The organism is Rhizobium sp. Root1334 (assembly GCF_001426665.1).
In the GTDB taxonomy this organism is placed as follows: domain Bacteria; phylum Pseudomonadota; class Alphaproteobacteria; order Rhizobiales; family Rhizobiaceae; genus Pararhizobium.
In genome coordinates this window covers 1-57,671 of the sequence record NZ_LMEY01000008.1, presented here as the reverse complement: position 1 = coordinate 57,671, position 57,671 = coordinate 1, and the positions used below count along the sequence as shown (strand labels likewise).

Sequence of the window (57,671 nt, the reverse complement as noted above, 5' to 3'; positions counted from 1 at the left end):
CTTCGCGAGAAGCGCAAACGGGGTTATCGGCCCAAACCACCTGTGGACATCAAGCGGATCTGACCCTCATCCCCATCGTCGCCGATGACAATCCGCTCATAAGCTGACACGGATTTATCTTTGTTAGAAGAAGCGAGGAATCCCATGACCACAACCAATGAAATCGCCGACAAGATTGCAGCCGATAGCGGCCTGACAAAGGTTCAGGCCAAGGGCATTGTCGAGGCCGTCTTCCAGGCAATCGCCGATGCCGCAGGCTCCGACGCTGAAACCTCGATTCCCGGCTTCGGCAAATTTAAGGTGAAAGCTTCGCCTGAGCGCGAGGGTCGCAATCCCGCGACCGGAGAGAAGATGACGGTTGCGGCTTCGAAGAAGCTGACCTTTGCGCCGGCGAAGGCGCTCAAGGATGCACTGAACAAGTGATCCCTGACGTGGAGAGCCCCGCCTTGTCGGGCGGGGCGTCCGGTATCAGTCCCGGGTCGACCGGGACCAGATGAGGGAAAGACCTTCTTCGCCTTCGACCTCGATCAGCGTTGCGTAGATCGGGGCTGGGAAGCTCGGGTCGTCGAGCTTGACCGAGAGGTAGTCGCGGCCTTCGTTCGAGGTCTTCTTCCAGGCTGCGCCGAATTCGACCGTAGCCCCGGCGAGGATGCGGTAGTCCGGGCCCTTTTCGGATGTGCGCTCGACGGCGCGGATGGTTGCCTTGACGTTGAGGTTGAGGGTCTTGATGGTCCCGGAGAAGCCGTTGCCGGAAGCGGTGAAAGAGCCGATGGTTGCCATTGTCGTAATCCTTTTCGGTTGTTCGGGCCGCGTCCATCGTGGCCTCGATGGCAGTCGATAGGACCAGAGACGATCGGCCCGCACCTGAAAGGCCGAAACGGAGTGGAGGACGGCCAAAGGAGAGGCTTTCTTGGTCAGCGCGAGGAATGGGCGCTTCAGCGCACAGGGGAAGAAAACGAGCCGGCCGTTGCGGATGCCGAGCGAGCCGAGCACCGCGAGGCGGTCTTTGGTCAGACATGCCCCATCGAGACCGCAGTGGACGTGCCGGCTGACAGATCAAGTGGTACGACTATGGCATTATCGAGAGGTGCCGAATGGGAACGGGTTGCATAGTGGCCACAACTCCCAATCGAATGGTCGTAGCGAACGCCCACATGTGACAAATTGCCGGAACGGGCACTATGCCTCCTCGCTTAGGCTCAGACCATTTCGCCAAGGTGGTGTCTGACCCATTTGGCCTCCTCCGACGCTGTGCGACCGAAATGTCGCTTAAAGTCTCGGCTGAACTGGGCCGGGCTTGCATAACCGACTGACGTCGCGACCACCGCAATCGTCTTTTCCTGGCGGGCGATGATCAATCTTGCTTCTTGCAGCCGCATGGCCTTCACGTATTGCATCGGACTGGTGCCAGTCAGGTCCTTGAAATGCACATGGTAGGACGGCGCGCTCATGCCCACCCTGCCGGCCAAGTCGGCGATGGAGATTTCAGTGCCATAGTGCTCCCGCAGCCAGGCCAGGCTCCGGAAGATTTTCCCGTATGGTCCACTGTGCTGAAGCGCGGCAATCATTGCGCCGCCTTGCGGACCGACCAGCACTCGATAGTGCAGTTCGCGCAGAATGCCAGCACCCAGAACAGCACTTTCGACCGGACTGCGAAGCGCCCTCAACAGGCGTAACAGGACGTCCTCGATGTCAGCATCCATCTTGTTCGACATCAGACCGCGTGGCGGATGACCCGCAAGCTCGCTGCGCTTTTCGACCTGCAGGGCGATCTCTGCCGCCAACTGCATATCGAATTCGAGATAGACCGCAAGCAATGGCCTCTCCGGACTGGCGGTCGATTCCATCCTGAAAGGCACGGGAACAGAAACAGCCAGATAGTGGTCTTCATCGTAGCGGAAGATTTCTCCGTCCAGCATGCCCTGCTTGCTGCCCTGCAGGACGAACACCGCGCCTGGGTTATAGAGGACCGGGACATCGTGGAGCACGGCCTCGGTGCGGAGAATACGAACGCGATCGAGTCCGGTCGGATTGTATCCGTGACGCGGAGCTAGACCGCCGGCCAACTCGACCAGCTGGCCTCGCATCGATTGGCGATGTCCGTCAATCATAGGATTTGGCAACAACTTCATCGGATCTGCAATCGTTCAACCGGACGATTAATACTATCTGTCAAACGTCTCCTCAATCAAGGAAGTTCGTACATCATGTCGAGAAAGACCTTTTTCATCACCGGCGCAAATTCCGGCTTCGGCTTGGCCATCGCTACGGCTGCTGCCCAGATGGGCCATCAGGTGATCGGCACCGTCCGCTCCGAGACGGCACGCTCGGCGCTTGCCGCAGCCGTGCCCGCCATTCACCCCGTCCTTTGCGACGTCACCGCGTTCGACCAGATTCCGGATGTCGTCCGTGATACGGAAGACAAGTACGGGCCGGTCGATGTGCTCATCAACAATGCCGGTTACGGCCACGAGGGCGTCATCGAAGAATCGCCTCTCGAAGAGATGCGAAGACAGTTCGACGTGAACGTCTTTGGCGCTGTAGCTGTCGCCAAAGCGTTTATTCCCAGGCTCCGCGAACGGCGCCAGGGTTTCATCGTCAATGTCACGTCGATGGGCGGCATGATCACCATGCCCGGTATTGGGTATTACTGTGGCAGCAAGTTTGCGCTGCAAGGCATATCGGAAGTGATGCGTTCAGAAATGGCGCCGTTCGGCGTGCATGTGACGACGTTATGCCCCGGCTCTTTCCGCACAGACTGGGCCGGACGTTCGATGATCCGCACGGAAAGGTCGATCGCGGATTACGATTCCCTTTTTGATCCGATACGCGAGGCCCGGCAGTCAGTCAGTGGCAAGCAGCTTGGTGATCCAGAGAAACTCGCTGCAGCCGTCTTGATCCTAGTCGAGACCGATAACCCGCCACCGCAGCTTCTCCTTGGCAGCGACGCTCTCAAGCATGTATCGGCGAGAATCAAGCGTCTTCAAGAAGAAATCGATGCGTGGACGTCCGTGACGGTATCGACGGACGGCTGACCGGAGAAAGAGGACGCTCGGACCCTACGGCGCAATTACCCATTTATGATTTTCCTAAATGAGGTCTTAGGCGGGGCCGAAGCCCCGCGATCGTCCTATTCGAATGCTGCCATCTGGGCCGTTGCGGCCTTTTGATCGATGGAGTTGGCGGGCTGTTCGACCGCGCGCTCGTAAGGCTTCCAGGTTTCGCCTGTGATATTTTCGTAGGCGGAGACGGCGCCTTCGGCTGCCATGCGAAGCACGTGGGCCTGCAGGCCCATGTCGGCTGCGAACTCGCGCTTGCGCTGGGCGCGGCTGTCGAAGCCAACCGGGCCGTCGAGGTCCTCATCCCTGATGTCGTTGGAAAGCTTCGTGGTGAGGTCGCGAGCCTCCGTGACCGCGCGGCTGTAGAATTGCCCGGCGCCGTAGGCGGAGCCGACGAAGGATCCGACGATGCGCTGCATGTGGATCTGCATGGCCTTTTCGGCAAGGCCGTCTTTCAGCGCATCGGCGCTTTCGATCAACTGGCCGCGATGGAGATCGCGGATCCCATCACTGTCGATGAGGGCAAGGCCGAAGCTTTCGGAGATGCGCAGTGCCTGGGTTGTATCGGGGCAGGCGTGCCTGACCATTTCGAGTGTGGTGGCGCGCTGGGATTTTGCCGGACGGTTTTTCTGGGTGGAGCGGTTGAGCGGTGTCATGATCGGATCCTTTATGAGCGATGTTTCAGCGAAGCCCGGGGTGCCGGTTGTCGTCCGGCTCAGCCCCTCGGGTGCGGGCAAAAGGACATGGGCACCAGCGGCCCGGCCCAAGGTCAGGGCATTGCCAGAGGAGCGGAGAAGGTTTGCGGATGGTGCTGCCCGCATCAAGCGGGCTGCGACAGACGCGGGCCTGCCTTGCGACGCGGCGATGAACCTGCCGCAACGCGGCGCGAAAGCGGCCTTTGACCGGGACGCGCCCATGTCAGACCGCAGCAAAACCGAGGTGCTGTGCCGGCCGACGATCTGGTCCACGACAGCATGATGCAATCGCCAGCCGGATCCGACCATGGGAACGCCGCGTCACCCATTGGGGCACTGACAATTCTCGGGGCCAAGCACACGCCAGTGCAAGCCGGTTGCCCCGTGCCATGTCATCCGCGCTTCGATCAACGCTTTATCGCAGCCTCGACTTGGACGGGCTTTCGGCTCTCACCCGGCTCGGTTGATATGCGTGCCATGATCGGTGAATGGCCCGTGCCGTGTTTTGCATCTCCACCGCGCCTTCGTTTGTCGTGTCCGCTTCTCCCGCCGGGAGCGACAATCCTGCTGCCGTGCCCAGATCCTGCGATAGAGCTCGGTGAAATCGATCACCTGATTTCTGGGAGCGCTGCTGTCTGGAAATGCGACAGTCATTGCCTTGCCGCCCAGGTCACGAAGCTGGACGGACCGTCATATGGCTGGTGCTTCAGTGGATCGATGACGAAGCCATGTCGGCCGATCACGTAGTCGGAGCGTGGAACAAGAAACCGTCGTTCATCGTTCCCCCCACGGATCCCGCCCAGCGTCGCGATGCACTCGACGAGACCCGGTTGGTAATCGGAATTGAGGGCCGCGATGACGACCCAGTCATTGCGATGGCGACTCTCGAATTCCTGCCGGTCCCGCATGTGAGACTGACTGCCGTTCAGTATTGCGCCCGTTACGCGCTCGTAGGCATCGGGGAAATAGTCGCGAAGCGTCCGATCGGCCAACCGACGTTCATAGGTCGTGAATAGATGCGGGAAAGCATGGGCAACCTTCGCCCATTCACAATCCTCTTCGTAAAATTCGGTGTCATTACGATAGAGGGCATGGACGGTGGCATTGGCTTGCTCGGCGAGATGGAAACCGCCGTGACTGGCGGTAGAATGCAGAATGATCCCGTCGGCGAATTGCCGCGAGACCTGCGCCATGCCCCAAGGCGTCGACGCTCCTGCTTGTATCGTCGGCCGGTCCAATGTCCGTAGCTCGGCCTCATGCACTGCTTGTTCTGTGGCCATGTCATCATGGATCTCTGCCATGACAAACTCCTTCTGATTGCTCGAAACAGAAACGCCGCCAGCCTGAGCCAGCGGCGTTGGTTCAGATCCTGATGCCTGGTGCTATTCGGCGGCCTCGCGGAAACCCTCGCCGGCCTCTTCCTCGATGGCGGAATGGTCCACGAGGTCACCATCGGGAAGCTGATCTTCGAGCGTATCGGGATCGTCGCGGACATCCTCCGATCCGCTGTCGACGTCGATGTAGCGTCCAACCCACGACCGCGCGTCATCAGTGGATGGGGCCAGCAGCGCTGCCGGATGCACAAGCTTGCCCTCGGCAAAATGCTCAACCAGAGCCGCACGGGTATCCTTCACCTTGATCCGGCCGGGGACGCCTGCGATCTCCGCGGTCGCCTCCAGCGCAGTGCGTGAGAGGCATGAGAGGAAGTCTTCCGTCGCCATATTGGGCAAGAACTGATCAGCGCCGACGGCGTCGCCGGCAATACGGGCGATCAGGCCGCTATCGGAGCGATTGCGCCGAAGCGAAAGGACTTCGATCAGGACCGAGCGCGCAGCCTGCACCAGTGTCTCGCGATCGAAGGACAACTTGCCGTCCTCACCAATCAGCCTAGCAGCATGCGGGCCGCATTTTGCATGACCATACGGATTGTTCGATGAGCCGCTGGCAATGCTGACATTTGTGCCGGTGAAGGCCAGAATGAGCAGAGCCATCAGCGTGTCGTCTTCGATCGGCGCACGGGCGAGCGCCTCGTGGAGAGCATCGGTTCGCAAATCGCCGATCATGTCGAAACCCTTCTGGGTTACATCGGGACGCGATTTCGGCGCCTCGGCCTCCTCGACGACGGTTTCGACACCATCGGCATCCTTGACCAGTTTGGGTTTCTTCACCTCGGGCATGCGATAGGCGACAGCTTGAACCGAGCCGTCGCGCGCATTGATGTACCAGCCGGTCAGGTCGCCCTTGCCGGGCTTGCCGTAGACCTGTTGCGCCTTTGCCGGCAGCTTGGCCTGGCCGTATTCGTTTGCCTCTATCACTGAACCACGCTTGGGCAGGTTGTTGGCAAGCCATTCCTGCTGCGCCCCGAGAAACGCCTCGACATCAGTGGTGTAGCGGCTGTCCTCGTCAGCGGGTGCAAACAGGTCCTCGACCCAGGTGATGCCATAAGCCAAAGCCAGATCGTCGCCGAAACTTGCATGTTTGGCCAGCATCCGGGTCGTGGTCAGTGCGCGAGCCACCTCCCACCACGAGACCTGCGGGTCCTGCTTCTTCGGCTTGTACTTCTTCCACACCTCGGCCTGCTCGTCCTGGCCGGCGGCGGCGATCGTGCGCAGCTGTTGCTCGTTCGGCATATCACCACGCGCCATCTGGTCGAGCATCGCGGGCAGGATGTTGGCCAGAAGCCGCAGCTTTCTGATCTGTCGGCTGGGGAGTGCCAGCGCCATGGCGATTGACTCTTCGGTCCATCCAAGAGCCACCAGCCGTTCGATGGCGCGCCACTGGTCGACAGGGTTCAACGGTTCGCGGGCGATATTCTCCGCAAATGACTGCATGGCACCGAGATCGTCGGAGGGATCCGCCAGCAGAAGCGGGATTTCCACGAGATCCGCGGCAATCGCCTGGGCGGCGCGGCGGTGACCGAAGACGATGATGTAGCTGTTGCCGCCTTCCGGATCGAGTTTGACGATAGGTGGCTGAACGACGCCGATGGCCCGGATCGATGCGCACAATAGCGCGTCAGACTGTGGTGAGGATTTCGACTGGCGGGACCGGTCGGGATTGTCCTTCAGGCTGCGCGGGTCGGCTGTAATCAACTGCATGGGAATAACCTCTTGAGCTTCGGGCGGACGGACTGTCCTTGCCTCCTCATCTTCTTTTCGAAGACATCTCCCGAGCCGCAGGACGGGCCGGCGGCTGCAATTGCGCCGGAGCAGACCTGGCTTGCGGAGGAGCGAGGCACACCTGCCTTGCGAGGCAAGCTGGCCCGGTCTCGGCGACCGGCGCGATTGAGGGAACCTTCAGCCGTTGGACCGTCCTTGCGAACCGGTTTCCGTCTCCTTTTCCTCCCTCATCTTTTCCTCCCCTCCTCCATCCCTGGTGATGTCACACGATTTTAAGCAATTGCTGCTGAACTCTGGCGATGACAAAGCCGCCGCGCCAAAAATCCCAGCCGCTTTTGCGGGAGACGGACGCTCCGATCCGCTCGCGGCCGCGCAAACCCCGCGATCCGGCGCAGCCGCAGCTCCCTTTCGACCCGATGCCTGATCGCATCGAACCGTGCCTGGCGCTGCTGAAAGCAAAGCCGCCGTCCGGACCGGACTGGATCTACGAGATCAAATGGGACGGCTATCGTGTGGCCGTTCACATCGAGCCGAATTCGGTGCGGATCATCACCCGTGGCGGTCATGACTGGACCCACAGGTTTCCGGCAATTGCCGCCGCTGCGCGCAAGCTCGGCGTCGGGACCGCTATTCTCGATGGAGAGGCAGTCGTGCTCGATGCAGCGGGACGTTCGGATTTTGGGGCGCTGCAGCGGTCACTCGGTGGGCGCGGGGGCAGACAAGCGTCAGACGATGCCATCCTCTACGCATTCGACCTGTTGTATTTCGATGGCCATGACCTGACGAAGATGGAATTGTCCGGACGCCGTCACCTGCTGGAAGACCTGATCGGCGAAAGCCAGGGCGTAATCCGCGTCTCGCAGGAGGTAAAGGCGGATGGCGCGACACTTCTGGCGGCCGCGCGCGAACACGGTCTGGAAGGCATCATCGCCAAGAACCGCGACAGCACCTACCGCTCGGGCCGGATCGGCGACTGGCTGAAGATCAAATGCATCCAAAGCGAAAGCTTTGTGATTGTCGGATACGAGCCGTCCACTGCGGCGCGCGGTGGGATCGGCAGCCTTCTGCTGGCGGCCTACCAGGGTGCCGCGTTCGTCTATGTCGGTTCGGTCGGAACTGGCTTCAAAGAGAAAGAGGCTGTCGAACTCCGCCGGATGCTGGACACGCTGAAGACCAAGCGCGCTGCGGTGGCCGTCGACAAGAAGGGGGCCGTCTTCGTTCAACCGACTTTGATTGCCGAGATCGAATATCGCGCCTGGACCGACGACGGCAAGCTGCGGCATGCCTCGTACAAGGGCCTGCGGGAACAGCAGGACAATGCCGCGATCTACAAGCTCGGCGGATAGCGCGGGGGGATCCAAAAACGAAAGGGCGCTCGACCCTTTCGGGGAGCGCCCTTCCAACCCGGACAGCTTCAAACGCGCGGCAATCGCACTGTGAGGCAAACTATCGAAACGGGTGATGACGGATAGATGTGTATGGACCACGCCCGTTTCAAGTAATCGCAGTATGTCGCCGATCACGCGGCCTGCTGGCGATCCTCCTCTGGTTCATCGGCGGTTGCTGCAAGATCCCTTTCGATCTCGTCCAGTTGGCTCAGCTTGAGTTCGAGCTCGGCTTCGAACGAGAAGCGTTCTCCAAGACGCGGTGTGTAGGAGGCAAGCCGACGTTCGGCGTCAACCAGACGAATGCGATGGTTCTCGCGCTCATGTTCAAACCCACCAAGCGCATGTTCGAGCCGGGAGATGGCACCGATCGGCGTGGTGGTGACGGCCAAATCGATCTCGTAGTCTCCACCTGTGCGTTGGAGCAGGGTGTCATAGCGATAACCGTCCTTGCCGAACCGCTCGCCATGATAGGCGAGATCGAAGCCGCCGATTGTGGCAATGATGACCTCTTTTTCCTCCTGAAGCTGAACCAGCGTCAGAATCTCCTTCATCAGCGCGCGGCCAGCGAGCTTGCGCTCATCGAATGTGTCTTTACCAACTTGCATGACAAAGGCGTCGCCAGAAGTCGGGACCAGCCGGTCGATGTCTTTGCCCACATCCTCGATCCGGCGGCTGGAAAATTCGATATCCCGTTCGGCGTCACGGATCTGCCGCCGGATCGCATGCTGGTCATCGATATGCGCGGCCCGTAGCCGGTCGAGACGGGCGATCTCGGCCTCGAGCCCCGCCTTCTGCATGAGGCGTTCGTCGCCAGACGCAATCGCCTTGGCCATAGCGAACTGGTTTGCCTGCCCCTCGCCCATGTCCTCAAGTCGTCGAACGCTGGTATCGCCGGATAGGGCCGCCGCGATGAAGCGGGCCTTGCGCTCGTTGTTCTGCCACATGGTGGCATCGAGACTGCCTGTTGTCGCGTAGGCGAAGACATCGACCTCGTCATGCTGGTTGCCCTGGCGGATGATCCGGCCCTCGCGCTGCTCGATCTGCGATGGCAGCCAGGGAACATCAAGGTGATGGAGCGCCCTCAGCCGCGCCTGGACGTTGACGCCGGTGCCCATGGTTTCCGACGAGCCGATCAGCACGCGGACCTTGCCGGCATTGAAGTCGTTGAACAACCGCTGCTTGGCGTCCGACTTCTTGTAATCCTGCATGAAGGCGATTTCGGATGCCGGCACACCCAATCGGACCAGTTCATCGCGGATCCAGCGATAGGCCGAAAAGCCACGGGTCGCCTCCACATTGATCGTGCCGAGATCGGAGAAGATCAGCTGACCGGCGCCCGGCCGGTCGAACGGCTTGCCGTCCTTGCGACTATACTCCGCCTCTCCCGTTTCCTGCCAGATCCGGTGGGTGTTAGTGACAAGAGCGTTCAGCTTGTTGGCCGCCTCGTTGCCCATGGCCTGATCAACCAGGCGCAGATCGATCGCGGCGTGACGTCCGTCGGTGATGACCGAGAGCAGGATGTCATCGCCGGGCTTGGCCGGGCCATCGCGCATCTCGATCGCCTTGATCCGCGCGTCCAGCTGTTTCTGGTAGGACTTGAAAGCGGCCGTCGGCTCCGCGGTGACGATCTGGCGCTTGCCGCCGGAGACCTCCGGCACTTTCACATAGGTTTTCAGATCGACCGGCAGCACCACGTCGGCGAAAGATCGGAACATGGCAATGAGTTCCGGCACGTTGACGAACTGGCTGAAGCGCGTAACCGGCTTGTATTTGCCGGATGGCTGCAGTTCGAGTTCCGTCGAAGTGTCGCCGAAGGTCGATGCCCAGGCATCGAACTCGTGCAGACCGCGCTCGGAAAGCGCTTGGCTGTCCATCATCCGCTGCACGGAGAACATCTCGCCGAGCGTGTTGGTGATCGGGGTGCCCGAGGCCAGCACCAGCGCCCTGCCGGGGTTCTTCGTCTCGATGAAGCGGGATTTAACGAACAGATCCCAGGCCCGCTGCGAACCATTGGGATCGACACCGCGCAGCGTCGACATGTTGGTGGCGAACGATAGCTTGCGGAATTCCTGCGCCTCGTCGACGATGATCTGGTCGATCCCAAGCTCGGAGATTGTCAGCAGATCGTCCTTGCGGGTGGCCAGCGCTTCCAGCCGTTCCTTATGACCTTCCTTCATGCGTTCGATGCGCTTGCGAGAAAGCCGGTCGTCACGCTCAACCTTGGTGAGCAGCTCCTCGTAGAGCTCCAGTTCATCCTGGATCATCTGGGCCTCGAAGGCCGATGGCACCGCGATGAATCGAAACGCCGAATGGGTGATGATGATGGCATCCCAGTTGGCGGTCGCTGCCCGTGACAGGAAGCGATGGCGCTTTTCACTGACGAAGTTCGTTTCGTCGGCGACCAGGATCCGGGCATTGGGATAGAGCGCCAGAAACTCGCGGGCCGCTTGCGCCAGGCAATGGCCGGGCACGACCAGCATCGCCTTGTTGATCAGGCCAAGCCGGCGCTGTTCCATGATAGCGGCCGCCATGGTCAGCGTCTTTCCAGCACCGACGGCATGAGCGAGATAGGTGCTACCTGCCGAAGTAACCCGCCAGATCCCGCGTTTCTGATGCCCATAAAGAGAAAAGGCGCCTGAGGCGCCCGGTAGTTGGAGATGATCGCCGTTGAAGGCTCGCGGCGCGATGTTATTGAACGTGTCGTTATAGACACCTGCCAGCCGGTCCGTGCGATCTGGATCCGACCAGATCCAGGATTGGAAGGCCGTCTTGATTTTGGCAAGCTTTTCCTTGGCGGCTTCCGTCTCCACCGTGTTCAGCACACGGCGCTCGGTCTCGCCGTCGCGGACCGTGTCGAAGATCTGCGGCACGGAGGAGTTGAGAGCGTCGGACAGCAGCTGGCCGGCATGGCGGCGATGCGTGCCCCATTCCGTGGTGCCAGAGGCCGACCATTCCAGCTGCCGCGCATTGACCGTCCAGGTCGCCAGTTCCGGCAGATGATGAATGGAGATGTCAGCCTCCATAGTCTCTCTGACGAAGGCGACGACATCGTCGGCGGGAATCCACGGGGCGCCAAGGCGTGCAGTGATATCCGAGGGCCTGAGATCGGCCGGCTGGACGCGCTCAAGCGCCGTCACGTTCCGCGCGAAGACTGGATCGAGCTCAGCCGCAGCGCGGGCGACTGTGAGCTTCGACCGGACTGCGCCGGACAGATAGGCATCAGCCATCTGCCAGGAGCCATTGGACGGATCGCGGAAGATTGCCTCCCCCAGTTCGCCGATAACATCCTCAACGTCGCAATGCAGCAGCTCGGCGATGTGATCGAGATCGACATGGCCGCGTTCGTTCAAAACCACGGCGAGCGCATCAAGAGCCGATGTGATCACTGGTGCCGGGGGCGGGGCGATCACCTGTTCAGTAAAGATCGGCCCGGGTTTGGCGGTGTTTGTCTCCAGATCGTAGTCCTCGATCGAGGCGACCAGCCAGCAATCGGGATCGTCGAGGAACGGCACGAGATTCGGCCGGCGATGGACCTCCCTGACCTCACCGGTTTCCGGATCCTCCGATGTCGAGACGGAGGTGAAGTTGATCGGGCCGAATTCTCGCACGAAACTCGACCAGGCGATGCGCAATGAGACCTGCGCCTTTTGCCAGGGCTGGTCGCGTTCCTGAAGCTTGAGAATGAGCCGGACCGCGTCGCGGATCGGGATCAGCTTTCGGATGATCAGGGCGTGCTTGGCGAAGATGCCGTCGGTGCTGCGGCCCTTCCTGACTTCAACCGGGACAGCAACCCCGTCGACCACCTGCATCAGTGCCGTAGCCTTGCCGATGAAATAGCTGCCCTCGCGAACTTTTGGGTCGTCCGGGCGCTCTGCCATGGCGTCGGCGACCTCGTCCCCGATCGCAAAATCGATCGTGCTGGCCTCGCCGTCGTAGATGTCGGCTGGTAGGTGACTGATCGCGGCGTTAAGGCTCGTCTCGAGATCATCACCGATCGGGAGGCAGGTATAGGCCTCGCCGAATGGACCTGAGGTGAGAGCATGGCGGCCCAACACCATGTCGGGATGATCGACGAACCACCTGTTGATACGGACGCTCCCGCCCTCGCCTTCGGCCTGAACATCCGCAAGATCAAGCCATCTATCGTCTCCAGCCTGCTCTTCGACGCGGCGTTTCCGGAAGAAGAGGATATCGACGATGACATCCGTGCCAGCATCTGCGCGAAAGCTGCCTTCGGGAAGGCGGATCGCGCCAATCAGATCGGCCATGCCGGCGATGTGTTCGCGGGCGCGGGCGTTGGCCTTGTCCATCGTGCCGGACGAGGTGACGAAAGCCGCGAGCCCGCCGGGCTTCAGCCGGTGGATGGACTTGGCGATGAAATAGTCATGCAGCCGCAAGCCGAGAGACCGGAAGGCCGGATCACTCTTCACCGTCCTGTCAGAAAACGGCGGGTTGCCGATCGCCAGATCGAAATGGTCGGGCAGGTCTTTGCGGGCAAAATCGCCGCAGACGATTCTGGCCCGTGGCTGCAGCAGTCGGATGATACGGGCGGTGACGGGATCAAGCTCGATACCGGTGACATGGCTCACCGTCGAGAGAGCATCCGGCATCAGTGCCGGAAACATCCCCGTGCCGATCCCCGGCTCCAAGATCCGTCCACCATCGAACCCCATGCGGATCAAGCCTGACCAGATGGCGCGAACGATTAACTCCGGCGTGAAGTGGGCATATTGGGTGCAGCGCGCCAGAGACGTGTAATCACCTGGTGCTACGGCACTTTCGAGATTGCCGCCGAGCTCCTCCCAGCCTTTTCGAAACGCCTCGTCGCCCGGACGCCGGAATATACAGTTGGCCAGATCCGATGCGCCGAAGCCGGTGAACTTGATCAACTTGGCCTGCTGGTCGGGTCGGGCCGGTAATCCCTGACGTTCGATCTCGTTGGCCAGCATGATGGCGGCAATATTGTCCCGCGCACGGTCGCGCCAGGATTTGGCAAGGCCACGAGAACCCTGCAGCTGGAAATTGACCTCCGTCCGCATCTGCGGTGTGGGCTTCGATTCTTTGCGGACCGGAGCAGCTGGCGCCGGTGTCGAGGGCCGGGGGTCGATATCGATATCGGCCCCGAAATCCGCTGCGAAACCCGACACGCCGAGATCGAAACCGGATGCGAGAGCTGTATTGCCGAACAGGTCGATGGTGAAAGGATCATCATGCGCCATTAGAAAATTCCTTTGAGTGGGCGCGCCGAGGCACACTCGCCGTCAGGTGCGAGTGTTGCCAGGATGCGGATGGTGGAGGTTTGGACGTGAAGACTGCCGTCAGGCAGCGATGGTTTCTGGTAGGAGGCGGAATTGCACCGGCAGCTTGGCGGCAATCTCCTCGACGGTCAGATCGTCGAGTAGCTTCCAGATCTTGCCTTGCGCAGAAGGGTAAACGAGAACGATCTGGCGATTGCGGAGATCGGATGGAAAGCGTTCGTCGGCATAGCCGCGGAAATCCGGACCGGTCGCGCTCCAAATATGATCGAGTTTTTCCTGTCGGTTCATGGCGCGGACCGGACGGGATTCGCGGGTAATGATTTCGGCACGCATCCGGTCAGGTGACTGACGATCGCCCAGGTCGCAATATCCGTGAAACCATCGGGACCGATCATCGATCGGCAGGGCGAAGAAAACGCTGGTGACGCTGGCGGCCAGGAACTCGCGCATGGCGAACATGTCGCCACGGTAAAACAGCGGAGGGAGGATCTCGAACATGTGGTCGTGATCGGCTTCGGATATCTCAAACCACTCGCCGACATATCGCTTGCCGTTCATCCTGTCATCGTCGAACGGCGACTGGTTATGGCGATTGAACAGGGCGTACATTTCGTGGCGGCTGGCGACGCCTTCGAACACTTTACGGATGGTAGGAGGATTGAACATCTGCGGCTCCTTTTGAGGGTTGCGGCTGAAGCGAAGCCTGTTCGACCTCTCCTTCAGTCCTTTGATCACCCCTCCTCAGCCGGCGCCTCGCGGGCAGCGGGTCAAGGGCCGCCGTCAGGCGGGCGACAGCTTCACCCTTGATGCGCTGTCCGCGTATGCGGCAGCTCTCCTTTCTCTCTCCTCTCCTTCAATTCCTCATTCCAGTCTTCACATCGCGGCCTCAGCCGCGAGAAATCGCAGCCGGCCCGATCTGCCATCTGGCGCAGACGATCGGAAAAAACCTCACCCTGAACATTGTTGTCGGTCGCGGCCACAAGCCACGCGCCCTCCCCGGACGCTAAGTTTTCCAACGCGAGCGCGGTTATCGGCGACCAACCGCCTCCGGTGCTGACATAGATCGTGTCCGGTCTTGTCTGCTCTATTGCGGCGAGACTGAGCGCATCGATCGCCGCCTCGGTCACACAGATCCGGCGGGCATTGGTGCTCCCAAACTGGAAAAGCACCTTGGCGCCGCCGGTTGAAAACCCGCGCCAGTCCGGACCGCGCTCTTCCCAGCCGATGATGGCGCCAGCATTGTCGACATGCTTTGCCCACATCGAGCCATAAGGGCCCTCCCGAAGAACGTCAGCCTCAACCGCCGCCGAGATGACCTGCCATGGCAGCGCCCGGTTCTGTTGAAGGTAACTCCACGTTGCCGAAGCGCGCCACGGCCGCTTTCGATGCTTCCAGCGGTCAGCGATTGCAGCCACCGTTCGCGTTCGATAAAGAGGCTTCTCCCAGGTCGGCGCGGTGGGCTGGAACGCAACGAGATCGCCGACAACCACCAGGGCCTCCGTAAATCCGATTCCACGCAGATAGCTTGCGAGCGCAAACACATCGCCCTTGGCATCCGAACGGGCGTCGAACCAGCCCCTGTCGTCATGGATCACGATGATGATGTCGGTGTCGCGCCGGAATTTGACCGCTCGGCGCGTGCTCTCTTTCCTGTCTATCGCGAAGCCCTCATGCTTAAGGACGGCCGCGCAGCCCACCCGGGCGCGCAGCTCCTCGATGTCCGTCTTTTCCATATCACTTCCCTTAGCTTTCCTGATTGTGCGGGCTGTCAGCGCCCAGGCCGCGAAGATGGAAGCGCGCAAGGGCGCGGTTCGCAATGTGCAGATCTGCCGGACAAGCTCGCGGCGAAGCCACCCTTGCGCGCGCATCAGCGCAAGCGGCACGTCTTCCCCGGAAGGGGTGATCGGCTCAATGAGCCGATCCATAGGCAAATGGATCATATTCATTGATGATGGCGTCTTCATCGCCGTCATACTCGGCGGAAGGCATGACGCCGATCTCTCCGTCGATCTCGAAGAGGGTGACCGGGACCATCAGGGTCCGGGCAAGATCGAGTGCGTGGTTTTGTGCGAGGCTGAGATCCGACATTTGAGGCTCCATCCGGTGGCGGGGCCAATCCCCGCTCGATGGCGCCCGTTTGATCCGGGCCCGGCCGCGGTCACCTCGGCGGCGCAGCTATAGAGGTCGCAGTCGCTGCGAACCCCTTGCGTGTTGACCGTCCAAGGACGGGCCTGGATTAGGGATGCCAGACAAGAGAGCTGGGTTTGGCAACGCTGGCGGGTGGGGCGCGGAGATAGGATCGACCGACCAAGTCCTGCTTTAAATGTAGCGGACCCGGCTCCGGACGGAGCTGGCAGTCGTAACCGGTGGCCCTGCTGCTCGATGAGGGGCAAATGTAGAAAGTATGGATGTAGAAAGGCCTGCTCGGGCTCTTCAGCCTCTCAGGTGTACGACTCTCATCATCGGCTAACGCAGCCCGTTCTGCGTCTGCAGCGGCGAGGTCTCATTCGAAACCGAGGTCGGTAAGCAGGGCGTCTAGGGAGAGCTCAACGGTTCGCACCCTGCGCAGGCCATCCGCGTTGATCGTCACCGCAAGTTTTGCAGCGGGCATTCCCTTTGTGTAGGTGGCCCACTTCGCTGTCAGAGCGGTCAACGCAAGGGCCGTTGACTGAGGCTGCAGTTGCTGAGCGTTCGGCAGATGCCTCAACAATAAGGCTTCATGGCAAGGTTGCTGCCAAATGATTGTCAGTCCTGCGTCTTGAGCAAGTTTCAACGCCTGCTGATCGCGGAGTGGAGCTTGGCCTCGTTTGTCGGTATCCATGAGCACATAGGCCGCGGCGTAGTCGCCACCTTTCTTCACACCCTGTTTCTTTTTCTTCTCCGCAAGCTCCACGAGCGCAAGGGGATCGCCGCCGCCCGGCCTCAGCAATACCGTGTCGAGAAAAAAGTCTGTCTTTTGCTGCCCCACGATTCGGGCGAGCAGCGCGCCGTAGCTCTGCTCGCTTTCACCTTCGCAACCAAGGAAGATCCGCTTGCGCTGCGGAATTGTGATGCGAATCTTCATCCGATTTGCGGCACAGCGCCGAAGCTGCCCCCCAGATATTTGCGATAATAGTTGTCGGAACGGCGAACGGATTGGATGTCGCGCAAGCCGTAGATCGTGGTTTTTCCCTCATGGTCCTTGTCGCAGAACAAGACCTCTTCCTTCAAAAGATCCTCAAGGAGCGAGGGTGTATGGCACGTCATCCAGAGCTGTGCATTGTGTGGGTTCCGGGCGGAGTCGTAAAACCAGCGCAGGATTTCGGGGAGAAGAAGCGGATGAATTGTCGCGTCGAGTTCGTCGAGAACCGCGATCCCACCGCTTTGCAGTGCCTCGAGGATAAATGGATAGAGGCGGATAAACTGCCGCGTTCCATGGCTCTCATAGACAATCGGCATGGGCAGTGCCAATCCCTCATGTTCGAACAGTGCGACAGGGCCGTTGTTGCCCTGTTCGATCCTCATTTCGCGGATGCCCACGTCGATGCGCTGGATCTCGCGGTTGAAAATCGCCACCAGATCCGGGTTGGCGGCATAATGGCGGATGGCTGCGTCGTCTGAACCGTCATATTTTTCGACAAGAATGTTCGAAACCAGCAAGCTCGCCGCATGCCAGAGCTGTTGCGAATACCCGTGCTCCAGCTGTGCGAGGGTCGCGATAACACTCGCGTCTGCCCGCAACACCTTTTCAAGGGCCTGTCGATATCCAGACAGGCCGAATGCTTTCGAAGCGATCACCTCACCGGCTGAGTTGCGTTCGAACAGACGTACTTTTCGGGTTGCGGACGACGGCCAGTAGTAGAGAGCTTCGCTTTCGACGAACTGCTTGCCCGACTTCCCGCCAATGACAAGCTCGTATCGGTAGCGACATTGGGCAGCGCCGGCTAATCCGGCCTGCTCGATGTTTTCGACACCGCTAAGTTGAATTGCCAAACGTGTTGGAGCATTCAGCATCTCTTCAGAATTAAAACGGTCGAATGGCATGCGGCTGCCCCGCGCGGCCGAGAAGCTGTCCTTGACGAACCACCTGATGAACGAAAGTGCCTTGAGCACAGTCGATTTGCCTGACGCGTTGGGGCCAAACAGAGCCACCACTTTAGGCGCTTCCTCGCGTGCGCCGAGCCACAGTGGAGCAAACCGATCCGGCTCTTCGGGCGCATTGGCCGCCACCGTCAGATCGATGACCTGAGGATCGTGGATCGAGTAGAAGTTTTCGATCTCTAAACGATGAAGCATGTTGAAAATCGCCATTTGTTTCATTCAGACACCAATCTAAAAGAGCACTTTGACAAGATTTTGTCAAACATTGCCCTAAAAGCTAGTGTCATCCGATTTCGGGCGACAAGGTTTAAGACACCAGATCCTTCGATAAGCTTTCCGCTCACGTTACGGTTTACGATTTGGCCGCTCCAAATTTTCGACGGACGATTGCGGGTTTTTGCCCCCCACCGCCCACTGCGCCTCGAAAGGCTGTTTCGCCGGCAAGACAAATGTCTACATTTTGCATTTGACCGCTTTCTGATTTTTGAGCGAAAGCGTCGTAAGACGGAATTGGGCATACCAGCTGCAGCGGGAACCGCGAAAGCCGTTCGCCTCCCGCAAGACCGGTTAAACGGGTTGCCGCAGGAGGTTTAGCATCGCGACGGCAAAGCCGTAAACCGGGACCGACAGCCCCCGGCGCGCGGGGCCGCTCTGGACTAAGGTCTGCGAAGGTCCGCTGACCTTCGGCACGCTCGCGTATAACCCAGTGGACTTTAGCCCAGCCGAGAAGGCCCACCTCAACCGCTTTTTCGTAGCGCGGGCACACGGGCGAGAAGGCTTTTTAGCCCAGTGCCACGCCCACCGATGAATATGTCCGCAGTGTCGTTTCGATCTGCACGCGGCTGGACGGACTGGCAGCCGGTACGGCCAGTGTTCTGGCACCGTCGCGCTTGATGACCTCTTCAGGGGTGGCTTTAATTCGATCAGTCGGGGAGCAAGCGATGCGCTCCTGCGCCACTAATCCCTAGAAGCGACGCTCGGCTGGAGCTATCGACTTCTTCCTGGCCCATGGCCAACATGCCGCGGCCGAGGCCAATCTTGTGAGAGCTATGAACTTCGCAAACAATATGGGCGCGCGCTCCGTGACACTTAGGGCGGCCAGTGACCCGGCAGCCCTGTTGCTCGACCAATCGAGGTTCGATGAGAGACACCAGATGCATGAACCGATCTACATACGGTTCACGGAGGGTTTCGAGCTTCGTGATCTCCATCGCGCTGAACTCCCTTAATCATCGAGAACAGCGCGGAACGTGATTTCCACGAGTTGTTCGGGAAATGCCAGTCCAGACACCCCGATTAGATTGCTTGCCACCTGCGGCATGGGCGTCCCGTACATTTCCTTGCGGACCTTGCCAGCCGCGACAAATGCGGCAGGGACGTCCATAACAAAGAGGGTCTCTTCGACAACATCGTCGAGCGTGGCGCCGAACCGGGCAAGCAGCGCGATTGCGTTCAAATATGTCTGCCGGATTTGCTGCTCCATGGTCGAAAAATCCACCGGTTTGCCGGCCTCGTTCAGGGTAGCCGGCGCAACCAGATTTCCCTGTCCGTCGTGGCTGAGCTGGCCGGACAGGTAAACCGTGTCCTTGACATGCACGGCTTGCGCGTAACCGAACGCCGCTTCCCATGGCACCTCGAAATTTGCGATCTTCTTTGTGGCTTTCAAACTGCGCATCGCTTTACTCCAAATCGATTGTTGCATGGTTGCGGCCAATGGCGCTCAGCCCACCATGTTGGATGATGCGGCTGGCTCCGGCCGCATCCTTGTCGTTTGCGGGATCAGGATTGTATGAAAGCCAGCAGGTCGGCGTTCAGCACATCGGCATTGACCGTGAGCATGCCATGGGAGAATCCGGGATAGGTCTTGAGCGTACCGTTCTTCAGCAACTTGATGGCTTTAGGTGCCGCAAGGGCAATCGGCACGATTTGGTCGTCTTCGCCATGCAACACAAGGGTCGGCACGCCGATCGCCTTGAGGTCTTCGGTCTGGTCAGTTTCCGAGAAGGCCTTGATACCGTCATACTGTGCCTTGCCGCCGCCCATCATGCCTTGACGCCACCAATTCTGGATAACGCCCTCGTGCACGTTGGCTCCGTCACGGTTGAAGCCGTAGAACGGGCCGGCCGGGACGTCGCGGAAGAACTGGGCGCGGTTTGCAGCCAGTGCGAACCGGAAGCCGTCGAATGCCTCCATTGGAATGCCATCCGGGTTGGTGTCAGTTTTAGCTAGAAGCGGAGGGACAGCGGCCACGAGAACGGCCTTAGCGACGCGGCCTGCGGGTTCGCCGTGCTTGGCGACGTAACGGGCAACTTCGCCACCACCAGTCGAATGGCCGATATGGACGGCGTTCTTCAGATCGAGCGCCTCGACGACCGCAAAGGTATCAGCAGCATAGTGGTCCATGTCGTGACCGTCGGAAACCTGCGCCGAGCGGCCGTGGCCGCGGCGGTCATGGGCGACGACCCGATAGCCCTTTGACAGGAAGAACAGCATCTGCGCATCCCAATCGTCGGATGAAAGTGGCCAGCCATGGTGAAAAACGATCGGCTGAGCGTCCTTCGGACCCCAGTCCTTATAGAAGATTTCGACGCCGTCCTTGGTGGTGATGTAGCCCATTGTATGATCTCCTTTGGTGGGGTTGGCTGTGGAAGCAGCGTTGGCGGTAGAGCCAAACGATGCAGGAAGAATGATGGCGGCTGTGGCGGCTGCTCCGGAAAGCAATGCACTGCGGCGGGTGATGGGAAGGAATTTCTCGGTCATTGCAGTGTACCGATCCTTTGTTATCAGGATTGCGAAAGTGGTGGCGGATGCCGCTCACCGACGTTGCTCACCGGCCCCGCCGGTTGGTTGCTCACCGGCTCCCGGCCGGTTGATTGTCAGGAAATGCCGCACAACTGGGATTTGTGGGCCGACATGATGGGCCAGAACCTTGCTTTGAAGATCGGCGTCGGCATTGGAGACCCGTTTGTGCTGGCGAAGATGTTCGGCCCAGGATTCCACCATGAACCACTCGACGATCTGTTGCGGATCGGCGGAATCCTCCGTGATACCCCAGCCATAGGCTCCGTCGCGTCGACGGGCATCCGAAAACCTGTAGAGCGCGTGCAGGAAGGCGGTACGGCTGTGCTTCTCGACATGGTATTCGATCAGGATCAGGACCGGGCCACGGTCATGGGCGACCGGCTCGGCAACAAGCGGCTCGGGCCAATGATTGGACGGCACCAGGTCAGCCTCGCCTGTGGGCAACTTGATCCGGTGCATGATCAGGCCTGCGATGAGCAGTCCCGCCGCGCCGATCAGCAGTGCTGCGGGGACCCCGGCGGCTTGCGCGATGGCACCCCATCCCAGGCTGCCAGCCGTCATCGCTCCATTGAAGACGGTGAGATAGACTGCAAGCCCGCGTCCGCGCACCCAGTTTGGCAGCACGGCCTGTGCTGCGCCATTCAGCGTGGTCAGGGCCGTGATCCAGGCAGCTCCGAGGAACAGCAGAACAGAGATGGCGACCCATTGCGGCGGGGCGAGAGATAATGCGCCCATGACGAGCGCGGTGACAGCAGCGGCACCAAGAAGCAGGCCGTCCGCATCTACGCGTTCGCGTAGCTTAGGCATGACCAGTGCGCCGCCGATGGCGCCAGCGCCGACCGAACCAAGCGACAAGCCGTAAAAGCCGGCGTCGCCGCCGAGGACTTGACGGGCAACCAGCGGTAGAAGCGCCCAGACAGCACTTGCAAAGGCAAAGAAGATCGCCGCCCGCAACAGCACGATGTGCAGCGGCTTGCTGGCACGGGTGTATCTGAGCCCGGCCCGAAACGCGCCGAAGAAGCCTTCGGAGAGAGCGTCGTCGGCATTTTTAGCCCGTGGCCACCAAATCAGAGCGATAATGACGATGAGATAGGTTGCGACATCGACACCATAGGTGACGGCAGCGCCGAAAGCCGCCAGCAGAGACCCGCCTGCGGCCGGACCGATTGAGCGCGCGACGTTGATGCCCAGGGAATTCAGTGCAACAGCGCTTTTGAGGTCTTCGCGCGGCACCAGATCTGGCACGATCGCCTGCCAGGTTGGCCCCATCAGCGCGGCACCGACGCCGCCCATAAAGGTCAGGCCGATCAGCGAGCTGACCGACAGCATGCCGAAATTGGCCAGCATCAACAGGCAAATGCTGACCGAGGCCAGCAGGATCTGCACGCAGATCAGGAACTTGCGCCTGTCGAGGATATCGGAGAGCACGCCGGCCGGTATGGCCAGCAGGAAGATCGGAAGAGTGGCGGCCGCCTGCACCATGGCGACGGCGGCAGGCGCTACGGAAAGATCCGTCATCAGCCAGGAACTGGCAACGTCGCGCATGAAGCTGCCAGTATTGCCCAGAACCGTCGCGGCCCAGAGAACCGCGAAGACGGGCCGGCGAAGCGGCGCAAAACTGCTGACCGCAGGGTTTACGGCGCTCATGGGCGTCCTCCCCTGGCCAGATCGATGGCTGCGACAATGACAAACGCACCCGCCAGGCCGAGATGCTCGAAGAAGGCGTTGGTCGCCATCATCCGCTCCATGCCGGCGGGTAGTTCCCAGAAGCGTAGCGCGATGAACGTGGCCATGAGGGTAAAGCCGGCTAGCCCCAAAGCTCCCAGCCAGCGCAGGACGCCCGACAGGATCAAGGCGGAGGCCGTGAGTTCAAACACGATCACGGCGACCGCGAAGAATGCGGCCGGCTGGAGCCCGAAATGCTCCATCTCGGCATTCGCCCCCTGAACATCGAGGATCTTGGTGAGAGGCCCCTGGATATAGGCGGCACACATGCAAAGCAGCGCGATAAATTGCACCGCCGGCGCATGGAGCACGGATCCCAGGCTGCTGTGAAGTCGCGTATTGGGTGTCATGATGTTGTCCTCACACTGCCCAGCAGGAACAGCCGAGCGCACCGAAGAAGCCCTTGAGATCTGATATCGGTAGTTTCGATGTCCAGGCGCCGGCATGATCGTGGCCATGAACGCCGCAGTTGCTGGTGCAGCCGCATGTCGAGATCGCCGTCCGACGAAGCGAGCGCTCTCCGGCGCCCTGCGGTTCGCCCCAGGCGGCATAGCCGCCGAACGTGCGCACCGGTGACCAGTCCGGCATCGCCGGTGGCACGTCGTTTTCATCGAACGCCTTGAAGTCGCCCGCACCGTAAACGATCTTGCCGCCGACCATGGTCAGGTCCGACGTCAGGAAGGTGATCTCGTCTTCTGCGCAGGAGAAGAAATCCTTGACCGGCACGACGAGGTCGGCGAACTGGCCCTTCTCGATCCGGCCCTTCTTGCCTTCTTCGTTCGAAAACCATGTGACCTTTTCCGTCCACATCCTGAGCGCCGTCTCGCGGTCGAGGCAATTGGCGCGTGGATAGAGCTGCATGCCGCCGACTGTCTTGCCGGTGACCATCCAGGACAGCGATACCCACGGATTGTAGGAAGCGACACGCGTTGCGTCCGTACCGGCTGAAACATGCACGCCCTTTTCGAGCATGCGCTTGATCGGCGGTGTAGCCTCCGCGACACCATGACCATACCGCTCGACGAAATACTCGCCCTGGTATGCCATACGGTGCTGGGTGGCGATGCCGCCGCCAAGAGCGGCAATCCGGTCGATGGAGCGATCGGAGATCGTTTCGGCGTGGTCGAAGAACCAGTTCAGGCCCTCGAGCGGGATGTCCTTGTTGACCTTTTCGAAAACGTCGAGGGACCGGCTGATGGTTTCGTCATAGGTTGCATGCAGGCGCCACGGCCAGCGGTTTTCGGCAAGAACGCGAACCACCTCTTCGAGTTCTCCTTCCATCTCTGGCGCCATTTCGGGCCGGGGCTGACGGAAGTCCTCGAAATCGGCTGCGGAAAACACCAGCATTTCGCCGGCACCGTTGTGGCGGAAGTAGTCGTTGCCCTGTTTGTATTTGACCGATTGCGTCCAGTTGAGAAAGTCCTGCTTTTCTTCCTTCAGCTTCTGGGTGAAGAGATTGTAGGCAAGGCGAACGGTCAGCTGGTCTTCATCCGACAGTTTCTGGATGACCGCATAGTCGTCCGGATAGTTCTGGAAGCCGCCGCCAGCATCGATGACCCCGGTGATCCCGAGCCGGTTCAGCTCCCGCATGAAGTGGCGGGTCGAATTGACCTGGTACTCGAAAGGCAGCTTTGGTCCCTTCGATAAGGTCGAATAGAGAATCCCCGCGTTCGGCTTGGCCAGCAGCAGCCCTGTGGGATTGCCGTTGGCATCGCGCGTGATCTCGCCGCCTGGCGGGTTTGGCGTATCCTTCGTGTAGCCGACGGCGCGAAGAGCAGCGCCATTCAGGAGAGCGCGATCGTAGAGATGCAGCAGGAAGACCGGCGTGTCGGGTGCCACCGCGTTGATCTCGTCGATCGTCGGCAGGCGCTTCTCGTTAAACTGGTGCTCGGTAAACCCACCAACGACGCGTACCCATTGCGGGGCCGGGGTGATCGCCACTTGACGCTTTAGCATGTCCATTGCATCGGCGAGAGATCGGACGCCATCCCAGCGGAGTTCCATGTTGAAGTTCAGACCACCGCGTACGACATGGGTATGGTTGTCGATCAAACCCGGCAACACGCGCTTGCCCTTGAGATCGACGATCTTCGTTTCCTGTCCGGCGAGCGCCATGATTTCGCTGTCGGTGCCGACCTCCAGGAACAGGCCATCCTTGATGGCGATCGCGGTAGCGTTCGGATTTGCGCGATCGAGCGTCGTGATCAACCCGTTGTGAAGGACGATGTCTGCGTGCATGGTATCGGCTCCGGTCTGGATGGGATCGGCTGCATTGGCCGGGGAGAACAGATTGGAAAAGGCGAGGCTCGACGCCGCGCCCAGGAACGTGCGGCGCGTCGTCATCAGCTTTTCCCGGATGTCAGATCGTCGATCTGGGAGGCCGTTCTGGCTCCATCAAGCCCACCCTTTGGAAGGTGACCAAACATATGCGGCTTGACCTGTTGAAGCCAGGAAACAGCAGCGGGCTCGCGGCTCCAGAGATGCTTTGCCAGCGGCACGATCTGTTCGCCCACGAGAATACCGAGCAAGCCGATGAGAGCGATGACCGGCGGAGCAGGAGAGCGGACGTTCAGCAGCCCGTAGATGACGCCGACGAGAAGGCCGACCGCGAGCGAGAGAAGATAGATTTTCATGGGAATCCTTCGCTATAAACAGGAACAGGTTGGCGGTAACCACCGGTGCGATGGCAACCCGGGGCCGGTCGGCAAGCCGCGTCTTCAATGGTCTCGCTGAACAACACGGGCGAGCAGGACTGCCCCGCTCGCCCCGAGCAAGTCTGGTCAACCCGCTTTCAGAGCGGCTTCTTGGGCGCGTTGATAGCTCTCCATCACCGCAGCGTAGTTTGGCGCTGCCAATGCATAAAGCTGGGCCAGATCGGCGGCTTCCGGGCGAGCCCAGGTACGGTGCAGCTCGGATAGAAGCGAGTTTGTTGAGGTCGGCTTGACCCCGCCCTGCACAAAGCGAGCGAGCGAAACGCGCGATGCCATCTCACTTGGATCGCCCGACGCATCGATCACCGCGTAGACATCGTATCCCGCCGCCTGGGCGTCGAGTGCCGGGAACATGACGCAGACACTGGTCCATACTCCAGCCATGACCAGCGTCTTTCGGCCGGTAGAACGGACCACCCCGACGAAATCGTCATTGTCCCAGGCGTTTACCTCTCCCTTGCGCGGAACGTAAACGGCGTGCGGTGCAAACTGATGAATTTCCGGCATCAGAGGGCCATTGCTTCCAGATGGCTCAGAGGCCGTCGTGATCACGGGAATATTGAGGAGTGTGGCGAGCTTGGCGATCATCGTCACGTTTCTCCGCAAGTCCGCAACCGGGATGTCCTTGACGGTTTGAAACAGCCCGGACTGGTGATCGAGCAGAAGGATCACCGTGTCCGAGGGATCGATCAGGGTTGCGCCGCCGCCTGACGCGAGGACACTGGATTTGCTGTGCGAAGGGCCTGTCATTGTCATTCTCCATCATTTGTTTTGGGTGGCCAAGGTTGGTCAGGTAGCTGCGGACGTCCTGTCCGTGCGATATTCTAGACCGCCGACAAGCCGTTTTATCCGCAAGCTCAACCAGCCTAGTAGGATGCAAACTACAGTGTAAACACCAAAACACGACGTGAAACTGAGTTAATTATTGTAAAATTCGATCAACTACTCTTTACGTTACATTAAGCAGCACACTTTACATAATGAAATGTAATTATATTTCTATGATTCAGAGTTATTACTTAGCCATGGATTCGAATGATATTTTATACTGCGGCTCCAGAGTAGACTCGAAAGCTTCCCCGATATCGATACGTTGCCAGCCGTCCGGCTATCAGACGGATGTGGGCGATCATGATCCACGCCTCGGCTAAAGCGATGGAGCGTTCGACGTCCTTAGCCAATCTTCGGCACCTACCGAGCCACGCGAAACTCCGCTCGACGACCCAGCGGCGCGGCAGACCTTGGAACCTTTGGCCTTAACAGAGCGCTTGATGACCCCGATCGCCCAGCGCCCGATCGTCTCAGCCGCCGCGTCAGCCCGCATAAACACAATCGGCGATGACATGCAGCAAAAAGGCGACCTGTGGAGAATGGATTTCAGGGGATCGGGAGCACCATCTCGATCGTGGATATCGGCGCTTTGAACCCTGAGAACGACTATGAGAGCAAGAGTATCGATGTTGAGCGACGTAGCGCCCTTGGTCTTCTTGCCCGCGTCATATGCCGCCGCTTTCCGTTTTCACGCTCCGGCTATCGGTCACACCGGTGGTCGGACTTGCCTCTCTACCCTCCGACTCGTGGACTTCCATCACAGATGAAGGTTGATGCCGGCCCAAAGTCCCAACGCCCGCCATTCATAGAAATAGCGTTGGCCGGTTGAACAGGGCGGGAAATCCTTCGGCAGGATGCCGCCACTGGCACCGGAAGAAGCGATGCAAAGCAGAGCGTTAACGACCGCGCGCAAATCAGTGGTGCGGGGATGGCCCAAGCGGCAGGGTATCGACAAAAAAGCTCAGCCGGCGGTATTCCCGATCCGTCATGTCAACGAGGCTGCAGGCGATTGACGGAGAGCGTGAGATCATGCGGGGCGTTTCGATCGTCGACCCGACAGGCCGGCCATACGCCCGGCCAGATCGGCGTGTGCGTCGAGGATGGCGGGCAGAGCCTCATCATAGTTTCCGACATGGCTTTCCGGTCGTCCATCCAGGGGCGACCGATGTCTTCTTTCTCTTCGAACAGGATCCTGCCGCTGCAAAGCAATGCGCGATCGGTTTTTTTCTCGCGCCGCTTCTGAGGGTGCGCTTATCGCTGCTACGCACATGCCTTTCCCCGGGCTTGGCCGCATCGTAGCTGATCGAAGAGAGATGTGTTGGCAGATCGCAGACTGGGCCCTGCAAAGATAATGTCAGCTTTCGGGGGCCTCAACAGACCGATTTTCCGTACTGAATAAGGTGATACGGTTGCGGGCGATTTGACACAGGGGAATGTGGAAAATGGCGATCCGGCACGGCGCACACAGCCTCACACAAGGCACAGAGACAATCTTCGCGTGAAGCATTGGAGCGCGAATATGATTTCCACCCCGCTAGCACCATCCATATCGAAGCTTTCGCTTACCAGGCTGGGCTATGACATGTCGCTAGCATCAAGGGATGCGGGACGGCAATACGGACCTACCGGCGCACAGATGCAAGCGATTGCCGATGAGGCCGATGAGAAGGCGCGTGCCGCCAAAAAGATTGCGGATGCTAAGGAGCAACTTGAATTTTTAAAGCGTGGCGGCTTTCCGCCGGACGTTATTGCAAGGCTTGCCGCACAATTGGCCGGGCAGCTTCAATCCGCGGCTGCGCAACTTGCCCAAGCTGTTGGTGCAAATATGTCCACTGCAGCCTCGGCCAGCCAACCCATCGTTGCTGCAAATGTCGATTTGACCGGTAAAACGGGTGAGAAAACAGCAGACCCCGCCCGGGACGCCTCTGAAACAAACCTCATTCAACGCGCTTATCAATCTATCGCGGAGGATAATGGAGGGTTCGAGGCTGACGCGGGAGGTGATGAGCTGCTGTCGGAATTTGAGTCCTTGATCCGGCAGGTACGTCAATTAGGAAAGCAGCAGGAGCTCATATCCAAAAAGTAGGCATTGCTCAAGAATTCCCTTGATGTCAATTAAATACCCAACACCACTTGTCTATGCTGGGGATCCTTTGGGAATTTAATCCCTAAGCGAAATTCAATCGACTTCCTTCCGTCCAATTGGATCGCTCAGGCAGGGGGGCGCGCCGCCATTTTGCGGCAAGAATGGCGAAGATGGCTTCACGAGCATTGACGGATTTAGCGCTATTGCGCCAAGTGCTGCCCGTTGTGAAGGCCAGTGCAACCCTCGAGGGGTCACGGCTATTCCAGCCGTCTTCCGCGAGCCTCACCTTTTGAATTGCGGTCTCCGGGAAAAAGGCGGAAGAGGCGGTCGATGTGCGTCTGTCATGTCTCGAACTCCTTCAACCGCGCGCGCAAGGACGCGTTTTCCGCTTCCAGTTGCGAATGCCGTTCGCGGAGGGGCAAAAAAGCTTGGTCGATCTCCCGTTCGGTGAAGCGTGGTGTAATGTGTTGAGGGCAGTTCCAGTCAAAGGCCTCGAGCCGCAACTTGAACATTCGCTCCACTCGTCCTTTGTAACCTGGATCCGAAACAGCCGAGGCGAGAGCCTCGTCTGCATCGAGTGCCAGTCGCTCAACGTAAACGTAGATCTTGAGCCGCACCCGGCGTGCATAATCCATGAGGAACAGGCAGGCTTTGTCGTTCACCGCCAGGTTGCCCGCGCTTATATACTGGCGGTTTCCTCGAAAGTCGGCGAAAGCCAATGTCTGGTGATCGATTACCTTAAGGAACCCACTTTTTCCGCCTCTATGCTGTACGTATGGCCAGCCCGTCTCCGAGACGGAGGCCATATAGAAGCTGTCGCGCGTGCCGATGAATTCAACCTCGTTATCCGTAAACCTGTCAGAGCGTTGGCCTGCGTTGCCTAACCAAATCGGATCGACACCCATTTCTGCTTGAGCGTCTCTCACGCTCGGGGTCACAGCGATTTCCAGAAAGTGAAAAGGCATGGACGTCTCCCTCCTGTGGCAAGGAGGGTTGAGCATGGCAACTACAAACCTTCCCGCACTCGTTTTAAATTAAACGTTGTCGATACTTTTCAACCTTGCGATCAACGAAGTCATTGATGAGCGGCGGCGACATACAGTTTCCCATCGGGAAAGAAACGTCCCGTATTCAAGATGTGGACTTCAGCTTCCGGAAGATCCTTCAGGCATCGGTGAGCACCGACTCTGGAAAGATAAAGTCGCTGTTGCCCCAAACGATGAGTGTTAGTGGCTTACGCTCGCGCAAGAACGTTTGGAAGCCCGGATAGAGGGGACATTCGTGGGATGGTCATACAACATTTCCAACTGGCTATCCTGGTTGTCTGGGCGGCCCAAAAGAGCCTGATCGGGAACCCAGTAACGTCGGCCGCAATGCTGCTGGGAATTTCGTCGTGTCAACACGAATAAACCCGTCTGTCGGCGGCAACAGCGGCGTGCCGCCGCAAGTCGGCGACCGAAATGTTCTTGACGGACTGAAACAATCCCTGCTCACGATTAAGCAGAATGATCACCCTCTACGACGGTCGATGAGCATCGCGCAGCCGCCTGACGGCAAGACACACGAACTGTTGGTTGGGGGGTCTCCATGGCTGTTCTCCTTGTCTCAAATGGGTGGCCATTGCAGGCCTAGGGGACGTACCCAAGCGAGAAGCAGATGATGATCGAACGCTGATGCCGTTCCGCATGAGAAGTGCGCTAGATAGTAATCAACAACAATTGGGAGAATAATAAATAAAGCAATCTAATTTATATCTGAAGTAAAATTAAGCTAAATTAAGTGAAATCTTTTTCCCTGCCCGCATGGAGCAACATTTCCTCGGGTTACGATGCTTCTACTGGGATCTGATTCCCAAAATTTGACCATCTCAAACTCGCTCACACGCCTTTCGTCAGGCAGATTTACATCGACGAAACCGTCGGACACTCAAAGGAGCCAGAGATGATTAAGCAGACCGGGCATTATTCGTGTCCGCAACCCGGCGTGATTTTATCTGGCGGGACGCTCGTCGCGACGACGCCGCCCGGACTCGCCGCACCTGCCAATTAACCCGATCAGATCGAAACGGAGACCAGTGACCTGTCGTTCATGAAGAACCAGGACAGGACAGAGATCTTTTACAGGGCCTGGGTTCCGCGCGACGGCGAGGTAGTGGTCTTTCACCATGGCTGGCCCCCCTCAGCCACGGGATTTGCACCACAGTATCCCGGCGTCATCAATGCCGATCTCCCGGCATTCTTCCAGAGCTGACAAGGGCCTACCGGCGCATATAGAATGGCGGCGGCGTGGCACCCGCCACCATTTCACGCTCTTTTACCGCACTTAACGCGTTTGTCCCGGTAACTGATGATAATTGCGATTGCATCCATCGGCAGGCTCGAATGCAGGGCAAGCGGTCGATGGTGAATTTCGAACGCAGGGAACGATCATGGCGCGGATTCTCCATCGGACCATTAAGGTCGGGACAGTCGATATTTTCTATCGCGAAACGCTGCCACGCATTCTCATCCCAGACAGGCCTTTGATCCTGCTGCTTCACGGATTTCCTTCATCGTCTCACCAGTACCGGAGTCTGATGGAAAAGTTGGGGGACGACTACAGGATGATCGCGCCAGACTATCCGGGCTTCGGCCAAACCCACATCGTGCCGGGTTCCGAAATCGCGTTCGACTACAGTTTCCAAAACCTATCGCAGGTAATCGAGGAGTTCATCGACGCCCTTGGGCTAGGGTCCTTTGTGCTTTATGCATTCGACTTTGGCGGTCCGATTGGATTCAGGATCGCAGCCCGGCGGCCCGAACTGATTGCGGGACTAATCATCCAGAATGCCAACGCCTATGAGGTAGGGCTTTCAGATGCGGCCTGGCATTTCACTATGATCGATGGCCGCGACGATGCCGGAATCAAGGAGCTCGGGGGCCAGCTGTCACTCGACGGCATCAAGTCCCAATACCTCACGGGCGTATCGGACCCCGAATCAATCGCACCCGACGGCTATATGCTTGATCAGCATTATCTCGAGCAGCCGGAGCACAGGGCCGCCATGATTTCGCTGCTGCGGGACTATAAGACAAATTTGGCCGAGTACCCGATCTGGCAGGACTGGCTGCGCCGTCAACGTCCGCCCGCCCAAGTTCTCTGGGGACGGAATGATCCGCTGTTCATAGAGGCTGGAGCACAGGCCTACCTCGCCGACCTGCCGGATGCGGAACTTCATGTTTTCGACACCGGGCATTTTGCGCTTGAGGAATGCAAGGATGAAATCGCACCGCTCATTGCTGAATTCGTCACTCGGCTCAGTCCAACGAATACATAGCGTTGTCCGTGCCAGGATTTACCTCAATTTACTTGAGGCCTCTGCAGCGCTGCGATAGCCATGGAAGCCAGTTGTTGAGATTTTAAAACTGGATTTTGGCCGCCATGATAACGAGCGTGTTTAGTCTGATCGTATTGCGCCAAAGCAATGGCACGATAGATGGGTGATACCCCCTCCCCACAGGGTTGGAAAGGTCGAAAGCCTTCTGGGATCGCGTTCAAACCGGCGGCAGGGAAAAATAATCTTCCTTTTGCATCGACACGCATCGTCGGGCGCGGCGAATTTATCGATCTCATTCAAAACGAAGTCGGAAAAGCGCCGCTGGTGTCTATTATCGGCGCAGGCGGTGTCGGCAAGACAACGGCGGCGATCGCGATTGCCGAGCAGACGTTGGGATCATTCCGAGATGGTGTATGGCTGGTCGATTTCGCGCCACTGCAGGACCCGTCCCTCGTACCCTATGTGATCGCGACGGCAACCGGACTTGCCGTTCATTCGGCCAATATCCAGGCCGCACTGTGCCGGTTCCTGCGAGACCGCGAGCTTTTGTTGCTGCTCGACAATTGCGAACACATGACAGACGCCATCGCTACCTGCGTCACGCTGATCATGGAACAGGCGCCTGGCGTCCATTTCCTGACAACTAGCCGTGCACCACTTCGTCTTAAAGGCGAGCAGGTGCACAGACTGCCGGGCCTGGCGACGCCACCGGAATCGGCAGGTCTGACCGCGGAGGAGGCCATGTCATACCCGGCAATTCAGCTCTTCGTCGAGCGTGCGACCGATAGGCTTGAGACCTTTGCGCTCGGCAATGCCGATGCTGCCGTGGTTTCGGAAATATGCAGGAGCCTCGACGGTATTGCGCTTGCGATCGAATTGGCGGCAATGCGAGTCGATGTATTCGGCCTGAAAGGCCTGCAAACGCAGCTTCACAACCGCTTCAGGCTGCTCTCGGGCGGGCGCGCCGAACTTGAACGCCATCGCACCATGGCTGCTACGCTCGACTGGAGCTACAGTCTCCTTGCCCCTGCCGAAGCGGAAATTTTGCGAACCGTGTCCGTATTCGCCGGCATATTCTGTGCTGGTGATGCTTCGGCTATTTCAGAACCCACAGACGGCGGAACGGTCGACATTCTCAACGATCTTGCGTCAAAGTCGCTTCTCTCGGTCGATGGCGATCGCGAGAATCCGACCTATCGGCTTCTGGAGTCGACACGGGCCTATTGTCAGGACAAGCTAGAGGCGGGCGGCGAAAACCGGTCTGTACATCTGCGTCACGCGAATTATATCTGCGCTGCGCTGGAGCAGGCGGCCAGTGAGTGGAGCCAGCAACAATCACGCGAATGGGGTGCCGCGCATGGGCGCTACCTCGACGACCTCCGCGCGGCACTTGTATGGACGGGAGCTGAGCCGGGTTGCCAATCACTGCTGATCCGGCTGACGGCGGCAGGGACGCTGCTGTGGAACCATTTCTCGCTGACGGACGAGAGCCGTACGCATTTTGAGCGGGCTATCGAGGCTTTAACGGTGTCCGAATTTGCGGGAACCGGGGTGGAAATGAACCTCCAGCTCGCTCTCGCCGGAGCGTTGCTGTACATGCGCGGCATCGTGCCGGAGGCGAGAGAGGCATTGCAGCGCGCCCAGGAAATTTCGCACCAGCTCGGCGATGCCGATGCTCATCTGCGATGCCTGAGACTGATCGCTACCTATGAACTTTTCGGCGGGCAGCACCTCAAAGGTATCCGCACGCTGGAGACGTTCCTCTCCATCGCCGCCACCAAAGATCCCTCCGCTATTCCTGAAGGCGAGACGCATCTGGGTGCAGGAGAGATATTCGTCGGCCGTTTAAACGCCGTTCAAGAGCGGGTCGAACGCCTGTACGAAAATGTCTCCAAGGACTTCAGTGATAAGCGTTTCGCGCGTTTCCAATACAGCAACAGCGTCAATGTCATGGTCGTGCTGTCGCAGGTCCAGTGGCTGACGGGATCGCCTGCCGCTGCGGCCCGAACTGCCCTGACGGTGGTGAAATATGGCCGCGAAGCCGAGCACGAGCTTTCCTTGAGTATTGCGCTGGCATGGGTTTGTCCTGTGTTTCTATGGATCGGCGATGACGAAGCCTGCGGTCGATATACCGCGATGCTCGAGGAAGTGGTCGAGCACCACGGAATTGAGACCTGGCGACCGATCGCCACCTTTTGCCGCGGCGCCCTGGCGAGCATGCGGCAAGACGCCGGGCTCAAGGGAATCGAAATTCTCGAACAGGCGATAGGGCAATTCTGGGCAATTGGGCATAGGGCACGACTGCCCTACTTCCTAGGTGTGTTGGCGGAAGCGCTGGCCCGGCATGGCCGTATTGACGAGGCCGAGGTGAAAGTGCGCGAGGCACTCGATCTCATGTCGACGCAGAATGAACAATGGTGTGCGCCCGAACTACTAAGAATCCAGGCATCCGTCGCTCAGGCTCATGGCAGGTACGACACAGCAGAGACAATTCTCATAGAGTCGAAGGCGATTGCCGATGAGATCGGTGCGTTGTCGTGGGGACTGCGAACGTCCAACGATCTTGCAAGGCTCTGGCAGGCACAATCGCGTGACGAGGAAGCAAGGCTTATGCTGCAGCCCGTCTATGACCGCTTCACAGAAGGTCTTGAGACGCGCGACCTCGTTAACGCCTCGCAAATTCTCCACGCACTGCGGAACAAGATTTAAAGTGCGACACATCACTCGTTGTCAGGCATAAGATTCGCGTCACCGCTTGAGGCAATGACAGTTTCATTTCGCTCGAAATTCGCTTTAGCTATTGAATAGATCCGAACTAATACATCCATTCGGCAAGAAATTCACTTCGTTTAATGGAATTTTACTTGCCCAATTGTGACGCGCATGAGAAAATTCAACCCATGCTAGGGTTCCACCCAAGGAGACCACCTGAGCGCGCCGTGACAGGCCGGATGACCTCCGCCTCTTCCCCGACGTCCGTCCCCATCCGGCGCGCTCTTTTTCCGCAAAACTGCGGATGGAATACAGGAAACGTAAGCTGCTTTCCATCGCCCAACTGCCGTTACAGGCCTGATCTCGTTCGCTGCAGGGTTTGGTGACGCTGTGAGCTGGCACGATGTGCAGTCAGCGTTCAGGGTCCTTTTGGTCAGCGAGATCGAGACCAAGAGCGTCGATCCGCGCAAAAACCACAAAAGCCAGGATCCCGGCGCTGCAGAACAACTGGCATCCGGCCCGACATTGACAAGAAAGCTTTGCGCCCGCGGAATACAGATCCGCATTGCCACTGGCCGCAAATAAGCGACGGACGGGGCGACCATCATCAACATGCGTTGATTGAACTTTTACCGGCGGTTCTCGGCCCGGTCCAGGTTCGAGCTGGCAATTCAGTGCGGTTTGATGAGATAGTTATGGCGCACATAGACCTGTCTAAATCCTGCCTTGACGACATTCTCGAATGAGACGCTATATTTCCCGGGCTCAGGCTCGGCAGTCTCGACCGCGAAAACCTTAACGCCCTGCTTGGTCCCGAGGTTCATCCGGGCGCGTATCAAAGCGGTCTGCACGCCCCTGTTTCGAAAGGTCGGAATAGTTGTACCGCCTCCAAACCAGGCATAGCCGTCAGCTGCATACATGATGCCCGTTCCGGCAGGTAAGTTGTCTAAATACGCGATGAGGCAGGTCCAATCAGGCTTGCAGACGATGCCAGCCCAGAAAGGGGCGAGCGACCTGGGAAAACCAAATCCATCGCACATCAGTTCGGCAAACAAGCTCGCTTCACCGGCCTCCGCAGCCCGGACCTCAATTGCATCATTCCATGGCATTGGAGACGCCAGCGCCGGGCATGTGAGTTTCACCCAAGAGGGACCGCTCCTTGTCATCCCCCGATCGGCAATCCACCTGAGCACATCCGCGGATGCGGTATTGTCGTCGATTTGCAGCCGGGGCGCACCTCCGCGCCCATCAAACCAGCGAACGGCTCTCTCAAGGCTTGCGACGTCGCGAAGACCGAGAATCCGGTTGAGGCCTATTGGCGGGGCGAAGGGTAGTGACACCGCGCAGCCGTCCTCGATCGATAGATAGGCGAGTGCGGCATCGGTGATCAGCGAGCGTGGCGCCGACCGGAACAGATCGAGAAAGGCCTTTATCTCAACGCGTTCTTCGAGAGGGACATTATGGCTGGTCATTGTTGGATTTTTTTTTGACATCGACGACGATCAGAATGCGGAAACTGCCTGTGCGCGCTCGACCTCGCGGGCATTGTCCTGTTCCGACCATTGCTCACCGACGGCATGCAACTGATACGCGACATGGCGCTGGTGAACGAAGGTCTGTTCGCCGACGTCTGCAAGCTTGATTGCCGCATAGGTCTTGGTGATGCCGGAAAGCCTGAACTGAGCCGGTCCGCTCCCGGATTGGAAAACCAGCAGTGATTTGTCGACAAGGTTTGCAATAGACCCGATAACGTCAGCTTCTTCCACGCCATGCCCGGTAACCACGGCAAGGGCAGCATCCAGCGAGAATTCGCGGGAGAATATCGACAGGCGTCGCAAAACCGTCTGATCGGTGTGCGAAAGACCGCTGAAACTCCAGTCCAGCATCGATTGGACCGTCTGGTGACGCAGCGGCGCATACCGGCTTCCGCGCCACGACATGGCCAACGGATTGTCCATCAGTTCCGACACCCTGCTGAGCCCATAGGAGCCAATGCGGCTAGCCACGAGTTCGATAGCGAGAGGATTGCCGTCCAGTCGCCGGCAGAGACCTGCTATGATGGTGGCCTGCCGGTCATCGATCTTCTCGCTGTGGCCGCCGTCGATCGCGCGCTCCACGAAGAGTCGAACCGATGGCCAAACAAGCGCACGACGGACAGTCATTCGACCTTTCTGCGGCGGCACACCGAGCGGCTTCAAGAGATAGATCGCCTCTCCGGGCAGGCGGAATGCTTCGCGACTTGTGGCCAGAAGATGGACGCTCGGCGCCCGCTTCAGCAAGGAACTGATCACCTCCGCCATGTCATCGAGTACGTGCTCGCAATTGTCGAGAATGAGGAGCGTGCGATGGGCGCAAAGATCATCAATGATCGTATCGAGACTGTCGAACTGTGGTTCCAGTGACATGACCGAGGCGATCTCGTCGATGATTGTCGCACTGTCTTCGGCCGAACTGAGATCAACGAAGCGGATGCGCTGAAAGTCTGTCAATGCATGCGCAGCAAGGATTGCCAGCGTGGTCTTGCCGACACCGCCAGCGCCGACAATGGTCACAAAACGCCTCTCCTCTATGGCCTGCGTAAGTTCGGCGAGATTCTCCTCGCGGCCAAGCAGCCGCTCCGGCCGGGGAGGCGTCCGCAGCGTCGGCCCGGGCGGAGCGTGAATGCGAAAGGGCGTCCGGGCAAATTCCTGACTTTCAACGGCATCATGCCAATCGATCGAGGCGACAAGGCAGTAGCCCCGTCCGGCCACGCTGACGATATAGCGTTCGTCGTTTTGGCCGCAGTGAAGTTCACGCCGCAGATGCGCCATCTGCACCCGCACATTGGAATCTTCGACGTTGAGCCCGGGCCAGGCGAGAGCCATAAGTTCGCGGCGTGAGAGGATCTGTCCCCGGACCTCGACAAGTGCGACCAGAATATCGAATGCTCGACTTCCAATCGGCACCACAAGCCCATCACGCATTAGCACCCGCGCAAGCGGATAAAGACAAAATGGTCCGAACGCGAAGAACCCGACCCTAGATTTGTCTCCCATCTCGTATCACCCATCCCATGGCTGCGCTCCGGAACGAAGCGTCTTGCGCCTGACTTGCTGTATGTCTGAACATAACCAAGGGTGCTGCGGCAGGCTGGTTAAAACCCGTAAATAGTCAGAACTTCCCAGGTGACGAGCCTTTACCTGTACGTTGACCTGTTTATCGAAACGCTTCCCGTGAATTCAGCATCACCCGGACCAACGTGCATTTCCCGGGAATAGGCCACGATTAACTCGTCGGTCAGCCCTCCCCGATGCACTGTTGGTTGACAAACAGGCTCCTGCCGTTTGAACCAAACCAATCCGGAGACAACACAATGCGTCGACATTTGATTTCCTTGATGGTTGCGACATCGCTGACCTCATGTTTCACTACCCCCTCGGCAGCCCAGCAAAGCCGAGCGCCGGGGTTCACCCAGTCCCAGGTCGTCGTGCACTATCGCACTGCCGACATTGATGGTGTGAAGGTTTTCTATCGCGAAGCCGGTCCTAAGGATGGCCCGGTCGTGCTTCTGCTGCACGGCTTCCCAACGTCCTCTCACATGTTCCGCAACCTGATCCCGCTGCTCGCCGATAAGTACCGCGTCATTGCACCCGACTATCCTGGTTATGGGCAAAGCGATGCGCCGGACCATAAGAAGTTTTCGTATACCTTCGCCAATCAGGCTGACATCGTCGACAAACTGGTGACCAAGCTCGGCGCTGAGCGATACGCGATGTACGTCATGGATTACGGCGCGCCGATTGGCTACCGAATGGCGCTGAAACACCCCGAACGCGTCAGCGGCCTGATCGTGCAGAACGGCAACGCCTACGAAGAAGGCCTACAGTCGCCGTTCTGGGATCCGATCAAGGTCTATTGGGCCGACCGCTCACAGAAGAACCGCGATCCACTGAACGTTTTGGTTACGCTCGACATCACTAAGTTCCAGTACACGGATGGCATGGGCGACGTCGGACGCATCAGCCCCGACAACTGGGTCCAGGACCAGGCGTTGCTCGATCGTCCTGGCAACCGCGATATCCAGCTGGACATGCTCGGAGACTATGGCTCCAACGTGCCTCTCTACCCGCAATTCCAGGCCTTATTCCGAAGTCATCAGCCACCGACACTGATCGTCTGGGGCAAGAACGACAAAATCTTCCCCGAGGCCGGTGCCCCTCCCTACCTGCGTGATCTGCCAGATGCCGAGATGCACATCCTTGACTCCGGACACTTTGCGCTCGAGGACAAACTCGACGAGATGGCGCCGCTCATTCGCGACTTCCTTGATCGCAAGGTTGCAACCAACTAGGTCACTACCTTAATCCGAATCAATCCACGATAATGGTTCCAGGCAATCCCACTCAAACATCGGATTGCCTGAGCCACTTGCATTGACGTATCGCCGGCGCGTCTGGATAGAGCTTCGAGGACTTTATCTCAGTTGTGTAGGAACGCGCCGGATTTTACCACTTTTTACTAGAACCTACCTCCGATATCGTGGACCTCTCAATCGAGGCACTTTTAGTTGAGAGGGAATGGTTTGACTTCGCACCCGGCGCAACAGATGCAGCGCTCGTATTCCTTTGGACCGTTCATGCTTTTTCCCGAACGACAGTTGCTGGTCGAGGGGGAAGAGCCGGTCAGGATCGGGGGACGTGCGCTCGATTTATTGACGGTGCTTGTCGAGCGCCCCGGCGAAGTCGTGGGAAAACGCGAACTGCTGTCGCGCGTGTGGCCGGGCATTTCCGTCGATGAGGCCAATCTCAAGGTCAATATGGCCGTCATCAGACGCGCCCTTGGCGAAAACGCAAACCCGCCAAACTATATCGCGACCGTGGTGGGACGCGGCTATCGGTTCATCGCCCCAGTTTCCTCCAACGGCTCGAATACACCACCGGTAAAGCACAAGGCACCTGTCGAGCGCGGCCACAATCTGCCGATCGGCACTACGCGGATCGTCGGACGGGCAGAGTCCATCAGCTCGATCTTACGTGAACTGGAAACTTCGCGTCTCGTTTCCATCGTCGGCATGGGCGGCGTGGGCAAGACAACCGTCTCACTCGCCATAGCGGAACGGGCAATCGGGCGTTTTGAACATGGCGTCTGGTTGGTCGATCTTTCGTCGCTGACCGATCCGTCGCTCGTACCGGACGCAATTGCGATCGCTATCGGGCTAACGTCACATACCGCCAACATGATTGCAGCGCTTTGCACCTTTCTTCAGGATCGCGAAATGCTGCTGGTTATGGACAATTGCGAGCAACTGATCGATTCGGTCGCCTCCTGTGTGCAGCGCATTCTGGCCAGCGCCAGAAACGTGAAAATACTGACGACATCAAGGGAGCCTCTCTGCATCAAGGGCGAACGTGTGCGCCGGCTTTCGGGGCTGGGCGTGCCGCCGGCATCGCCGATAATGACCGCCGAGGATGCCCTTGCCTTCCCTTCAGTGCAATTGTTCGTCGATCGCGCCTCGGACCGCAACGCATCCTTCACATTGCGTGACGCGGATGCACCCACGATCGGGGAGATATGCCGCCGGCTCGATGGCGTCGCGCTGGCGATCGAACTCGCCGCGACCCGAATCGATGCTTTCGCGATCCCTGAACTGCTCGACCGGCTCGATGATCGTTTCAGGTTGCTCCAAGGCCATCGTGCAGGCCCCGAGCGGCACCGCACTCTGGCTGCGGCGTTGGACTGGAGCTATGAATTGCTGACGGAGGGCGAACGAACCATTCTATGCCGGCTGTCGATTTTTGCCGGCACGTTCAGCCTTGTCGCGGCCTGCGCGGTTGCTGCCGACGACACGATCGACGGGGGCCAGGTCGTCGACGATCTGGGCAATCTGGTGTCGAAATCGCTTGTCAATGTCGAGGCTCTTGATGTCGACGTCAATTACCGGATGCTCGACACGACCCGCGCCTATGCCTACGCGAAACTGGCTGCCAGCGGGGAATTCGAGCGCATACGCCGACTTCACGCAGAATATGCCCTTCAGTTCGCCGAATTGGCAAAGGCAGACGGCGCCTCGTTGTCAAGCAATGACTGGCTCGAACGCTATCGCACGCGGATCGATGACATCAGAAGCGCCCAGGCCTTCTTGTTCTCCGGACGTGGTGATCCGTCGCTCGGCGTGAAACTGACCGTGGCCGCGATTCCATATTGGGAAAGATTGTCCCTGCTGGAGGAATGCAGGATTGCCGTCGAGCGGGCGCTCGCCGACGACTTCTCTTCCTTCAGGTCAGAGCGCGACGACCTGATCCTGCTGCTGGCCCAAGGGGCGACGAAGCTGTTCACCCGCGGTCCTATGCCGGAAGTGAAGCTTATTCTCACCAAAGCCCTGGAAATCGCCGAGACCATGGGAGACTCCGATCTCCAGATCGAATGCCTGAGGGGCCTGTCACAATATGACCTGTGGGCGGGAGACTCTCGCGCCTCCCTTGCCACTGCCGCCAGGGTCCGAGAACTTACCTCGGCAAATGCCGTGCCACGTGTCAGCAGCGCCGACGGGCAAACTGGCAGCGCGCTTCATTACCTTGGCGATTTGTCTTCCGCACGCCAGCACCTGGAAAGCTATCTCGACGCAAGCCCTCTCCCGAGCGAGCACTTCAATATGTCGCGGTTCGAATTCGACCAGCGACTGGAAGCACGCGGATCGCTTGCAATGGTGCTCTGGCTGCAGGGCTTCCCCGATCAGGCACTCGCGATGGCCCGCCGCCAGCTCGACGAGGCGGAGGCATCGAATTTCGCGATGCCGCGCTGCGCAGCAATCCTGCTTACATCCGTCTGCATCGAAGTCTATGTCGGCAACTTCGAGGAGACCAAGCGGCAGCTCGATTTCGCAGATGACTATGCTGCCGAGCACGGCCTTGTGCTGTGGAGCGCAGTCGCAGCCTGCATGCGCGTAAAATTGCATATCGACATGGGGAAACCTGTCGAGCTGGCGTCTTATGGCCGTGCTCTGGCAGACGTCCGCAATGGCGGCCTCGGCATGCGCTACCCGCCATTCCTTGGCAATTACGGCCACGTTCTGTCGCTCCGCGGCGATGTCGATGGCGCTCTGGCGTGCATCGACGAGGCGATATCGCTATATGCCAACAGCGGGCAGGATTGGGGACTGCCGGAAATGCTGATGATGAAGGGGAATTTCATTCGTGCCGGAGGACGGGAAGGCTCGGCGCAGGCGGCCGCAGACTGCTATGTCAGCTCCATCGAGCTGGCGAGGCGCCACGGTTCGCTCACGTGGGAGCTGCGTTCCGCCACGCAACTGGTGGAACTGGCACGGCAAACTGGCGGCGACTGGCAAGCCGAAGAAGCATTATCCCTGGCGTATGACCGATTTGAGGAAGGGTTCTGGACCGCTGATCTAAAGCGGGCGCGATCGCTTCTGGACAATGCTGCATAAATTCTTTTGAAAGCAATCCTGATGGACAGTTTCGAGCAGAGGAGACAGCAAACCTACGCCTTTGGCCCTTACCTGCTTTTCCCCGAGCGGCAACTGCTTCTACTGGGAGGACATCCCGTTCGCATAGGCGGACGTGCGCTGGATATTCTTATCGCGCTCGTGGAACGACCCGGTGAAATTCTCAGCAAGCGCCAACTGATAGAACGGGCATGGCCAACCAGCACGGTTGGTGAGGACAATCTTAAGGTCAACATAGCATCCCTAAGGCGGACCCTCGACGCTGGGTTGCTGCCCAAGGACTTCATCGAAGCCGTGCCCGGTTTCGGATATCGATTTGTCCTGCCTGTTCTGGTGAGCACCGCCGCTGACAGCGTGTCTTCGGCATCATCAGCCATTCAAGCCGACAACAACCTTCCAACGGCGACCACGCGCATTGTCGGTCGTACCGACACCATCGACGCGATCGGCAGGGAACTGGCGAAAGCCCGGCTAGTGTCGATTGTCGGCCCGGGTGGTATCGGAAAGACCACGGTTGGCATCGCCGCTGCAGAGCGAGAGCTAGGGCGCTTCAGGCAAGGGGTCTGGATGGTGGACTTCTCGCCGCTCAGGGACCACGAATTGGTGCCGAATGCCATTGCGATGGCGATCGGGGTACCCATGAATTCGGCCGATACACTCTCCGCATTGTGTGAATTCCTTGCGGATCGCAATGTGCTGATGTTGTTCGACAATTGCGAGCATATGGCGAGGACGATTGCGTCCTGCGTCTCCGAGATCCTGACCCGTGCCGGTGGTGTGACGATCATTGCGACCAGCCGCGAGCCTCTTGCCATCGATGCGGAGCGCGTGTACCGGCTGCCGAGCCTGCCCGTACCGCCAGCCTCCTTTACACTCGGAGCAAGCGAGGCGATGGCGTTTCCTTCGGTGCAACTTTTCGTTGATCGCGTGAGTGACAGGCTTGACTCATTTGCCCTGACTGACACAGACGCGCTTGCAGCTGCGGAGATCTGCCGCCGGCTCGACGGCCTCGCCCTTGCGATCGAACTCGCCGCCATGCGCGTCGATGCATTCGGTGTCGGTGGCGTTCTCAAGCAACTCGATGACCAGTTCCGTGTGCTCGGCGGGCGCCGGGCCGGTCTAGCACGCCATCAAACTCTGGCCGCGACCCTTGACTGGAGCTATGGATTGCTGTCGACGACCGAGGCGATGCTTCTTCGTTCGGTTTCAGTCTTTGCAGGGCCGTTTGACATAGAGGGTGCTTCCGCAGTCTCGGACATTCCTGCGGCCGATGCGGCAAATGCCTTGCTGCAGCTGGCAGCAAAATCTCTCCTTGCGACGGATCTCGACTCCAAGGGAATTGCCTACCGGCTTTTGGAAACCACGCGCGCCTACTGTCTTGAGCGCCTCAAGACGAGTGGCCATGAGCAGATTGTACGTTGTCGTCATGCCAAACATGTTCTCTCGGTCCTTGAGCAGGCGACCAGCGAATGGGCGAAGGTCTCCGGCAAGGATTGGGGAGCCACCTATTGGGTCATCATCGACGACCTGCGTGGTGCGCTTGTCTGGGCCGCTCATAATCGAGAAAATTCAAGGCTGCGCATCCATCTCACTGTTGCGGGCCTACTGCTATGGAACCATTTCTCGCTGACGGAAGAATGCCGTGTCCAGGTTTCGCGGGCAGTTGATGAACTTGAGCCCGCTGGATTGATCGGCACATCGTTCGAGATGCAGATCAAGGCTTGGCTTGGAAATTCAACCATGTTTACCCGTGGGCTGATGCCGGAGGCGGTCGAGGCAATGCGGCGAGCCCTAGATATCGCAATAGAGACCGACAACATCGACTATCAGCTTCGCTGCCTTCGGATGATAGGAACCTTCGAACTTTTTAGCGGCAATCACGAGGCGGGAATGACTGCACTCCTAGCGTGCAGTTCTGTAGCAGCCGCCAACGATCCTTCCGCCTTGCCGGAATGTGAATCGCATGTTGCTATTGCGGAATTGTTTCTGGGACGGCTTCCAAGCGCGCGCCAGCGTCTCGAAAGCCTGCAGCAGCATGACCTCCGGCATGTCCCGGACTTGCGTCGCTTGCGATATCAGTCCAACAGGTCGGTCGACGTTGCGTGCGTGTTGTCACAGGTGCAGTGGCTGACGGGATCGCCGGACACCGCCGAGCGGATGGCGACAACGGCCATCGGGCAGGCGCGCGCGGCCAATCATCATCTCTCTCTTAGCACGGCCCTTTCCTATGCATGCCCAGTTTTCTATTGGAACGGAAATGACGAGGAATGCCGCTGTTGCCTTGAAATGCTTGACGAAGAGGCCAGACGTCATGGCTTCGACGTTCGCCGCCCTGTTGCCATGTTTTATCGGGCCGCATTGGCGTGCAAGCAGAGCGACAGCGGCATCGTTGATATCGAGCGCGCCATTGCTCTGTTCCAAAGCACAGGGCATTTCGCGCGGATGCCCTACTATCTGAGTGTACAAGCCGAATTCCTTAGTGCTTTCGGTCGACTTGACGAGGCGGGAACGATCATCCTGTCAGCGATCGACTGCGCCAAGCAACAGAACGAGATGTGGTGTGCGCCGGAACTGCTGAGAATCAAGGCATCCATTCTGAATCTTAGCGGGCAGAGCGAAGGGGCGGCCGCTGTGCTTGCAAAATCAATGGCGCTCGCACGGGAAACCGGAGCGCTGTCGTGGCAGCTGAGATCCGCGACTGACCTTGCAAGGCTGTATATGGCAGGGTCAAGGACAGACGATGCCTTCAGGGCTCTGTCGCCCGTTGTTCATGGGTTTTCGGAAGGCTTCAAGACTTGCGATCTCATCGCTGCCACCGATCTGTTACATGATCTGCGAGATCCGGCTTTCGCAGCGCCACTCACGGACCCGCGGTGACTTCGTCCCGAAGACGTTTCCACCGATTAGATAATATCCCGATGCACGCCCCATTCACGGGCAAGGAGACCTGCAATGCTTCTTCCGGCTATCCACCGCGTCGTCACCGCCCACGATGCCGACGGCAAGTCGGTAATTGCGCTGAACGGACCGCTGCCGACGGTCGTCGAAGTCAGCGCGCTTCCGGGCATGATCTTCCATGAAGTCTGGGAGACGTCGGCGACACCAGTGCTGGTAGACAATGCGCCGGACCCAACCACGCAACCGATGCTGCATCGTGCACCGACGAATGGCACCCGCATTCGCTTCGTCGACCTGCCACCCGACGAGGAACTGACCGGCGGCACTGCCCAGATGAAGGAACTGTTCGATGAGTTAAATGGCGCCGAGGCCATGACAGTCAGGGCAGATTCACCCCATCTGATGATGCATCGTAGCGAAGCGGTCGATTATGGCATCGTCATCGAAGGCGAGATCTTTCTCATGCTCGATGATTCTGAAGTCCTGCTCAAGCCGGGAAGCGTCGTTGTCCAGCGCGGCACCAACCACGCTTGGGCGAATCGATCAGGCAAGACCTGCCGCATGGTCTTCATACAGATCGACGGCGCATACGACCCAGCGATCGCGGCAGCACTTGCCGGAAGGTAAGCAGTCGTGTCAGCCTACCTGAACGCAAACTCGCTCGACGTCAGATCGTCAAATGCGTTGCGATATCGTTTGCCGAGATCTTGCTGCTTTCGCCTTCAAGAACGATATCGTCGTGGTCTATGGCAATCTACTGCAATGCAGCACTCGGTTTGCTTGTATTTCTCCCTATCCTTTCAGAGCGCGCCATAGACACGACATCTCATTTCCAACTTCGGGAATTGGGAGCAAGTTTCCCTTTCACAGGTTTTCACTCAAATTCATCGAGATTAACTCGCGAATTTTCGTATCTCCGCCATCTTATGTTTGTCGACCGAGTTGAAGAATGTTCCCCGCCAGATAGTCGGAGGTCATCCCCAACCTTTGAAACTATCAGCACTCAACCCGCTCGATGGCTCCCTCTGAAAGGGATCTGCCAGAGCGCGCCTTACCTGACGGCTTGCCCCTCCCAAGAGATCCGATGGGTAAGGCGCGCTTACTCTATATCAGACGTCCAGCGACTCGGCGTTGTTATGTTCAAGTCCATTCCAAATTACCCAGCTCATTGACCTGACACCTATCGGAAGGAGAATATCATGCCTCAACTTTCACGTCGTGCCTTTGCCGGCGCACTCCCCATCGGCCTCCTCGGAGGAAGTCTTTTTGGTCCCGCCATTATTGGACGCGCGTCTGCGCCGGCCATGGCGCAGGAGGCCTCCAAGGCACCAGCAGGCATTACACCTCTCGCGCAGATCCGCATCGGCCGGTTCACGGTAACGGCGTTGACGGATGGATATGCCGATATGCCCTATGATTATTTTCCGGGGCGCAGTGCCGCTGACGTGGAGAAGGCGGCGGTCGCACAGTTCACCGCTCGTAAGAGCGGCGTTCGGTTCCTCTTCAACCAATACCTGGTCGAGGACGGGAAACACCGCATCCTAATCGATGCCGGCGCTGCGGGCTCGATCGGGCAGACCGGACAGCTACCGCAGGCGCTTGCCACTTTCGGTATAACGCCAGATCAGATCGATGCCGTCATCGTGACGCACATGCATCAGGATCACATGGGTGGTCTGATCCTCGGCGGCAAGAACAACTACCCCAAGGCTGAGCTTTACATCGATCGTCGCGACGTCAAGCACTGGACCGATCCGTCCAAGCGCAATGGCGCACCTGAGTATCTGCAGACCAGCTTCAGGATGGCCGAGGAGGTGGTGCGCCTGTATCCCAGGCTGCAGGCGATTGACGGCGAGCGTGAGATCATTCCAGGCGTTTCGATCGTCGACCTCACCGGCCATACGCCTGGCCAAATTGGGGTGCGCGTTGAGGATGGCGGACAGAGCCTGATAATGGTTTCGGACATGGTGTTTCCGGTCGTCCATCCTGGGGCCACCGATGTCTTCTTCCTGTTTGAACAGGATCCTGCCGCTGCCAAGGCAATGCGCGATCGATTTTTCCCTCGTGCCGCCTCTGAAGGCGCGCTCATCGCCGCGACACATATGCCGTTCCCCGGGCTTGGTCGCATCGTCGCTGACCGAGGTGAGATGCGTTGGCAGATCGCCGACTGGGCCTTGCAGGGATAAAGTCGGCCTGCTCCAGTCACAACGGTCGAGTGACCAGCTCTGACGGTGTTTGGCAGAGGAGGCAGACGCAAAGGGCTCGCACCTCAGATTGATGCGGGCCCCATTGAAGTCAACATCCGACATGCGGCGATGCTCATGAGGCAGGAGCCGGGCTGATCACGCGGCACTCTGGCTGGCCGTCCTGGCGCCGGCAGGCGCGCGCGGCAGCCAGGCGCGAAGCACGGCGAGGCTCTCTGCCGAGACTATTGGTTTATCCGAAACAATGAACTGTGAACGCTGCTCGTTCTCACGAATGGCAGCTTCCGCCATCTTAAATTGCGGATCGGGGCTCATCCCGGCCGACACTCACGGGAGCACATCATGAAACTCTATTATCATCCCTTGTCGGGGCATGCGCACAGGGCACGCCTGTTTCTGTCCCTGCTTGATCTGCCACACGACCTGATCGAGGTGGATCTGGCCTCAGGGGCTCACAAGAAGCCCGAATTCCTCCGCCTCAATCCGTTCGGCCAGGTGCCGGTTCTCGATGACGACGGGGTGATCGTCACTGATTCCAATGCGATTCTCGTCTATCTCGCCAAGAAGGCGGGTCAGACGAACTGGCTGCCGGAAGATGCCATCGTGGCAGCCGCCATCCAGCGTTGGCTTTCGGTTGCGGCCGGCGAAATCGCCTATGGTCCGGCCGCCGCCCGGCTGATCACCGTCTTCGGTGCTAAGTTCAATCCCGAGGAAGTCATCGGTCGCGCCCATACGCTGCTCGGTCGGCTCGAGAGCCACCTCAGCCAGCATGACTGGCTCGTCGGCGACGGCCCGACAATCGCTGATATCGCCATCTACAGCTACGTCGCCCGTGCACCTGAAGGCAACGTGGATCTTGCGGCATATCCGGCCGTCAACCGGTTCCTTCGCAGGATCGAGGCGCTTCCAGGCTTCGTGCCCTTCGTCGAAACACGCGCCGGTCTTTCGGCTGCGTAGAGCCAGTAACGGGAGCAACTTCGGGGCTCCCGGCCACCGGATGCATGGGAGACGGATATGAGCGAGACCCTCGAAAAACTGCAGACATGGCACGAGGGCGAAGTGCGCCTGCAGGAACATGTGGGTGCGGCCGAGCGAATGGCATCGGTCGGTCAGCGGGTGGTGCGGGATTTCATGCCAGACCAGCATCGGGAGTTCTACGCGCAATTGCCGTTGATCGTGATTGGCAGCGTCGATGACCGGGACGATGCCTGGGCAACCTTGCTGGAAGGGCGGCCGGGCTTCATACATTCGCCATCTGCGACCATCCTCGACATCGGCGCGACCCCGGCCCGGGAGGACCCAGCCGCAGAAGGCATCGCCAATGGCAAGGCCGTCGGCCTTCTCGGCATCGAGATGCATACCCGTCGGCGGAACCGCATGAACGGCATCGTCTCGCACACCGATGGAAAGGTTCGCGCCGAGGTGGACCAGAGTTTCGGCAATTGCCCCCGTTACATCCAGCTGCGCGATTTTCACTTTTCCGACACGCCGGCAGAGGCGACAGCGGTTCCGGCAGAGACCATGACGGACTTTGACGCGGGTGCGCGTGCCCTGATCGCCCAGGCCGACGCCTTCTTCGTTGCGACCTATGCCGATCGCGAGACCCGCCGACAGGTCGATGTCTCCCATCGGGGCGGCAAGGCGGGCTTCGTCCGCATCGGACAGGACGGCGTCCTGACAATACCGGACTTCGACGGCAACCTGTTCTTCTCCACACTCGGCAACATTCTGCTCAACGGCAAGGCGGGGCTCGTCTTCATCGACTTTGCCACGGGCGATCTTCTGCAGATGACAGGCGACGCTGAGGTCATTCTCGCGTCGCCGGAGATCGCGGCCTTCCAGGGCGCCGAACGGCTATGGACGTTCACCCCGCGCCGCATCCTGCGGCGGCGCAACGCGCTTGCGCTGCGCTGGGCCTTTTCGGCGGATGGCTGGTCGCCCAGTTCGCTGATGACCGGCGATTGGGATCAGGCGGCAGAACGCCTCAAAGCGGCAGCGCGTTCGAACGACTGGCAAAACCTCGCGATCACCCGGATCGTGGATGAAAGTGCAGCGATCCGCTCCTTCTACCTGAAGCCTGCCGATGGCACCGGCCTCGCGCCGTATCTGGCGGGCCAGCACCTGCCCATCCGCCTGCGTCTCCCCGGGATGGAGAAGCCGATCCTCAGGACCTACACGCTGTCGGCCGCCCCCTCCCATGGCGTATACCGGCTCAGTATCCGTCGCGACGGACTTGCTTCGACGCATCTGCATGATGCGGCGCGCCTCGGTGATATCATTGAAGCACGCGCGCCTGCCGGCGCCTTCACCATTGATGCCCATGCCACCCGACCGGCCGTGCTTTTGGGCGGCGGCGTCGGCATTACCCCGCTGCTCGCCATGCTGCGGCATGTCGTTTACGAGGGCCTGCGCCGGCAGCGCATGCGCCCGGTCATTCTCTTCCAGGCGGCACGATCAAAGTATGAGCGTGCATTTGACGGAGAAATCAGCGAACTCGTGGCGGCCGGGCGCGGGGCAATCCGGCTCTTGCGCGTGCTGAGCGACACGCGTGACGCCGAAGAAGGTACCGACTACGATGCAGCCGGTCGCATCGACATGGCGCTTCTGACCCGCCATCTGCCATTCGACGATTACGACTTCTACCTCTGCGGACCGGCACCCTTCACGCAATCGCTCTATGACGGGCTGCGCAGCTACGCGATCGCCGATCATCGCATTCATGCCGAGGCGTTTGGTCCCTCCTCGCTTGAACGGCGTCCTGATCCGGGCGCGGCGCCTCCGGCGCGACCTGCCGCGTCGACACGACCGATCTCAGTGCTGTTTACCACATCGCTGAAGGAAGCCCGATGGACACCCGGGTCAGGAAGCCTGCTGGAACTTGCCGAAGCCCGGGGCCTTGACCCCGCCTTCAGCTGTCGCGCCGGTTCCTGCGGCACCTGCCGCACCAAACTTCTGGCTGGCATCGTGACCTACCCGACTGAGCCGGCGGCCAGCGTCGGCGAGGACGAGGTGCTGCTGTGCTGTTCCGTACCGGCCGCACGCGAAGACGAAGCAGATAACCGCATCGAGCTTGCGCTCTGACGGCTACCATTCGTCCATTGATGCTGCCTGAGCAACAGTCACTTCCGCCGTTCGGCCGTTCATGGCCGAGCGCAAACGGATCATCATGAGGGCGTGGAGGAAATGGTTCCTGCCGCCAAACGCAAGGAGAAAGACATGTCACGTATTGCAACGCCTGCCCGCATCGAAGACGCACCGGAAGCCTCGCGTCCTTCGCTCGAAGCCATCCAGAATCAGATCGGCTCGGTCCCCAATATCTTCCGCCTCGTGTCGAACAGTCCGGCGGCTCTCAACGGACTGACCGCACTGCAGGCGGCGCTTGGCAAGGGCGAACTTGCCCCCGCCACCCGCGAACGCATTGCGCTCGCCATGGCCGAGGTGAACGGCTGCGATTACTGCCTGTCGGCCCATACTTATACCGGCTCGAAATTCGCCAAGCTCGACGACGGCGAGATCCTGGCCAATCGGCAGGGTACGTCGCTCGATGCAAAAGCTGCGGCCGCCGTGGAATTTTCCCGCGCGCTGACTCTGTCGCGCGGTGCCGTAACGGTTGCCGCGATCGAAAGAGTGCGGGCGGCAGGCTACGGCGATGCCGAAATCCTTGAGATCATCGCTCATGTCGCGCTGAATACCTTCACCAACTATGTCAACGAGGCGCTGGGCACCGAGATCGATTTTCCCCGGATCTCTGCCCTTGCCGCTTGAAGGCAAAGGACGGCCTCCGCTTCCGGAGCCGTCCGACCCTGCTTCCCCTTTCGATAAGGATTACTCCCATGTCCCGTCCGCCCCTGCCTCCGTTTACTGAACAGTCCGCCATCGAAAAGGTGCGCCTTGCGGAAGACGGCTGGAACAGCCGCGATGCGTCCAAGGTCGCGCTCGCGTATACGCTCGACACCCACTGGCGCAACCGCGCCGAATTCCTGACCGGCCGCGCCGAAGCTGAGGCCTTTCTGACCCGCAAGTGGAACAAGGAACTGGACTACCGCCTGATCAAAGAACTGTGGGCATTCCAGGACAATCGCATTGCCGTGCGTTACGCCTATGAATACCGCGACGACAGTGGCCACTGGTTTCGCGCCTATGGTAACGAGAACTGGGAGTTTGCCGAGGATGGCCTGATGCGCGCCCGTCATGCCAGCATCAATGAGCAGCCGATTGCGGAAGCGGATCGCAAATTCCTCTGGCCGCTTGGTCGACGTCCGGACGATCATCCGGGGCTGAGCGATTTCGGCTTCTAAAGGCAGAAGGGCTGCTGCCGTGAACCCCTTCAAGCTCGACGCACGGGCAACACTCTCCATCGACATCGCGCTCGCCGCCGCCAGTGGCGATGGCGAGCGCATCAGTCACGGAGAACAGGCTGCCTGCATCCTCGGGCTGACAGGCGCGGAACTGAACGCGTTGCGCAAAGGCTCGAGTTTCGATTTCCAGCTGTCGCGAGCAATCGGTCTTGCGCTTGCACCGCATGACGCGAGCCGAGAGCGTGCCCAGCGTGCTGGCCTGGACCACAAGGCCTGTGAGGCGATCGAGGCCTTTGCTGCAAGCCGGGCTCTCAATCGGCCTTGAAGCGCCGGCCTCGTTCCAAGGCACGCGACCGCGACGCTTACCGGGTGGCGCAAGCACGCGATCCATGCAAATGTAGCCGCGGGGACGTCAGGGGAAAGACAATTGACCGATGGCAGGCGATGCGGATCTGCGTCAAGGTGGCGGAGATCGAAAGTTTCGCCGAGACGGCACGGCATATGAACATGAGTGCACCGGCCGTGACCCGAGCGGTTGCAGCGCTTGAAGATCTCATCGGGGTCCGTCTCTTCGTGCGTACCACCCGCTCGGTGAAGATGACGGAGGCGGGAACCCGGTATTTCAGCGACTGCCGGCGTATCCTCGCCGACATTGCCGAGGCCGAGGCAACTGCCGGCGGCACCTATGCCACACCGACCGGAACGCTTGCCATAACAGCATCGGCGCTCTTCGGGCAGATGTATGTGCTGCCGATCGTGATCGGCTACCTTGACGCCTATCCGAGCGTGCAGGCCCTAACGCTGTTTGTCGATCGCCCCATTACTTCGAAGAGCATGGCGTTCCCGCCAACCCCGCCGATCTGCGGGACCAACGCCTGGGCCTCGACGGAATGGCGGTTTGCCGAGGATCAGAAAGTGACGATCGGGCCGACACTCCAGTGCAACACCAACGAAGCGGCCATTACCGCGGCCCGCCACGGCTTTGGGCTCACCCGCGTCCTGCATTACCAGATTGGCCCGGCGCTGGTTGCCGGGGAGTTGCAGATCTTGCTCGGCGACCATGAGGGGCCACCGCTCCCCATTCACCTGCTCTACCCCGAAGGCAAAAGCGCGCCCACCAAGGTTCGCGCCTTCATCGACATGGCCGTGCCCATTCTGAGAGACGACAGACTGCTGAACTGAGCGCGTTGAAGAGATACGAACCGTTGTCCTCTATTTTTCTGGACTCGACTCAAAACCCTCGGAATGCTTCATTGCCGCCCGGAGGACTGACCATGGTATACGAGTGGGACGAAGACCGCGCACGCAAAATGCGCCTGATTAAGTTGGCATCTGTGTGGGCATTGACCGCCTCAGCGCTCAGTGTCCCTGTCGCATTGCTTTTGACCGCATCTCCTCTGTAGCTGCCCACCGAACCTACTGAAAATTCCGGCTCTTCACCTTCAGCGTATCGATATGCAGGTCGGGGATGTAAATTTCCCGCGCCTTGACACCCACCTGCGGCCGCTCACGGCTATCCGGGCAGCCGGGCGCTCCATGGGCGAACTCATCGCCGCTTCCTGACGGCAGCCGGAAACCATCCCGCTCGCCAAGGCTTGCCAGGTCCGGCGTCAGATCGAACATCCGTTGCGCCACCAGATGCACGACACCGCCTTCGCGCTGGATCTTGCCGTTGATCGCCATCATTGAGGATCCGAGCACGACGCGACGCTGCTTTTCGAACAGACTTGGCCAGACGACGACATTGGCGACGCCGGTCTCGTCCTCGATGGTCATGAACATCACGCCCTTGGCACTACCGGGCTTCTGCCGGACGAGGACAAGGCCGGCGGTCATCAACCAGCGACCGTCACGCGCCGTTGTCGCATCAGTGCAGGTGACGATGTTTCGCCGAATGAGATCCTCGCGCAGGAAGCTGACCGGATGGGCGCGCAGTGTCACGCCGGTATGGCCATAGTCCTCAACGACATTGGCGCCCTCGGTCATCTGCCGAAGCGCCACATCCGGCTCCTGCTGTTCGGCGATCACCACCCGCTCACGATCGGCAGCAGCCGCGAACAGTGGAAGTGGCTCGTCGCGCAAGGCCTTGATCGCCCAGAGCGCATCGCGTCTTTCAAGGTTTAAAGACGGTCGGAACGCATCGGCTTCGGCGAGCTTGACCAGGGAGGCCGACGACACACCAGCGCGCCGCCACATGTCGTCGATGGAAACGAAGTGCTCGTCGCCGCGCGCCACCGCGATCTTTGCCGCATCCTGTTCAGGCAGCCCCTTTACCAAGCGCATACCGAGCCGCACGGCATGGTCATCGGTTCCGCTGATCTCTTCGAGCGTGCAATCCCACCGCGAACGATTGATGCAGACCGGCCGGATCGTCACCCCATGGGCGCGGGCATCCGTCACGATCTGGGCGGGAGCGTAGAAACCCATCGGTTGCGCATTGATGAGGGCAGCACAGAACACGTCCGGATAATGGCATTTCACAAAGGCCGAGGCGTAGGCGATGAGAGCAAAGGAGGCGGCATGGCTCTCCGGAAAGCCATAGGAGCCAAACCCCTCCAATTGCGAGAAGGTCTTTTCGGCAAATTCTTGCGTGTAGCCGTTCTTGACCATTCCCTGGACGAGCTTGTCCTTGAACTTGCTGACGCCGCCGGTGAACTTGAATGTGGCCATAGAGCGTCTGAGCGCATCGGCCTCGCCGGCGGTAAAACCGGCACAGACGATCGCGACTTTCATGGCGCTTTCCTGAAACAGCGGCACGCCCAGCGTCTTGCCAAGCACGGCCTCCAGTTCCGGCTTCGGATAGACGACCGCCTCCTTGCCCTCGCGGCGTCTCAGGTAAGGATGCACCATGTCACCCTGGATCGGCCCGGGGCGAACGATCGCAACCTGAATAACTAGGTCGTAATAGGTCTGGGGTTTCAGCCGCGGCAACATCGACATCTGCGCGCGCGATTCGATCTGGAACGTGCCGAGCGTGTCGGCCTTGCGGATCATCGCATAAGTGGCCGGGTCCTCCTGCTCGATGGTGGCGAGATCAAGCTTCACTCCCTTGTGCTCTTCCAGCAATGCAAAGCCCTTGGCCATGCAGGTCAGCATTCCCAAGGCCAGAACATCCACCTTCATGAATTTGAGCGCCTCGATGTCGTCCTTGTCCCATTCGATCGTTTGCCGATCCTCCATCCGGGCCTGCTCGATCGGCACCAGTTCGTCGAGGCGATCATTGGTCAGGACGAACCCGCCCGGATGCTGGCCCAGATGACGCGGAGCCCCCATCAGTTGCTGCGCCAGCTCCAATGTCAGCCGCAGGCGCCGGTCGGACGTGTTCATGTTGAGTTCGTTGACCTGCTTTACGCCGACGCCCTCCTTGCTCCAGCCCCAGACGCCCGCCGACAGCGCCGTGATCATGTCTTCGGGCAGGCCGAGCACCTTGCCGACATCGCGCAGCGCGCCTTTGGCCCGGTAGCGGGTGACGGTCGCGCAAAGGGCAGCCTTCTGCCGACCATAGGTCTTGTAGATCCACTGGATAACCTCTTCGCGCCGCTCATGCTCGAAATCGACGTCGATATCGGGTGGCTCGTTGCGCTCTTCCGAGATAAAGCGCTCGAACAACAGATCGTTGGCGGCAGGATCGATCGCCGTGATCCCCAGCATATAGCAAACGGCGGAATTGGCAGCACTTCCACGACCCTGGCAGAGGATATCCTGAGATTGCGCAAAGCGGACGATGCTGTAGACCGTCAGGAAGTAAGGGGCGTATTCGAGTTTGCGGATCAGATCGAGTTCGTGATTGAGGGTCTTGACCACATCATCAGGCACCCCTTCGGGATAGCGATCGCGCACGCCCTCCCAGGTGAATTTTTCCAGCGTCTTCTGCGCCGTCAATCCGGGGATGATCGCTTCCTCGGGATATTGATAGGTCAGTTCGCTCATGTCGAAACGACAGCGGTCGACAATTTCGCGGGTGCGGGCGAGCGCCTCCGGGTACCGGCTGAACAGCCGGTGCATTTCCTCCGGTGGCTTCAAAAAACGATCGGCATGCCGTTCGCGCAAGAAACCGGCTTGATCGATGGTTGTGCGATGGCGAATGCAGGTGACGACATCCTGCAATTGCCGCCTGCCCGGCTCGTGAAACAGCACGTCGTTGGTAACGACCGGCCGAACCTTGTGCCGGATCGCCAGGCTGTTGAGCTCGTGCAGGCGCAGTTGATCGTTCGGCCGCCGGCGCAAGGTCAGGGCCATATAGGCGCGGTCGCCAAATATCTCCTTCACCTTGCGCAGCTGGACGGCGCATGCGTCATCGGCCTCGTCGGGAACCAGGACGGCGAGCAGTCCGTCCGCATAAAGGGCGAGATCTGACAGATCGAGGATACATTTTCCTTTGCCGCCCCGCTCCTTGCCGAGCGAAAGAAGCCGGCAAAGCCTCGAATAGGCCGGCCGGTCCGTCGGGTAAGCCAGTATCGAAATGTCGTCGGTCAGATCGAGCCTGCAGCCGACCACCAGCCGGACGCCGGTTTCCTTGGCCGCTTCCCAGGCGCGCACGATGCCGGCAAGGCTGTTGCGATCGACAATGCCCAGCGCTTCAATGCCGAGTACCCGGGCGGTAGCGAATAGCTCATCGCAGCCTGACGCGCCGCGCAGGAAGGAAAAATGACTGGTGACCTGGAGCTCAGCGTAGCGCATCAGCCATAGATCCCGTGCAGGAACCATTTGGCCGTTCCGGTCGCAGGATCCACACCGTCGCCGGAGCGATAGACCCAGAAGCGATTGCCGTCCTCGTCCTCCACCGAATAATAATCCCTGACCGCCTCCATTTCGGAGGAACGAACCCACCACTCGCCGAATACCCGTTCCGGCCCATCGCCGCGCCTGATGCGCCGGCGCTTGCCGCGCCAGGTCATGGATGCCGGCGGATGGTCGGGTGTGAGCGCAATCACCTCGATCCGCTCCGGGCGCGCCAGCATCCGGCTCGGCCGCGGCCAGCGGGTCGGCCAGGCCTGACCCAGCTTTTCGGAAACGGGGGAGACACGCCCGACATTGCGCTCGGGAACGTCGCTTTCGACAGGCGCCAGCCGGTACAGGCGTTGGCCGCGATTTCCAAAACTGTCGAGCAGGGGCGTGACGTCGACGACGGTTTCTTCGACAAGCGACGAGATGCACTGCTTTTCCTCGTATGGCTCGATCATCGTCGCGGCAAGAGACAGTTTTTCGATGCCGAAACCGGGATCGATGGTCTCGATGCTGGAACAGAGAAGCTTTGTCAGGCGCGCAATATCGCGCACCGGCTTTGCCGTGCCTGCGCGTAGGGACTGCAATGTGTTGTCGACTCGATAGACGATCAGGTCGGCGCGGCGAACGCCCTGCCCTTGCGTCTCCAATTCGGCGCAGAGTTCGACCACCAGCTTGCCGATATATTTGGCGATGGTCTCGGCAGCCCCGATCGGCTCGGAAAAAGATCTGGCCACTTCGATCAGGTCCGCTGTGCGAATGGGGTCGATCGGTTCGACGACACGCCCGAACATCTGATCGAGCCGGCGGCCGACCTCCGGCCCGAAGCGCAGTGTCAGAGGCGCCCGCGGCGTTGCGGAAAGCTCGCCGACGGTGCGAAACCCGAGTACCGCCAGACCGCTGACGATGCCTGGAGGCAGACGAAGGCTGGAAATCGGCAGATTGACGACGGCCTTGGCCGTTTCTCCAACCGGCACGATGATCACCTGCCGCCGCGTGGCGCGAGCAATGGCGTGGGCGCTGCCCCAGGTGTCGGCGATGGCGCCACGAGCGTGAAGGCCGCGGCCTCTCAGAGCGTTGACAAGGCCAGTGAGCATCGCCAACTCGCCGCCGCGCAAATGGTCGGCGCCCTCGGTATCCATGACAATGCCGTCGGGACTGTCCATCGCCACGACCGGCGTATATTGGCGCAGCATCCACAGCGCCAGGCGCTCGATCGCCAAGGCGTCGCCGGCCGGATCGGCATCGACCAAATGCAGGCCGGATATCATCGCCTGGGCTTTGGCGGCGGGCATGCCGACCCGCACCCCGACCTTGAAGGCCGCCGCGTCGACTGCCGCCACGGTGGAAAGACTGATACGACCCGTGGCATCGCAGGCACCTATTTCAAATTCCGCGGCTTCTCCCGCTCTTGCTCTGATCAATTCCGCCAGCCACCGTGCCCGCCCGATACCGGGCACGGGCAGCGGCTCGGAAGGCAGGACGCTGATGCGCCATCGTGTCGTGGCGGCTGTCGGCTGCCCGAAATCCGCTGCCTCCGTCGGGCGACGCCATCGTCGCAGCGCAATCCCGATCGTTCCCGAAGCCTCGGCCGCCAGCTGCAGGCGCCGCGAGGCGGTCATGGGCAGGCGCACAAGCTCGGCAACGACGGCGCCAAGCCCACCAAAACGCAGGCCCTCTTCGAAATTCGTGAGCACGTCCTCTTCCCGGTCGGCTTCGACATAAATGACCCGATCATGATGGAGGCCTGCCTGTGCCAAGGCCGGCGCAAACAGATCCGGTCGTGTCAGGCACCAGAGGACGTCGCCTTTCGTCCGCGCGACAATCCCGGCGACAAAAAGAGCGGCGGCCGCGCCATGCACGGCGTCGGCGCCACCACCGGCCACTTCGTGCAAGGAGCCGCAGGCCAGCCCACCACCGGGAAGCTTTGCGTCGATCTCGGTAATTCCGAACGACAGCACCTCGCCCTTGCGCGCAGTTCCGCCTTCAAGCCGCCGGATGCGGTCCTGAAGTTCGGAAATGACGGGGTTGGCGGCTGTGATTGGCATCGGTTTCCAACGTCAAGAGTGCATTTGCATAGCCAAAAAAAGCTGATATGTTCTGTTTTTGTTCCTTAAGCGGTGATGAGTCAACGGGCAAGAATCGGGTGGACTGCAGCCACCATCGCGAGACGGCTGTTGTTCCATCGATTCATCAAGCAGATTCAATTCGATGCTGAATGTGATGAAAAATTTCGTGGATGAGAAAATAGAGATATGGCCGGCCTGCTGACGCTCAGAGATTTCAAGGGAACGGTGATTACCGTCGAATGCAAGCCGTGCGG

42 protein-coding genes and 5 pseudogenes (1 of these 47 running past the window's edge) are annotated in these 57,671 nt (G+C 59.6%); 20 read left to right on the top strand and 27 right to left on the bottom strand.

From position 1 onward, the window contains the following. Both ASD36_RS12660 and ASD36_RS12655 read left to right on the top strand, forming a co-directional pair. Positions 1–63 carry the 3' end of a WGR domain-containing protein gene (locus ASD36_RS12660; protein ID WP_060510978.1) on the top strand. Its footprint begins 204 nt before the window's first position, so 63 of the gene's 267 nt are visible here — the last part of the coding sequence; its start codon lies off the left edge, out of view; it ends in the stop codon at positions 61–63. Between the two features lie 81 nt (positions 64–144). Continuing rightward, on the top strand, positions 145–423 hold the full coding sequence (locus ASD36_RS12655; RefSeq protein WP_060510941.1) for an HU family DNA-binding protein: 279 nt from the start codon (positions 145–147) through the stop codon (positions 421–423). 45 nt (positions 424–468) lie between these two features. On the opposite strand, the gene ASD36_RS12650 is transcribed toward ASD36_RS12655, so the two are convergent. Together ASD36_RS12650 and ASD36_RS12640 are read right to left on the bottom strand one after the other, a co-directional pair. Then, complete coding sequence (locus ASD36_RS12650) at positions 469–780, bottom strand: DUF736 domain-containing protein (RefSeq protein WP_060510939.1); 312 nt, start codon at positions 778–780, stop codon at positions 469–471. 419 nt (positions 781–1,199) lie between these two features. Further along, a complete protein-coding gene (locus ASD36_RS12640) occupies positions 1,200–2,126 on the bottom strand; it encodes an AraC family transcriptional regulator (protein ID WP_060510976.1) in 927 nt (308 codons plus the stop codon). Between the two features lie 81 nt (positions 2,127–2,207). On the opposite strand from ASD36_RS12640, the gene ASD36_RS12635 reads away from it, so the two are divergent. Beyond that, positions 2,208–3,035, top strand: a complete 828-nt coding sequence (locus tag ASD36_RS12635; protein ID WP_060510931.1) for an oxidoreductase — start codon at positions 2,208–2,210, stop codon at positions 3,033–3,035. Positions 3,036–3,130: 95 nt separating this feature from the next. Here ASD36_RS12635 and ASD36_RS12630 read toward each other — a convergent pair whose 3' ends face one another. Beyond that, positions 3,131–3,715, bottom strand: a complete 585-nt coding sequence (locus ASD36_RS12630) for a hypothetical protein (RefSeq protein WP_060510974.1) — start codon at positions 3,713–3,715, stop codon at positions 3,131–3,133. Positions 3,716–3,728: 13 nt separating this feature from the next. On the opposite strand from ASD36_RS12630, the gene ASD36_RS30605 reads away from it, so the two are divergent. Continuing rightward, positions 3,729–4,037 (top strand): hypothetical protein, encoded by a 309-nt coding sequence (locus tag ASD36_RS30605; RefSeq protein WP_156393848.1) that lies wholly within the window; start codon positions 3,729–3,731, stop codon positions 4,035–4,037. 367 nt (positions 4,038–4,404) lie between these two features. Here the strand turns inward: ASD36_RS30605 and ASD36_RS12625 are convergent, their stop codons facing one another. Then, a complete protein-coding gene (locus ASD36_RS12625; protein WP_060510929.1) occupies positions 4,405–5,055 on the bottom strand; it encodes a hypothetical protein in 651 nt (216 codons plus the stop codon). Positions 5,056–5,136: 81 nt separating this feature from the next. Then, entirely contained in the window at positions 5,137–6,852 is a 1,716-nt protein-coding gene (locus ASD36_RS12620) for a ParB/RepB/Spo0J family partition protein (RefSeq protein WP_060510927.1), read from the bottom strand. 320 nt (positions 6,853–7,172) lie between these two features. Here ASD36_RS12620 and ligD point away from each other — a divergent pair, with 320 nt between their 5' ends. Then, on the top strand, positions 7,173–8,219 hold the full coding sequence (gene ligD, locus ASD36_RS12615) for a non-homologous end-joining DNA ligase (protein ID WP_060510925.1): 1,047 nt from the start codon (positions 7,173–7,175) through the stop codon (positions 8,217–8,219). 173 nt (positions 8,220–8,392) lie between these two features. Here the strand turns inward: ligD and ASD36_RS12610 are convergent, their stop codons facing one another. The 14 genes and pseudogenes from ASD36_RS12610 to ASD36_RS30005 all read right to left on the bottom strand — a co-directional run bounded on the left by ASD36_RS12610 (position 8,393) and on the right by ASD36_RS30005 (position 26,699). After that, positions 8,393–13,480: a helicase-related protein gene (locus tag ASD36_RS12610; protein WP_060510923.1), complete on the bottom strand. Its 5,088-nt coding sequence runs from the start codon at positions 13,478–13,480 to the stop codon at positions 8,393–8,395. A 99-nt stretch (positions 13,481–13,579) separates the two neighbouring features. After that, on the bottom strand, positions 13,580–14,185 hold the full coding sequence (locus tag ASD36_RS12605) for a DUF1419 domain-containing protein (protein ID WP_060510972.1): 606 nt from the start codon (positions 14,183–14,185) through the stop codon (positions 13,580–13,582). Between the two features lie 131 nt (positions 14,186–14,316). Then, positions 14,317–15,483, bottom strand: coding sequence for a DUF3991 and toprim domain-containing protein (locus tag ASD36_RS12600; RefSeq protein WP_244489815.1), 1,167 nt, complete (start codon positions 15,481–15,483; stop codon positions 14,317–14,319). Continuing rightward, on the bottom strand, positions 15,428–15,607 hold the full coding sequence (locus tag ASD36_RS12595) for a hypothetical protein (protein WP_020046815.1): 180 nt from the start codon (positions 15,605–15,607) through the stop codon (positions 15,428–15,430). The genes ASD36_RS12600 and ASD36_RS12595 overlap by 56 nt, the downstream gene beginning before the upstream one ends. Before the next feature lie 415 nt (positions 15,608–16,022). Next, positions 16,023–16,583, bottom strand: a complete 561-nt coding sequence (locus ASD36_RS12590; RefSeq protein ID WP_060510921.1) for an RloB domain-containing protein — start codon at positions 16,581–16,583, stop codon at positions 16,023–16,025. After that, positions 16,580–17,818, bottom strand: coding sequence for an ATP-binding protein (locus ASD36_RS12585; RefSeq protein WP_244489814.1), 1,239 nt, complete (start codon positions 17,816–17,818; stop codon positions 16,580–16,582). Before ASD36_RS12585 ends, ASD36_RS12590 begins: the two co-directional genes overlap by 4 nt. Positions 17,819–18,824: 1,006 nt before the next feature. After that, positions 18,825–19,274 (bottom strand): Rid family hydrolase, encoded by a 450-nt coding sequence (locus ASD36_RS12570; RefSeq protein WP_060510914.1) that lies wholly within the window; start codon positions 19,272–19,274, stop codon positions 18,825–18,827. Between the two features lie 104 nt (positions 19,275–19,378). Then, complete coding sequence (locus ASD36_RS12565; RefSeq protein ID WP_060510912.1) at positions 19,379–20,359, bottom strand: alpha/beta hydrolase; 981 nt, start codon at positions 20,357–20,359, stop codon at positions 19,379–19,381. A gap of 54 nt (positions 20,360–20,413) precedes the next feature. Further along, positions 20,414–22,048 carry an MFS transporter gene (locus tag ASD36_RS12560; RefSeq protein WP_060510909.1) on the bottom strand — a complete coding sequence of 545 codons (1,635 nt, stop codon included), beginning with the start codon at positions 22,046–22,048 and terminating at the stop codon, positions 20,414–20,416. Beyond that, entirely contained in the window at positions 22,045–22,476 is a 432-nt protein-coding gene (locus ASD36_RS12555) for a DoxX family protein (RefSeq protein WP_060510906.1), read from the bottom strand. The genes ASD36_RS12560 and ASD36_RS12555 overlap by 4 nt, the downstream gene beginning before the upstream one ends. A gap of 10 nt (positions 22,477–22,486) precedes the next feature. Beyond that, complete coding sequence (locus ASD36_RS12550; protein WP_060510904.1) at positions 22,487–24,469, bottom strand: amidohydrolase; 1,983 nt, start codon at positions 24,467–24,469, stop codon at positions 22,487–22,489. Continuing rightward, entirely contained in the window at positions 24,469–24,759 is a 291-nt protein-coding gene (locus ASD36_RS12545) for a XapX domain-containing protein (protein ID WP_060510902.1), read from the bottom strand. Before ASD36_RS12545 ends, ASD36_RS12550 begins: the two co-directional genes overlap by 1 nt. A gap of 147 nt (positions 24,760–24,906) precedes the next feature. Beyond that, the gene (locus ASD36_RS12540) at positions 24,907–25,587 is read right to left on the bottom strand and encodes an isochorismatase family protein (RefSeq protein WP_060510900.1); all 681 of its coding nucleotides are present in this window, start codon (positions 25,585–25,587) and stop codon (positions 24,907–24,909) included. 293 nt (positions 25,588–25,880) lie between these two features. Continuing rightward, positions 25,881–26,699, bottom strand: a pseudogene (locus ASD36_RS30005) (IS5 family transposase). Here ASD36_RS30005 and ASD36_RS31405 point away from each other — a divergent pair. Beyond that, positions 26,665–27,020 (top strand): annotated as a pseudogene (locus ASD36_RS31405) (MBL fold metallo-hydrolase); the annotation flags it as partial. The pseudogenes ASD36_RS30005 and ASD36_RS31405 overlap by 35 nt on opposite strands. Before the next feature lie 167 nt (positions 27,021–27,187). Continuing rightward, positions 27,188–27,754 carry a hypothetical protein gene (locus ASD36_RS12535; RefSeq protein WP_060510898.1) on the top strand — a complete coding sequence of 189 codons (567 nt, stop codon included), beginning with the start codon at positions 27,188–27,190 and terminating at the stop codon, positions 27,752–27,754. A 139-nt stretch (positions 27,755–27,893) separates the two neighbouring features. On the opposite strand, the pseudogene ASD36_RS29995 reads toward ASD36_RS12535, so the two are convergent. From ASD36_RS29995 to ASD36_RS31400, 3 genes and pseudogenes are all read right to left on the bottom strand, one after another. Next, positions 27,894–28,099: pseudogene (locus tag ASD36_RS29995) on the bottom strand (DUF1348 family protein); the annotation flags it as partial. Beyond that, complete coding sequence (locus tag ASD36_RS12530; RefSeq protein WP_060510897.1) at positions 28,096–28,719, bottom strand: pyridoxamine 5'-phosphate oxidase family protein; 624 nt, start codon at positions 28,717–28,719, stop codon at positions 28,096–28,098. The pseudogene ASD36_RS29995 and the gene ASD36_RS12530, both read right to left, overlap by 4 nt. Positions 28,720–28,783: 64 nt before the next feature. Then, positions 28,784–29,112 (bottom strand): annotated as a pseudogene (locus ASD36_RS31400) (alpha/beta hydrolase); the annotation flags it as partial. 1,070 nt (positions 29,113–30,182) lie between these two features. On the opposite strand from ASD36_RS31400, the gene ASD36_RS12520 reads away from it, so the two are divergent. Both ASD36_RS12520 and ASD36_RS12515 read left to right on the top strand, forming a co-directional pair. After that, positions 30,183–31,070, top strand: a complete 888-nt coding sequence (locus tag ASD36_RS12520) for an alpha/beta hydrolase (RefSeq protein ID WP_060510967.1) — start codon at positions 30,183–30,185, stop codon at positions 31,068–31,070. A gap of 159 nt (positions 31,071–31,229) precedes the next feature. Continuing rightward, complete coding sequence (locus ASD36_RS12515) at positions 31,230–33,779, top strand: hypothetical protein (protein ID WP_060510892.1); 2,550 nt, start codon at positions 31,230–31,232, stop codon at positions 33,777–33,779. 674 nt (positions 33,780–34,453) lie between these two features. On the opposite strand, the gene ASD36_RS12510 is transcribed toward ASD36_RS12515, so the two are convergent. Both ASD36_RS12510 and ASD36_RS12505 read right to left on the bottom strand, forming a co-directional pair. Next, positions 34,454–35,275: a GNAT family N-acetyltransferase gene (locus ASD36_RS12510; RefSeq protein WP_156393847.1), complete on the bottom strand. Its 822-nt coding sequence runs from the start codon at positions 35,273–35,275 to the stop codon at positions 34,454–34,456. A gap of 9 nt (positions 35,276–35,284) precedes the next feature. After that, positions 35,285–36,745 carry a winged helix-turn-helix domain-containing protein gene (locus ASD36_RS12505; protein ID WP_060510887.1) on the bottom strand — a complete coding sequence of 487 codons (1,461 nt, stop codon included), beginning with the start codon at positions 36,743–36,745 and terminating at the stop codon, positions 35,285–35,287. A 389-nt stretch (positions 36,746–37,134) separates the two neighbouring features. Here ASD36_RS12505 and ASD36_RS12500 point away from each other — a divergent pair, with 389 nt between their 5' ends. The 11 genes and pseudogenes from ASD36_RS12500 to ASD36_RS12450 all read left to right on the top strand — a co-directional run bounded on the left by ASD36_RS12500 (position 37,135) and on the right by ASD36_RS12450 (position 51,805). Continuing rightward, positions 37,135–38,112: an alpha/beta hydrolase gene (locus tag ASD36_RS12500; protein ID WP_060510886.1), complete on the top strand. Its 978-nt coding sequence runs from the start codon at positions 37,135–37,137 to the stop codon at positions 38,110–38,112. A gap of 285 nt (positions 38,113–38,397) precedes the next feature. Next, a complete protein-coding gene (locus ASD36_RS12495) occupies positions 38,398–41,205 on the top strand; it encodes a winged helix-turn-helix domain-containing protein (RefSeq protein ID WP_244489813.1) in 2,808 nt (935 codons plus the stop codon). Between the two features lie 21 nt (positions 41,206–41,226). Then, positions 41,227–44,100 carry a winged helix-turn-helix domain-containing protein gene (locus ASD36_RS12490; RefSeq protein ID WP_060510882.1) on the top strand — a complete coding sequence of 958 codons (2,874 nt, stop codon included), beginning with the start codon at positions 41,227–41,229 and terminating at the stop codon, positions 44,098–44,100. Between the two features lie 75 nt (positions 44,101–44,175). Further along, positions 44,176–44,748 carry a cupin domain-containing protein gene (locus ASD36_RS12485; protein ID WP_060510880.1) on the top strand — a complete coding sequence of 191 codons (573 nt, stop codon included), beginning with the start codon at positions 44,176–44,178 and terminating at the stop codon, positions 44,746–44,748. 572 nt (positions 44,749–45,320) lie between these two features. Next, positions 45,321–46,307 carry an MBL fold metallo-hydrolase gene (locus ASD36_RS12480; RefSeq protein WP_060510878.1) on the top strand — a complete coding sequence of 329 codons (987 nt, stop codon included), beginning with the start codon at positions 45,321–45,323 and terminating at the stop codon, positions 46,305–46,307. A 360-nt stretch (positions 46,308–46,667) separates the two neighbouring features. Beyond that, positions 46,668–47,282 (top strand): glutathione S-transferase, encoded by a 615-nt coding sequence (locus ASD36_RS12475; RefSeq protein WP_060510877.1) that lies wholly within the window; start codon positions 46,668–46,670, stop codon positions 47,280–47,282. Positions 47,283–47,339: 57 nt separating this feature from the next. Further along, entirely contained in the window at positions 47,340–49,406 is a 2,067-nt protein-coding gene (locus ASD36_RS12470) for a pyridoxamine 5'-phosphate oxidase family protein (RefSeq protein ID WP_060510875.1), read from the top strand. 135 nt (positions 49,407–49,541) lie between these two features. After that, positions 49,542–50,090, top strand: a complete 549-nt coding sequence (locus tag ASD36_RS12465; RefSeq protein WP_060510965.1) for a peroxidase-related enzyme — start codon at positions 49,542–49,544, stop codon at positions 50,088–50,090. Between the two features lie 68 nt (positions 50,091–50,158). Next, positions 50,159–50,623 carry a DUF1348 family protein gene (locus ASD36_RS12460; protein WP_060510873.1) on the top strand — a complete coding sequence of 155 codons (465 nt, stop codon included), beginning with the start codon at positions 50,159–50,161 and terminating at the stop codon, positions 50,621–50,623. 19 nt (positions 50,624–50,642) lie between these two features. Continuing rightward, a complete protein-coding gene (locus ASD36_RS12455) occupies positions 50,643–50,948 on the top strand; it encodes a hypothetical protein (RefSeq protein ID WP_060510870.1) in 306 nt (101 codons plus the stop codon). Positions 50,949–51,049: 101 nt separating this feature from the next. After that, positions 51,050–51,805: pseudogene (locus tag ASD36_RS12450) on the top strand (LysR family transcriptional regulator). Between the two features lie 234 nt (positions 51,806–52,039). Here the strand turns inward: ASD36_RS12450 and ASD36_RS12445 are convergent. From ASD36_RS12445 to ASD36_RS31160, 3 genes are all read right to left on the bottom strand, one after another. After that, positions 52,040–55,303, bottom strand: coding sequence for an error-prone DNA polymerase (locus ASD36_RS12445; protein ID WP_060510961.1), 3,264 nt, complete (start codon positions 55,301–55,303; stop codon positions 52,040–52,042). Further along, on the bottom strand, positions 55,303–56,706 hold the full coding sequence (locus tag ASD36_RS12440) for a DNA polymerase Y family protein (protein WP_347360126.1): 1,404 nt from the start codon (positions 56,704–56,706) through the stop codon (positions 55,303–55,305). Before ASD36_RS12440 ends, ASD36_RS12445 begins: the two co-directional genes overlap by 1 nt. Before the next feature lie 702 nt (positions 56,707–57,408). Further along, positions 57,409–57,671 (bottom strand): hypothetical protein (locus ASD36_RS31160; RefSeq protein ID WP_210173792.1); only part of this gene is annotated, 263 nt, incomplete at its 5' end.

Coding starts and splice junctions, on each gene's coding strand:
- ASD36_RS12655 (WP_060510941.1), top strand. CDS start 145: ATGACCACAACCAATGAAATCGCCGACAAGATTGCAGCCGATAGCGGC.
- ASD36_RS12650 (WP_060510939.1), bottom strand. CDS start 780: ATGGCAACCATCGGCTCTTTCACCGCTTCCGGCAACGGCTTCTCCGGG.
- ASD36_RS12635 (WP_060510931.1), top strand. CDS start 2,208: ATGTCGAGAAAGACCTTTTTCATCACCGGCGCAAATTCCGGCTTCGGC.
- ASD36_RS12630 (WP_060510974.1), bottom strand. CDS start 3,715: ATGACACCGCTCAACCGCTCCACCCAGAAAAACCGTCCGGCAAAATCC.
- ASD36_RS30605 (WP_156393848.1), top strand. CDS start 3,729: ATGAGCGATGTTTCAGCGAAGCCCGGGGTGCCGGTTGTCGTCCGGCTC.
- ASD36_RS12625 (WP_060510929.1), bottom strand. CDS start 5,055: ATGGCAGAGATCCATGATGACATGGCCACAGAACAAGCAGTGCATGAG.
- ASD36_RS12620 (WP_060510927.1), bottom strand. CDS start 6,852: ATGCAGTTGATTACAGCCGACCCGCGCAGCCTGAAGGACAATCCCGAC.
- ligD (WP_060510925.1), top strand. CDS start 7,173: ATGACAAAGCCGCCGCGCCAAAAATCCCAGCCGCTTTTGCGGGAGACG.
- ASD36_RS12610 (WP_060510923.1), bottom strand. CDS start 13,480: ATGGCGCATGATGATCCTTTCACCATCGACCTGTTCGGCAATACAGCT.
- ASD36_RS12605 (WP_060510972.1), bottom strand. CDS start 14,185: ATGTTCAATCCTCCTACCATCCGTAAAGTGTTCGAAGGCGTCGCCAGC.
- ASD36_RS12600 (WP_244489815.1), bottom strand. CDS start 15,483: ATGAAGACGCCATCATCAATGAATATGATCCATTTGCCTATGGATCGG.
- ASD36_RS12595 (WP_020046815.1), bottom strand. CDS start 15,607: ATGTCGGATCTCAGCCTCGCACAAAACCACGCACTCGATCTTGCCCGG.
- ASD36_RS12590 (WP_060510921.1), bottom strand. CDS start 16,583: ATGAAGATTCGCATCACAATTCCGCAGCGCAAGCGGATCTTCCTTGGT.
- ASD36_RS12585 (WP_244489814.1), bottom strand. CDS start 17,818: ATGAAACAAATGGCGATTTTCAACATGCTTCATCGTTTAGAGATCGAA.
- ASD36_RS12570 (WP_060510914.1), bottom strand. CDS start 19,274: ATGCGCAGTTTGAAAGCCACAAAGAAGATCGCAAATTTCGAGGTGCCA.
- ASD36_RS12565 (WP_060510912.1), bottom strand. CDS start 20,359: ATGACCGAGAAATTCCTTCCCATCACCCGCCGCAGTGCATTGCTTTCC.
- ASD36_RS12560 (WP_060510909.1), bottom strand. CDS start 22,048: ATGAGCGCCGTAAACCCTGCGGTCAGCAGTTTTGCGCCGCTTCGCCGG.
- ASD36_RS12555 (WP_060510906.1), bottom strand. CDS start 22,476: ATGACACCCAATACGCGACTTCACAGCAGCCTGGGATCCGTGCTCCAT.
- ASD36_RS12550 (WP_060510904.1), bottom strand. CDS start 24,469: ATGACGACGCGCCGCACGTTCCTGGGCGCGGCGTCGAGCCTCGCCTTT.
- ASD36_RS12545 (WP_060510902.1), bottom strand. CDS start 24,759: ATGAAAATCTATCTTCTCTCGCTCGCGGTCGGCCTTCTCGTCGGCGTC.
- ASD36_RS12540 (WP_060510900.1), bottom strand. CDS start 25,587: ATGACAGGCCCTTCGCACAGCAAATCCAGTGTCCTCGCGTCAGGCGGC.
- ASD36_RS12535 (WP_060510898.1), top strand. CDS start 27,188: ATGATTTCCACCCCGCTAGCACCATCCATATCGAAGCTTTCGCTTACC.
- ASD36_RS12530 (WP_060510897.1), bottom strand. CDS start 28,719: ATGCCTTTTCACTTTCTGGAAATCGCTGTGACCCCGAGCGTGAGAGAC.
- ASD36_RS12520 (WP_060510967.1), top strand. CDS start 30,183: ATGGCGCGGATTCTCCATCGGACCATTAAGGTCGGGACAGTCGATATT.
- ASD36_RS12515 (WP_060510892.1), top strand. CDS start 31,230: ATGGGTGATACCCCCTCCCCACAGGGTTGGAAAGGTCGAAAGCCTTCT.
- ASD36_RS12510 (WP_156393847.1), bottom strand. CDS start 35,275: ATGTCAAAAAAAAATCCAACAATGACCAGCCATAATGTCCCTCTCGAA.
- ASD36_RS12505 (WP_060510887.1), bottom strand. CDS start 36,745: ATGCGTGATGGGCTTGTGGTGCCGATTGGAAGTCGAGCATTCGATATT.
- ASD36_RS12500 (WP_060510886.1), top strand. CDS start 37,135: ATGCGTCGACATTTGATTTCCTTGATGGTTGCGACATCGCTGACCTCA.
- ASD36_RS12495 (WP_244489813.1), top strand. CDS start 38,398: ATGCTTTTTCCCGAACGACAGTTGCTGGTCGAGGGGGAAGAGCCGGTC.
- ASD36_RS12490 (WP_060510882.1), top strand. CDS start 41,227: ATGGACAGTTTCGAGCAGAGGAGACAGCAAACCTACGCCTTTGGCCCT.
- ASD36_RS12485 (WP_060510880.1), top strand. CDS start 44,176: ATGCTTCTTCCGGCTATCCACCGCGTCGTCACCGCCCACGATGCCGAC.
- ASD36_RS12480 (WP_060510878.1), top strand. CDS start 45,321: ATGCCTCAACTTTCACGTCGTGCCTTTGCCGGCGCACTCCCCATCGGC.
- ASD36_RS12475 (WP_060510877.1), top strand. CDS start 46,668: ATGAAACTCTATTATCATCCCTTGTCGGGGCATGCGCACAGGGCACGC.
- ASD36_RS12470 (WP_060510875.1), top strand. CDS start 47,340: ATGAGCGAGACCCTCGAAAAACTGCAGACATGGCACGAGGGCGAAGTG.
- ASD36_RS12465 (WP_060510965.1), top strand. CDS start 49,542: ATGTCACGTATTGCAACGCCTGCCCGCATCGAAGACGCACCGGAAGCC.
- ASD36_RS12460 (WP_060510873.1), top strand. CDS start 50,159: ATGTCCCGTCCGCCCCTGCCTCCGTTTACTGAACAGTCCGCCATCGAA.
- ASD36_RS12445 (WP_060510961.1), bottom strand. CDS start 55,303: ATGCGCTACGCTGAGCTCCAGGTCACCAGTCATTTTTCCTTCCTGCGC.